At 71.4% G+C, this 55,983-nt stretch carries 53 protein-coding genes and 2 pseudogenes; 30 read left to right on the top strand and 25 right to left on the bottom strand.

From position 1 onward, the window contains the following. Window positions 1-40: 40 nt before the first annotated feature. From ACRYCC_RS19520 to ACRYCC_RS19495, 6 genes are all read left to right on the top strand, one after another. Window positions 41-187, top strand: coding sequence for a hypothetical protein (locus tag ACRYCC_RS19520; RefSeq protein WP_433814027.1), 147 nt, complete (start codon window positions 41-43; stop codon window positions 185-187). A 92-nt stretch (window positions 188-279) separates the two neighbouring features. Further along, window positions 280-498 carry a hypothetical protein gene (locus ACRYCC_RS19515; protein WP_433814025.1) on the top strand — a complete coding sequence of 73 codons (219 nt, stop codon included), beginning with the start codon at window positions 280-282 and terminating at the stop codon, window positions 496-498. A 327-nt stretch (window positions 499-825) separates the two neighbouring features. After that, window positions 826-2,466 carry a nitrite/sulfite reductase gene (locus ACRYCC_RS19510; RefSeq protein WP_433814023.1) on the top strand — a complete coding sequence of 547 codons (1,641 nt, stop codon included), beginning with the start codon at window positions 826-828 and terminating at the stop codon, window positions 2,464-2,466. A gap of 40 nt (window positions 2,467-2,506) precedes the next feature. Further along, complete coding sequence (locus ACRYCC_RS19505) at window positions 2,507-2,665, top strand: Insertion element protein (RefSeq protein ID WP_433814021.1); 159 nt, start codon at window positions 2,507-2,509, stop codon at window positions 2,663-2,665. Beyond that, window positions 2,662-3,384, top strand: a complete 723-nt coding sequence (locus ACRYCC_RS19500; RefSeq protein ID WP_433814019.1) for a phosphoadenylyl-sulfate reductase — start codon at window positions 2,662-2,664, stop codon at window positions 3,382-3,384. The genes ACRYCC_RS19505 and ACRYCC_RS19500 overlap by 4 nt, the downstream gene beginning before the upstream one ends. Before the next feature lie 62 nt (window positions 3,385-3,446). After that, entirely contained in the window at window positions 3,447-4,226 is a 780-nt protein-coding gene (locus ACRYCC_RS19495) for a sirohydrochlorin chelatase (RefSeq protein ID WP_433815011.1), read from the top strand. Window positions 4,227-4,278: 52 nt separating this feature from the next. On the opposite strand, the gene ACRYCC_RS19490 is transcribed toward ACRYCC_RS19495, so the two are convergent. Together ACRYCC_RS19490 and ACRYCC_RS19485 are read right to left on the bottom strand one after the other, a co-directional pair. Then, window positions 4,279-4,890, bottom strand: coding sequence for a hypothetical protein (locus tag ACRYCC_RS19490; protein WP_433814017.1), 612 nt, complete (start codon window positions 4,888-4,890; stop codon window positions 4,279-4,281). A gap of 153 nt (window positions 4,891-5,043) precedes the next feature. Then, on the bottom strand, window positions 5,044-5,649 hold the full coding sequence (locus ACRYCC_RS19485; protein ID WP_433814015.1) for a TetR/AcrR family transcriptional regulator: 606 nt from the start codon (window positions 5,647-5,649) through the stop codon (window positions 5,044-5,046). Between the two features lie 99 nt (window positions 5,650-5,748). Here ACRYCC_RS19485 and ACRYCC_RS19480 point away from each other — a divergent pair, with 99 nt between their 5' ends. Both ACRYCC_RS19480 and ACRYCC_RS19475 read left to right on the top strand, forming a co-directional pair. Further along, window positions 5,749-7,272, top strand: a complete 1,524-nt coding sequence (locus ACRYCC_RS19480; RefSeq protein ID WP_433814013.1) for a flavin-containing monooxygenase — start codon at window positions 5,749-5,751, stop codon at window positions 7,270-7,272. Window positions 7,273-7,341: 69 nt separating this feature from the next. Continuing rightward, complete coding sequence (locus tag ACRYCC_RS19475) at window positions 7,342-7,608, top strand: DoxX-related protein (protein ID WP_433814012.1); 267 nt, start codon at window positions 7,342-7,344, stop codon at window positions 7,606-7,608. A gap of 158 nt (window positions 7,609-7,766) precedes the next feature. Here the strand turns inward: ACRYCC_RS19475 and ACRYCC_RS19470 are convergent, their stop codons facing one another. Further along, window positions 7,767-8,978, bottom strand: a complete 1,212-nt coding sequence (locus ACRYCC_RS19470; RefSeq protein WP_433814010.1) for an MBL fold metallo-hydrolase — start codon at window positions 8,976-8,978, stop codon at window positions 7,767-7,769. 162 nt (window positions 8,979-9,140) lie between these two features. On the opposite strand from ACRYCC_RS19470, the gene ACRYCC_RS19465 reads away from it, so the two are divergent. Beyond that, on the top strand, window positions 9,141-9,740 hold the full coding sequence (locus ACRYCC_RS19465; protein WP_433814008.1) for a TetR/AcrR family transcriptional regulator: 600 nt from the start codon (window positions 9,141-9,143) through the stop codon (window positions 9,738-9,740). Further along, window positions 9,737-11,422, top strand: coding sequence for an acyl-CoA dehydrogenase family protein (locus tag ACRYCC_RS19460; RefSeq protein ID WP_433814006.1), 1,686 nt, complete (start codon window positions 9,737-9,739; stop codon window positions 11,420-11,422). Before ACRYCC_RS19465 ends, ACRYCC_RS19460 begins: the two co-directional genes overlap by 4 nt. A 91-nt stretch (window positions 11,423-11,513) precedes the next feature. Here ACRYCC_RS19460 and ACRYCC_RS19455 read toward each other — a convergent pair whose 3' ends face one another. From ACRYCC_RS19455 to ACRYCC_RS19445, 3 genes are all read right to left on the bottom strand, one after another. After that, a complete protein-coding gene (locus ACRYCC_RS19455) occupies window positions 11,514-12,758 on the bottom strand; it encodes a cytochrome P450 (protein WP_433814004.1) in 1,245 nt (414 codons plus the stop codon). Between the two features lie 33 nt (window positions 12,759-12,791). Further along, entirely contained in the window at window positions 12,792-14,381 is a 1,590-nt protein-coding gene (locus tag ACRYCC_RS19450) for an FAD-dependent oxidoreductase (RefSeq protein ID WP_433814002.1), read from the bottom strand. A gap of 160 nt (window positions 14,382-14,541) precedes the next feature. Further along, window positions 14,542-15,183: a TetR/AcrR family transcriptional regulator gene (locus ACRYCC_RS19445; RefSeq protein ID WP_433814000.1), complete on the bottom strand. Its 642-nt coding sequence runs from the start codon at window positions 15,181-15,183 to the stop codon at window positions 14,542-14,544. Window positions 15,184-15,302: 119 nt separating this feature from the next. On the opposite strand from ACRYCC_RS19445, the gene ACRYCC_RS19440 reads away from it, so the two are divergent. Beyond that, the gene (locus ACRYCC_RS19440) at window positions 15,303-16,259 is read left to right on the top strand and encodes a sensor histidine kinase (RefSeq protein WP_433813998.1); all 957 of its coding nucleotides are present in this window, start codon (window positions 15,303-15,305) and stop codon (window positions 16,257-16,259) included. Between the two features lie 56 nt (window positions 16,260-16,315). Here the strand turns inward: ACRYCC_RS19440 and ACRYCC_RS19435 are convergent, their stop codons facing one another. Beyond that, window positions 16,316-16,966, bottom strand: a complete 651-nt coding sequence (locus tag ACRYCC_RS19435) for a TetR/AcrR family transcriptional regulator (RefSeq protein WP_433813996.1) — start codon at window positions 16,964-16,966, stop codon at window positions 16,316-16,318. Between the two features lie 153 nt (window positions 16,967-17,119). Between ACRYCC_RS19435 and ACRYCC_RS19430 the strand changes: the two genes are divergently transcribed. The 6 genes from ACRYCC_RS19430 (at window position 17,120) to mhpA (ending at window position 25,198) form a co-directional block, all read left to right on the top strand. Continuing rightward, entirely contained in the window at window positions 17,120-18,073 is a 954-nt protein-coding gene (locus ACRYCC_RS19430) for a fumarylacetoacetate hydrolase family protein (RefSeq protein WP_433813994.1), read from the top strand. A gap of 83 nt (window positions 18,074-18,156) precedes the next feature. Next, window positions 18,157-20,079, top strand: a complete 1,923-nt coding sequence (locus ACRYCC_RS19425) for an acyl-CoA synthetase (protein WP_433813992.1) — start codon at window positions 18,157-18,159, stop codon at window positions 20,077-20,079. 64 nt (window positions 20,080-20,143) lie between these two features. Further along, window positions 20,144-20,491, top strand: a complete 348-nt coding sequence (locus tag ACRYCC_RS19420; protein ID WP_433813990.1) for a DoxX family protein — start codon at window positions 20,144-20,146, stop codon at window positions 20,489-20,491. A 101-nt stretch (window positions 20,492-20,592) separates the two neighbouring features. After that, on the top strand, window positions 20,593-22,359 hold the full coding sequence (locus tag ACRYCC_RS19415) for an FAD-dependent monooxygenase (RefSeq protein ID WP_433813989.1): 1,767 nt from the start codon (window positions 20,593-20,595) through the stop codon (window positions 22,357-22,359). A 26-nt stretch (window positions 22,360-22,385) separates the two neighbouring features. Continuing rightward, window positions 22,386-23,531, top strand: coding sequence for a VOC family protein (locus ACRYCC_RS19410; RefSeq protein ID WP_433813987.1), 1,146 nt, complete (start codon window positions 22,386-22,388; stop codon window positions 23,529-23,531). Beyond that, entirely contained in the window at window positions 23,528-25,198 is a 1,671-nt protein-coding gene (mhpA, locus tag ACRYCC_RS19405; RefSeq protein WP_433813985.1) for a bifunctional 3-(3-hydroxy-phenyl)propionate/3-hydroxycinnamic acid hydroxylase MhpA, read from the top strand. The genes ACRYCC_RS19410 and mhpA overlap by 4 nt, the downstream gene beginning before the upstream one ends. Before the next feature lie 35 nt (window positions 25,199-25,233). On the opposite strand, the gene ACRYCC_RS19400 is transcribed toward mhpA, so the two are convergent. The 3 genes from ACRYCC_RS19400 to ACRYCC_RS19390 form a co-directional block, all read right to left on the bottom strand. Next, entirely contained in the window at window positions 25,234-26,169 is a 936-nt protein-coding gene (locus tag ACRYCC_RS19400) for an SDR family oxidoreductase (protein WP_433813984.1), read from the bottom strand. Between the two features lie 3 nt (window positions 26,170-26,172). Beyond that, a complete protein-coding gene (locus ACRYCC_RS19395; protein ID WP_433813982.1) occupies window positions 26,173-26,952 on the bottom strand; it encodes an enoyl-CoA hydratase/isomerase family protein in 780 nt (259 codons plus the stop codon). 97 nt (window positions 26,953-27,049) lie between these two features. Continuing rightward, window positions 27,050-29,203 (bottom strand): acyl-CoA dehydrogenase family protein, encoded by a 2,154-nt coding sequence (locus tag ACRYCC_RS19390; protein ID WP_433813981.1) that lies wholly within the window; start codon window positions 29,201-29,203, stop codon window positions 27,050-27,052. Window positions 29,204-29,437: 234 nt separating this feature from the next. On the opposite strand from ACRYCC_RS19390, the gene pgfA reads away from it, so the two are divergent. From pgfA to ACRYCC_RS19370, 4 genes are all read left to right on the top strand, one after another. Next, window positions 29,438-30,403: a cell envelope lipid trafficking protein PgfA gene (pgfA, locus tag ACRYCC_RS19385; RefSeq protein WP_433813979.1), complete on the top strand. Its 966-nt coding sequence runs from the start codon at window positions 29,438-29,440 to the stop codon at window positions 30,401-30,403. 60 nt (window positions 30,404-30,463) lie between these two features. Continuing rightward, window positions 30,464-30,883, top strand: coding sequence for an acyl-CoA thioesterase (locus ACRYCC_RS19380; RefSeq protein ID WP_433813977.1), 420 nt, complete (start codon window positions 30,464-30,466; stop codon window positions 30,881-30,883). Between the two features lie 101 nt (window positions 30,884-30,984). Then, window positions 30,985-32,274: an MFS transporter gene (locus ACRYCC_RS19375; RefSeq protein WP_433813975.1), complete on the top strand. Its 1,290-nt coding sequence runs from the start codon at window positions 30,985-30,987 to the stop codon at window positions 32,272-32,274. Between the two features lie 172 nt (window positions 32,275-32,446). Next, window positions 32,447-33,721: an MFS transporter gene (locus ACRYCC_RS19370; RefSeq protein ID WP_433813974.1), complete on the top strand. Its 1,275-nt coding sequence runs from the start codon at window positions 32,447-32,449 to the stop codon at window positions 33,719-33,721. A 97-nt stretch (window positions 33,722-33,818) separates the two neighbouring features. Here ACRYCC_RS19370 and ACRYCC_RS19365 read toward each other — a convergent pair whose 3' ends face one another. From ACRYCC_RS19365 to ACRYCC_RS19355, 3 genes are all read right to left on the bottom strand, one after another. Next, the gene (locus ACRYCC_RS19365) at window positions 33,819-34,286 is read right to left on the bottom strand and encodes a YbaK/EbsC family protein (protein WP_433813972.1); all 468 of its coding nucleotides are present in this window, start codon (window positions 34,284-34,286) and stop codon (window positions 33,819-33,821) included. Between the two features lie 9 nt (window positions 34,287-34,295). Then, window positions 34,296-34,682, bottom strand: a complete 387-nt coding sequence (locus tag ACRYCC_RS19360) for an SRPBCC domain-containing protein (RefSeq protein WP_433813970.1) — start codon at window positions 34,680-34,682, stop codon at window positions 34,296-34,298. Window positions 34,683-34,830: 148 nt separating this feature from the next. Further along, window positions 34,831-35,658, bottom strand: coding sequence for an SAM-dependent methyltransferase (locus ACRYCC_RS19355; RefSeq protein WP_433813969.1), 828 nt, complete (start codon window positions 35,656-35,658; stop codon window positions 34,831-34,833). Between the two features lie 533 nt (window positions 35,659-36,191). Here ACRYCC_RS19355 and ACRYCC_RS19350 point away from each other — a divergent pair. Next, entirely contained in the window at window positions 36,192-38,186 is a 1,995-nt protein-coding gene (locus tag ACRYCC_RS19350; RefSeq protein ID WP_433813967.1) for a hypothetical protein, read from the top strand. Window positions 38,187-38,326: 140 nt separating this feature from the next. Here the strand turns inward: ACRYCC_RS19350 and ACRYCC_RS19345 are convergent, their stop codons facing one another. The 5 genes from ACRYCC_RS19345 to ACRYCC_RS19325 all read right to left on the bottom strand — a co-directional run bounded on the left by ACRYCC_RS19345 (window position 38,327) and on the right by ACRYCC_RS19325 (window position 42,396). After that, window positions 38,327-39,241: a TauD/TfdA dioxygenase family protein gene (locus tag ACRYCC_RS19345; RefSeq protein ID WP_433813966.1), complete on the bottom strand. Its 915-nt coding sequence runs from the start codon at window positions 39,239-39,241 to the stop codon at window positions 38,327-38,329. A 167-nt stretch (window positions 39,242-39,408) separates the two neighbouring features. After that, complete coding sequence (locus ACRYCC_RS19340) at window positions 39,409-40,251, bottom strand: ABC transporter permease (protein WP_433813964.1); 843 nt, start codon at window positions 40,249-40,251, stop codon at window positions 39,409-39,411. Continuing rightward, window positions 40,248-41,075 (bottom strand): ABC transporter ATP-binding protein, encoded by an 828-nt coding sequence (locus ACRYCC_RS19335; RefSeq protein WP_433813962.1) that lies wholly within the window; start codon window positions 41,073-41,075, stop codon window positions 40,248-40,250. Before ACRYCC_RS19335 ends, ACRYCC_RS19340 begins: the two co-directional genes overlap by 4 nt. Further along, window positions 41,072-42,121 carry an ABC transporter substrate-binding protein gene (locus ACRYCC_RS19330; protein ID WP_433813960.1) on the bottom strand — a complete coding sequence of 350 codons (1,050 nt, stop codon included), beginning with the start codon at window positions 42,119-42,121 and terminating at the stop codon, window positions 41,072-41,074. Before ACRYCC_RS19330 ends, ACRYCC_RS19335 begins: the two co-directional genes overlap by 4 nt. A 197-nt stretch (window positions 42,122-42,318) precedes the next feature. Continuing rightward, complete coding sequence (locus tag ACRYCC_RS19325; RefSeq protein ID WP_433815009.1) at window positions 42,319-42,396, bottom strand: putative leader peptide; 78 nt, start codon at window positions 42,394-42,396, stop codon at window positions 42,319-42,321. A 107-nt stretch (window positions 42,397-42,503) separates the two neighbouring features. Between ACRYCC_RS19325 and ACRYCC_RS19320 the strand changes: the two genes are divergently transcribed. Both ACRYCC_RS19320 and glgX read left to right on the top strand, forming a co-directional pair. After that, complete coding sequence (locus ACRYCC_RS19320) at window positions 42,504-43,055, top strand: GNAT family N-acetyltransferase (protein ID WP_433813958.1); 552 nt, start codon at window positions 42,504-42,506, stop codon at window positions 43,053-43,055. 149 nt (window positions 43,056-43,204) lie between these two features. Next, window positions 43,205-45,352 (top strand): glycogen debranching protein GlgX, encoded by a 2,148-nt coding sequence (glgX, locus tag ACRYCC_RS19315; RefSeq protein ID WP_433813956.1) that lies wholly within the window; start codon window positions 43,205-43,207, stop codon window positions 45,350-45,352. Between the two features lie 27 nt (window positions 45,353-45,379). Here glgX and ACRYCC_RS19310 read toward each other — a convergent pair whose 3' ends face one another. From ACRYCC_RS19310 to ACRYCC_RS19295, 4 genes are all read right to left on the bottom strand, one after another. Further along, entirely contained in the window at window positions 45,380-45,799 is a 420-nt protein-coding gene (locus tag ACRYCC_RS19310; protein WP_433813954.1) for a hypothetical protein, read from the bottom strand. A 141-nt stretch (window positions 45,800-45,940) separates the two neighbouring features. Further along, window positions 45,941-46,645, bottom strand: a complete 705-nt coding sequence (locus ACRYCC_RS19305) for a hypothetical protein (RefSeq protein WP_433813952.1) — start codon at window positions 46,643-46,645, stop codon at window positions 45,941-45,943. Continuing rightward, window positions 46,642-47,172: a SigE family RNA polymerase sigma factor gene (locus tag ACRYCC_RS19300; protein ID WP_433813951.1), complete on the bottom strand. Its 531-nt coding sequence runs from the start codon at window positions 47,170-47,172 to the stop codon at window positions 46,642-46,644. Before ACRYCC_RS19300 ends, ACRYCC_RS19305 begins: the two co-directional genes overlap by 4 nt. A gap of 118 nt (window positions 47,173-47,290) precedes the next feature. Further along, the gene (locus tag ACRYCC_RS19295; protein ID WP_433813949.1) at window positions 47,291-48,166 is read right to left on the bottom strand and encodes a peptidoglycan-binding domain-containing protein; all 876 of its coding nucleotides are present in this window, start codon (window positions 48,164-48,166) and stop codon (window positions 47,291-47,293) included. 517 nt (window positions 48,167-48,683) lie between these two features. On the opposite strand from ACRYCC_RS19295, the gene ACRYCC_RS19290 reads away from it, so the two are divergent. Beyond that, entirely contained in the window at window positions 48,684-48,968 is a 285-nt protein-coding gene (locus ACRYCC_RS19290; protein WP_433813948.1) for a HesB/IscA family protein, read from the top strand. A gap of 31 nt (window positions 48,969-48,999) precedes the next feature. On the opposite strand, the gene ACRYCC_RS19285 is transcribed toward ACRYCC_RS19290, so the two are convergent. Continuing rightward, the gene (locus tag ACRYCC_RS19285; RefSeq protein ID WP_433813947.1) at window positions 49,000-49,734 is read right to left on the bottom strand and encodes a dihydrofolate reductase family protein; all 735 of its coding nucleotides are present in this window, start codon (window positions 49,732-49,734) and stop codon (window positions 49,000-49,002) included. Between the two features lie 118 nt (window positions 49,735-49,852). On the opposite strand from ACRYCC_RS19285, the gene ACRYCC_RS19280 reads away from it, so the two are divergent. From ACRYCC_RS19280 to ACRYCC_RS19270, 3 genes are all read left to right on the top strand, one after another. Continuing rightward, the gene (locus ACRYCC_RS19280) at window positions 49,853-50,911 is read left to right on the top strand and encodes an ATP-dependent DNA ligase (protein ID WP_433813946.1); all 1,059 of its coding nucleotides are present in this window, start codon (window positions 49,853-49,855) and stop codon (window positions 50,909-50,911) included. Between the two features lie 89 nt (window positions 50,912-51,000). Then, the gene (locus ACRYCC_RS19275; protein ID WP_433813944.1) at window positions 51,001-51,588 is read left to right on the top strand and encodes a hypothetical protein; all 588 of its coding nucleotides are present in this window, start codon (window positions 51,001-51,003) and stop codon (window positions 51,586-51,588) included. Window positions 51,589-51,771: 183 nt separating this feature from the next. Continuing rightward, the gene (locus tag ACRYCC_RS19270) at window positions 51,772-53,223 is read left to right on the top strand and encodes an aldehyde dehydrogenase family protein (RefSeq protein ID WP_433813943.1); all 1,452 of its coding nucleotides are present in this window, start codon (window positions 51,772-51,774) and stop codon (window positions 53,221-53,223) included. Between the two features lie 42 nt (window positions 53,224-53,265). Here the strand turns inward: ACRYCC_RS19270 and ACRYCC_RS19265 are convergent, their stop codons facing one another. Continuing rightward, on the bottom strand, window positions 53,266-53,697 hold the full coding sequence (locus ACRYCC_RS19265) for a tyrosine-type recombinase/integrase (RefSeq protein WP_433813941.1): 432 nt from the start codon (window positions 53,695-53,697) through the stop codon (window positions 53,266-53,268). Between ACRYCC_RS19265 and ACRYCC_RS19260 the strand changes: the two are divergent. Together ACRYCC_RS19260 and ACRYCC_RS19255 are read left to right on the top strand one after the other, a co-directional pair. Further along, window positions 53,642-54,949, top strand: a pseudogene (locus ACRYCC_RS19260) (pentapeptide repeat-containing protein); the annotation flags it as partial. The gene ACRYCC_RS19265 and the pseudogene ACRYCC_RS19260 overlap by 56 nt on opposite strands. Window positions 54,950-54,993: 44 nt before the next feature. Continuing rightward, on the top strand, window positions 54,994-55,473 hold the full coding sequence (locus ACRYCC_RS19255; protein ID WP_433813939.1) for a pentapeptide repeat-containing protein: 480 nt from the start codon (window positions 54,994-54,996) through the stop codon (window positions 55,471-55,473). 77 nt (window positions 55,474-55,550) lie between these two features. Here the strand turns inward: ACRYCC_RS19255 and ACRYCC_RS19250 are convergent. Further along, a pseudogene (locus ACRYCC_RS19250) lies at window positions 55,551-55,983 on the bottom strand (hypothetical protein); the annotation flags it as partial.

The raw sequence follows: 55,983 nt of genomic DNA, 5'->3' as shown, positions 1-55,983 counted from the left end.
TCGTGGCCATGACCCTGAGGTGAGGAACACCATGAAGACCATGAGAAAATCGAAGATCGAGAGTGCCTCGCGGCGGATGAACGCCCACCCCAGGGGCTCCCGGGCCCGAAGGAGCATCATGGCCATCGGCACCGTCGCCGCCATCGCCGCCATGGGCAGGATGCTGCGCCACCGCCGGATGCGCTGAGCGGGCGCCGCCGGCGACGGCCCGGGCGCTCATCGTGGGTGCCGCGGCGGGTGGTGCACAGAGCACTCAGGACCTCGGGTGACACTGAAGGCATGATCTGCACGGCGTGCCGGAACCGCGACCACGGGCAGTGCCGCGGTGGCAGCTGGTGCGACTGCCAGCACCAGCCCGCCTCCGCCCCGGCGGGCGAGACGGTCCCGGCCGGCGAGACGGGCGGCCGGGCCGCCGGCGCCCGTCCCGGATCCTCGTCCGGGAGCGCCGCTCAGGAGGCGCGGACCGAGCCTCCGGTCAACTGGATCCGGCAGGGATGACGTCATGAACACCTTCTCACGTGCCTGTCCATATGCCGGACGCGGCTGGACAATCTTCCACGCCGCGTGTCAGAGTCGGGGTATGAGTGCTGCGGATCCCCTGCTGGTGATGCGCCGCCATGTCGATTTTCTCCGCGTAAGCACCGCAATCTGTCTGTGACGCCCTCCCCCGCCCCATCTGACTAGTGGGCGCGTGGTGTGCCGGCGGTGTCACATCTCCTAGCGACGCAATGTTGCGATCTGGGCCTGCGGCCGTCTACGCCGGTGCCTCACGCGTCCCTCACGAACAAGATCCTGAGGACGCGCGCCGTGCCACCGAAGCAAACCGTGAAGCGAAAGCGTGGCGAGGGCCAGTGGGCCCTCGGATATCACGAGCCGCTGAACAAGAACGAAGAGAACAAGAAGAACGACGACGGGCTCAACGTCCGGCGCCGGGTCATCGACATCTACTCCAAGGCGGGGTTCGACTCGATCGACCCGGCCGACCTGCGCGGCAGGCTCCGCTGGTTCGGGCTGTACACCCAGCGCAGGCCCGGGATCGACGGCGGCAAGACCGCGATCCTGGAGCCCGAGGAGCTCGACGACCGCTACTTCATGCTGCGGGTCCGCATCGACGGCGGCCAGCTCGACCCCGCCCAGCTGCGGGCGATCGCGTCCATCTCCAACAAGTACGGCCGGGGCACCGCGGACGTCACCGACCGGCAGAACATCCAGCTGCACTGGATCGAGATCGAGTCGGTGCCGGCCATCTGGGAGGAGCTGGAAGCGGTCGGGCTGTCCACCATGGAGGCCTGCGGTGACACTCCCCGCGTGATCCTGGGCTGCCCGCTCGCCGGCATCGCCGAGGACGAGGTCATCGACGCCACCCCGCAGATCAAGGACGTGCACGACCGCTACATCGGCTCGCCGGAGTTCTCCAACCTGCCGCGCAAGTTCAAGTCGGCCATATCCGGCTGCACCGCGCACTGCACGGTCCACGAGATCAACGACATCGCCTTCGTCGGCGTGGTCAACGAGGCCGGCGAGGTCGGCTACGACGTCTTCGTCGGCGGCGGCCTGTCCACCAACCCGATGTTCGCCAAGCGGCTGGGCGCCTTCGTGAAGCCCGAGCAGGTGCACGAGGTCTGGAAGGGCATCATCGCCATCTTCCGCGACTACGGGTACCGGCGGCTGCGGCACCGCGCCCGGATCAAGTTCCTGGTCAACGACTGGGGTGCGGAGAAGTTCCGCGAGGTGCTGGAGAAGGAGTACCTCGGCTTCGCGCTGCCGGACGGCCCCGCCCCGGCCGCCCCGCTCCCCCGCCGTGACCACGTCGGCATCCACCCGCAGAAGGACGGCGGCTTCTACGTCGGCTTCGCGCCCAAGGTCGGCCGGCTCAACGGCGACCTGCTGCAGGTCATCGGCGACCTCGCCGAGGAGTACGGCTCGGGCCGGGTCCGCACGACCGTCGAGCAGAAGATGGTCATCCTCGACGTCCCCGGCGACCGGACCGAGGCGCTCGCGGCCGAGCTCGCCGAGCACGACCTGCAGGTCCACCCGTCGACGTTCCGCCGGCAGACCATGGCCTGCACCGGCATCGAGTACTGCAAGCTCGCCATCGTCGAGACCAAGCAGCGCGGCATGGACCTCATCGACGAGCTGGAGCGGCGGCTGCCGGACTTCGACCAGCCGCTGACGATCAACATCAACGGCTGCCCGAACGCCTGCGCCCGCATCCAGGTCGCCGACATCGGGCTCAAGGGTCAGCTGGTGGTGGACGAGAACGGCGACCAGGTGGAGGGCTTCCAGATCCATCTGGGCGGCCAGGTCGGCGCCTCGTTCGGCAAGAAGGTCCGCGGGCTGAAGACCACCTCCGCCGGGCTCACCGACTACGTGGAGCGGGTCGTTCGCCGGTACGACGCGCAGCGTGCCGACGGCGAGACCTTCGCCGAGTGGACGCAGCGCGCCTCCGACGACGACCTGCAGTGACCGTGATCCAGACGACCGACGACAGGGTGGTGGAAGCGGAATGAGCGAACGCGCGGCTCCGTTCTACTGCCCGTACTGCGGCGAAGAGGACCTCGAGCCGTACAACGCCGGCCCCGGCGAGGGGGCCGGCTGGTACTGCCGGGGGTGCGCCCGTGCCTTCAAGCTGAAATTCCTCGGGATTGGAACCGTGCCGAAGTGACCACTCTTGAGACCGTCCGCCCTGCTCTCCGCCCCACACTGGACCTCCAGGACATCGTCGACTCCGCCGCCGACGCTCTCGAGGGCGCGTCCGCCCTCGAGGTCATCCGGTGGGCGTCCGCGACCTTCGGTGACCGCATCTGCCTGACCTCGTCCATGTCCGACGCCGCGCTGATCCACCTGGTGTCCAAGGTGAAGCCCGGCATCGACGTGCTGTTCGTCGACACCGGCTACCACTTCGCCGAGACCATCGGCACCCGCGACGCGGTGGAGGCGGTGTACCCGGTGAACGTCATCAACGTGACGCCCACCCGCACCGTGGCGGAGCAGGAGCGCGACCTCGGCCCCCGGCTGTACGGCCGCAACCCCGACCTGTGCTGCCACCTGCGCAAGGTGGAGCCGCTCGGCCGGGCCCTGGAGGGCTACATGGCCTGGTTCAGCGGCATCCGCCGCGACGAGACCGCCAGCCGTAAGGACCGCCGGGTGGTCGAGTGGGACCGCAAGCGCGGCATGGTCAAGGTCAACCCGATCCTCGACTGGAGCGAGGCGGACATGGACAACTACATGGCCGACAACGGGGTGCTGGTGAACCCGCTGCACTACGACGACTACCCGTCGATCGGCTGCGAGCCTTGCACCAGCCGGGTGGCCCCGGGCGAGGACCCCCGCAGCGGCCGCTGGGCCGGTTCCGGCAAGACCGAGTGCGGCATCCACCTATGAGCTCCCACCCGCTGAGTTACCACCTGCGCGGTCCCCGTCCCCGCCTCACCCCCGCCGTGATCATGCAATCGGTCGACGAACGATTGCATGATCACGACGGGAGGGTGCCGTTGGTGGCGGTGGCGCACGGGTCTCGCGATCCGCGCGCGGCGGCCGCCGTGGAGGAGCTGCTGTCCCTGGTACGGGGCCGTACCTCGGCCCGGGTGCTCACCTCGTACCTCGACCATGCGCCGCCGACGCCGGCGAACGTTCTCGGCGGCCTGGCCCTGAGCGGGACGGGCGCCGCCGTGGTGCTGCCCCTGCTGCTCACCGCGGCGTACCACAGCAAGATCGACATCCCCGGCGTGCTGTCCGAGGTCGCCGCCCTGCATCCGCGCCTGCGGATGCGCACGACCGGCACGCTCGGCCCGCATCCGCTGCTGCTGAGCGCCCTGGAACGACGGCTGGCCGAGACGGGCGTCGAGATCGGCGACCCGTCCACGGCGGTCGTGCTGGTCTCGGCGGGCTCCAGCGACCCCGCCGCCAACGCCGTGATCGAGTCGATGGCGCGGACCTGGTCGGCGCGGGGCTGGTGGGCCGTCCGCCCCGCCTACGCCTCCGCCGCCCGCCCGGCCCCCGCCCAGGCCGTCCGGTCCCTGTACGCCGCGGGCGCGCCCCGCGTGGTGGTCGCCTCGTACTTCCTGGCCCCCGGCCACTTCGCCGACAAGGTACGCGCCGAGTCCCTGGCCGCCGGTGCCACCGCCGTCTCCCCCGTCCTGGGAGCGGCTCCCGAACTGGCCGAGATCGTCCTCCAGCGGTACGCCGCGGCCCTCGACCACACCAGGACGGCCGCGGCGGTCTGAGAGCCCGTCAGTACCCCTTCTCCGGCAGTGATCCCCCGTCGTGGGAGAGCACTCACCAGGTGAGGAACTTCGGGAACTCGGCGGCCTCGGGGAACGGCGCGTCCTCGGCGAGGGCACCGATGTAGACGAGGGACTCCTCGAACTGGGAGTAGGAGAAGGGATCGAGGTCCTGGCCGACCACCAGGAGGTTCCCGCCGCGGCGCCAGGCGGCGTACCGCCACGAGTAGCGGCCCGTGGAGACGGTGCGGCCCTCCTTCCTGACGTCATGGTGCGGCGGGCCGAGGTGCTCGGCGAACCGGTCGACGGCGGCGGTGAGGTGCGCGTCGAACTCCTCGGTACCGGCGTCCCGCCGGCTGGACCAGCCGGGCAGCGAACCCCAGAAGTCCTCTTCCATCAGCTCCCCGCCGACCGTGTAGGAGTAGGAGAACGGCATGGCGAAGCAGAAGTCGCCGTAGACGAGGTGCCCCCGGTCCGTGACGAAACGCACCTCGTCGAGGACCGTCTCAGGATCGTTGTCCCAGCCGAGGCGGCGCATGGCCTGGCCGGTGACCTCATGGTCGTCCCACGGCAGTTCCGCCAGACCGGCGATCTGCTCGGCCAGTCGTGGAGTGACGGGGCACGCGGCGACGTAGGAGCGGATGTCGTCGTCCTCGCTGTCGGGCACGGGGATTCCCTTTCGGGTGTTGCGGGCAACCGGGTGTTCAAGCCTATCGACCGATGATCATGGTCTCGCCGAGACGGAGCGCACAACCGCCCCCCGAAGCCACGGCCACAGGCCGCCTGCCCCAGGACGAGCCCCGGGCACGTGAGCCCGGCGTCAGCCCGGGGGTGCCGGGTAGTCGAGCAGGATCCGCACCAGGTCGGGCAGCGGGCGTGGGGACAGCGCGGGGTCGAGCGCGCGGCGCACGCCGAGGCCGATGCCCAGGCTGAGCAGCGTCTCGGCCAGCTCTGCCACCGGCATGGGCAGGTCGCGGGGGCGCTGCCGGAGCTCCTCCTCGATGAGCAGCCGGAGCGCGTCACCGGCGACTCGCCCGCCCGCTGCGACCTGGGCACGCAGCCGGGGCTCACGGCGTGCGGCGTGGATGGCGAACTCGGCCTCCAGCAGGGTCCAGCCGGGGTCGCCCAGCATGCGCTCTGCCCACGTCTCGAACACCGCGAGACGATCCTCGGGAGATCCCTCGGCGGTGAAGGCCGCCAGGATGGCGTGCATCTGCTCGCCGCGTACGGCATCGATGACGGTCTGGCAGAGCTCGTCCTTGGTACCGAAGTTGGAGTAGACCGCCCCCTTGGAGAACCCCGCCACATCCGCGACCTTCTCCAGCGACGTGGCGTGGTAGCCGTCGCGGAGGAACAGCTCGCGGGCCGTCGCGAGCAGCAGCTCCCGGGTCCGGGCCTGGCTCTCCGCCCTGCTCAGTCTCGCCATGGGACCCCATCATGCCAGATACCGATGGTATCCAGATACTCATTGACACACCAACGGCATCCAAATACCTTCGGTATGCGAAACCCGGAGGGAGTCCACGTGAGCATCGAGCCCGATCACGAGGTGGTCATCGTCGGCGCCGGCTTCTCGGGCCTGGGGGTCGGCATCAAGCTGCGGAAGGCGGGCATCGACGACTTCGTCATCCTGGACGCGGCGGAGAGCGTCGGCGGGGTCTGGCGGCACAACACCTATCCGGGGGTGGCCGTCGACATCCCCTCGGCCACCTACAGCTACTCCTTCGAGCAGAACCCGTCCTGGACCCGGTCGTTCGCCCCGGGCTCCGAGCTGCGGGCCTACGCCGAGCACTGCGCGGACAAGTACGACCTGCGCCGGCACCTGCGGCTGAGCACGCACGTGGACCGGACGGTCTTCGACGAGGCGGCGGACCTCTGGCGGGTCCACACCGATCGCGGGGTCGTCACCGCCCGATTCCTGGTCGCCGCGGTCGGGCCGCTCGACCAGCTCAAGCGGCCCGACATCGAGGGGCTCGGCGACTTCACCGGCAAGGTGATCCACACCGCCCGCTGGGACCACTCGTACGGCCTCGAGGGCAGGCGCGTCGCGGTCATCGGCACCGGGGCCTCGGGGCTCCAGGTCATCCCGGAGATCGCCCCGCTGGCCGAACGGCTCGACGTCTACCAGCGCACCCCGATCTGGGTCTTCCCCAAGATGGACGTTCCCATCGTCGCCCCGATCAGGTGGCTGTTCCGCTGGGTGCCGCCGGTCCAGTGGGCGGTCCGGGCCGGCACCACCGCCGCCACCGAGCTGATCATGGTGCTGGGCGTGGTGCACCACACCCGGCTGCCGTTCCTCGTCCGGGGCGTCGAGGGCATCTGCCGGGCCCACCTGCGGCTCCAGGTCAGGAGCGAGAAGACGCGACGCGAGCTGACCCCGCGCTACAGCTTCGGCTGCAAGCGGCCCTCGTTCTCCAACCGCTACCTCCGCGCCTTCAACCGGCGCAACGTCGAGTTGGTCACCGAGCCGATCGCGCGCATCACCGCGACCGGCGTCGTCACCGCGGACGGCCGCACCAGGGAGATCGACACCCTGATACTGGCCACCGGGTTCAAGATCCTCGAGCTGGGGGCCATGCCCGCGTTCCCGGTCGTCGGGCTGGGCGGGGTCGAGCTGGGCGAGTACTGGGACCGGAACCGCTACCAGAACTACCAGGGGATCTCGGTGCCGCAGGCGCCCAACTTCTGGCTGATGAACGGGCCGTACTCGGTCACCGGTGCCTCGTGGTTCACCATCATCGAGGCGAACGTCCGGCACATCGTGCGCTGCGTCACCGAGGCCCGCAGGCGCGGGGCGACCCGGATGGTGGTGCAGCGGCGCCCACACGACGCGTACACCGCCGAGATGCGCAGGCGGATGCAGCACACGATCTTCACTCAGCCCGGCTGCGCCGGGTCCAACAGCTACTACTTCGACCGGCACGGCGACTCGCCCTTCGTCCGGCCCGAGTCGGGCCTACGGCTCTGGTGGGCCAGCCGCCACTTCGACCTCGACCACTACACCTTCTCCCCGGCCGCCGCGGAGGCCGACCCCGCCATCGCGAGCTGAGTGATCCAGTGTCATGGTTGTGCGAGCAACCTTCACCGAGCAGCACCCACCCAGGGAAGGACACCCCCCATGTCGCTGTTCTCCGTCCGTAGCGCGGGCATCGCGCTGGCCGGCACCGGTGCCCTGCACTTCGCCGCCCCCGGTCTGTTCGAGGGGGTCTCGAAGCTCGCCTTCCCCGAGGACACCCGCCAGTGGGTGTATCGCAACGGTGCCATCGAGCTGGCCCTCGGACTGGCCCTCAGCAGCTCCCGGACCCGCAGGCTCGGCGCCCTCGGCACCGCCGGCTACGTCGCCTGGCTCGGCGCCAGGGCACACACCACCGCCGCCAGCACCTGACGGACGACGGGTGATGCCTGACGCCTGACGGGTGCACGCCACCTCCCTCTCCGTGATCACGCAATCGTTCGACGATTGATTGCATGATCACGGAATGGGTGCGGGCATCGTCCGGCCGGCGCGCCCGCATGAGCACCGCCGGGCGGGCGAGGCGGGCGTCAGTCGGCGGCGGCCTCGTCGGCCAGCGGGTCCACCAGGTCGCGGCGCTCGCGGGCCGGTGAGGCCGCCAGATCGATCACGTTGCCGAGGTCGCGCCGCGGGGGCGGAGTGCCCGCGATCTCGCGCCACCAGTGGTCGACCGCCGCGGGGGCGTCGACGTCGATCCGCTCCCCCGGGCGCGGAACGGCCACGCGCACGCCGCGGGAGGCGGCGTCGGCGCACAGCCGCTCGACCGGCTCGGACCAGTCGTGCATGGCCAGCACGAAGGTCGCCCAGTGCACCGGCACCAGCAGTCCGCCCCGCACGTCGAGGTGGGTGCTGATGCCCTCCTCGGGGGTCATGTGGATGTCCGCCCAGTGCGGGCTGTACGCGCCGATCTGGATCAGCGTGAGGTCGAACGGCCCGTACTCCGCGCCGATGGTGGCGTAACCGGGGAAGTAGCCGGAGTCCCCGCTGTAGAACACCCGCCGGTGCTCCCCCGCGACGACCCAGGAACTCCACAGGGTGCGGTCGCGGGCCAGGCCCCGGCCGGAGAAGTGGTGGGCCGAGGTCGCCACGAGCTCCAGCCCGGCGACCGGCGCGCTCTCGCCCCAGTCGAGCTCGATGATGCGCGACGGCTCGATCCCCCAGCGCTCCAGGTGCGCGCCCACCCCGAGCGGCACGACGAACGGCGCGGTCTGCGTCCGTGCCAGCGCCTTGATGCTCCGCAGGTCGAGATGGTCGTAGTGGTCGTGTGAGATCAGGACCGCGTCGAGCTGGGGCAGCGTCTCCAGCGGCACGGGCGGCGGATGCATCCGGCTCGGCCCGACCGACTGGGACGGCGAGCAGCGCTTGCTCCACACGGGGTCCAGCAGCACCCGGCGGCCTTCGATCTCCACCAGCGCGCTCGCGTGCCCGTACCAGGTCACCGCCAGCCCCTCGGCCGCCGGCTGGGCGGGAGGCGCCGCCACCACCGGGATCGGGAGGGCCGGATGGCGGCGCTGGCCGCCGAAGAGCATCTCCCGCACGATCGACCCCGCGGGCGCCGGCACCACTCCCCGGTCCACCCCCGGCGGATTGCGGAAGACTCCGTCGCGGAACTGCGGCGACCGCCGGATCCGTTCGCCCTCCGGGGTCCCGCCCAGCGCCGCCGGTATCTCCCGGGCGGCCCAGGCCACCGCCGCAACGGCGCCCAGACCGGCCGCGGCCGCCACTCCACGCACAAATCGCATCCTTGATCCCCTCTCCCGCCGACCGGGACAACGGTACGGGGAGGCAGAAGGTTCCTGGGGGTTCCCGGCGCGGGCCGAGGCCGCGGGCACGACCCCGGCACCACCGGGAATCCCCGCGGAAAAGCCCTTGCCCAAAGAAATGAACTAAGATTCAATCTTTGTATGGCGTACCGGAGAACCGAACGGGTCACGGCCCGGCTGAACGCCTCCCGTGCGCGGATCCTGTCCGCCGCACTGGAGATCGTCGCCGAGCACGGCTACGCGGGCTGTTCGGTCGCCGCCGTCGCGGACCGCGCGGGCGTCGCCACCGGCAGCGTGTACCGGCATTTTCCCGGAAAAGCCGATCTGGTCGCCGAGGTGTTCCGTACGGCGTCGCAGCGCGAGGTGGACGCCGTCGTCCGGGCCGGTCTGCTGGAGGGCACGGCCGGGGAGCGGATCGCCTCCGCCATCGAGACCTTCGCCGGCCGCGCGCTGCGCTCCCCCCGGATGGCGTACGCGCTGCTCGCCGAGCCGGTGGACCTGGCCGTGGACGCCGAGCGGCTGGTCTTCCGGCGGGAGTACGCCCGGGTCTTCGCCACCTTCGTCCGATCCGGAGTCGAGTCCGGCGAGCTGCCCGAGCAGGACCCCGAGCTGAGCGCCACCGCGCTGGTGGGGGCGATCGGCGAGGCGCTGGTCGGCCCACTGTCCGCCGGTGCCGCCACCCCGCAGACGATTCCCGATCTGATCCTCTTCGCCCAGCGCGCCCTTGGAGCCACCCCATGACCAGCCACCCCGTGACCGACCAGCCCGCGAACGGCCCGGCGACGACCACGCACGACGTCTTCAACCAGGTCCCGCCGCTGGTGGACTACGACGCCGCGGACGACCCCGCACTGCTGGACGGGCTGGTCCGGGAGGGGGCCGGCTGGGCGGCCGCCGAGGTGCACGAGCTCGGCCGGCTGTCGGGCACCGAGCAGGCCCAGGAGTGGGGACGGCTGGCCAACGAGCACCCGCCGGTGCTGCGCACCCATGACCGGTACGGCAACCGGGTCGACGAGGTGGAGTTCCATCCGGCCTGGCACGAGCTGATGCGCGTCGCGGTCGGGCACGGCCTGCACGGCGCCCCCTGGGCCGACGACCGGGAGGGCGCCCACGTGGCCAGGGCCGCCAAGTTCTACGCCTGGCGGGTCGACGCCGGCCATGGCTGCCCGATCTCCATGACGTACGCCGCCATACCCGCGCTGCGGCGCAGTCCCGAGCTGGCGGCGGTCTACGAGCCGTTGCTGACCACCGCGTCGTACGACTTCGGGCTGCGCGCGCCGCTCACCAAGACCGGCCTGCTGGCGGGCATGTCGATGACGGAGAAGCAGGGCGGCTCGGACGTCCGCGCCAACACCACGACGGCCACCGCGCAGCCGGACGGGCAGTACCGGCTCGTCGGGCACAAGTGGTTCACCTCCGCGCCGATGTGCGACGTCTTCCTCACCCTGGCGCGGACCCCCGAGGGGCTGACCTGCTTCCTGGTGCCGCGGGTGCTGCCGGACGGCTCGCTGAACTCGATGCGGCTGATGCGGCTGAAGGACAAGCTCGGCAACAGGTCCAACGCCTCCGCCGAGGTCGAGTACGAGAACGCGGTGGCCTGGCGGGTCGGCGAGGAGGGCCTCGGCGTCCGCACGATCATCGAGATGGTCAACATGACCCGGCTGGACTGCGTGATCGGCGCGGCCGCCGGGATGCGCCAGGGCCTCACCGTGGCCGCGCATCACGCCGGGCACCGGCAGGCGTTCGGGAAGTACCTGCTGGACCAGCCGCTGATGCGCAACGTGCTCGCCGACCTGGCGATCGAGTCGGAGGCGGCGACCACGCTGATGATGCGGCTGGCGGGCGCCACCGACCGGTCGGTGCGCGGCGGCGCCGGTGACCGCGAGCACGAGACGGCCTTCAAGCGGCTGGCCCTCGCGGTCGGCAAGTACTGGACGTGCAAGCGGTGGCCGGCGCACTCCGCCGAGGCGCTCGAGTGCCTGGGCGGCAACGGGTACGTGGAGGAGTCGGGCATGCCCCGGCTGTTCCGCGAGTCCCCGCTCAACTCGATCTGGGAGGGCTCCGGCAACGTCGCCGCGCTGGACGTGCTGCGCGCCATGGCCAAGGAGCCGCAGGCCGTCGAGGCGTTCTTCACCGAGCTGGACGCCGCCCAGGGCGCCGACCACCGGCTGGACGAGGCCGTACAGGCGCTGCGCGCGGAGCTGGGCGACGTGGCGGGCATCGAGCTCCGGGCCCGCCGGATCGTCGAGCGGATGGCCCTCACGCTGCAGGGCTCGCTGCTCGTACGGCACGGCCATCCGGCGGTCGCCGACGCCTTCTGCGCGTCGCGGCTCGGCGGGGACTGGGGCACGGCCTTCGGCACCCTGCCGGCCGGCATGGACTTCTCCGCGATCATCGAACGGGCCACTCCGAAGGTCGCCTGAGCTGTCGGCGTACCCGCATCGCCACGGGGATGACGGTGCCGCATGATCGGCCATGGCGAGTCCGTGACGTGGTCTACAGGCTCACCCGGATCTACAGGCTCACCCGGACGCCGGGAACACCGCGTTCCTCGGCGGGACGGACGCGGTCGAAGGCGATGGGAAGGTGCCGTGGGCCACGGAGGACGGGGTTGGGCCGGTACGGCGGCGGGTCGGCGAGCAGGCGGGGGTTCTCCAGCCGCCGGGCCAGTTCGGTGAGCGCGATCTGCGTCTCCAGCCGGGCGAGTGGCGCGCCGAAGCAGTAATGGACGCCGCCGCCGAAGCCCAGGTGCTCGCTCTGCCCCCGGCTGATGTCGACGCGCTCGAGGTCGTGCCGGTCGGGGTCGAATCGGTCCGGATCGGGCACGTGGTCGGGATCCCGGCTGCCGGAGGCGAGGACCAGGTGGATCGTGGCGCCGGCCGGGATGGTGGTGTCGGCGATGTCGATGTCGTCCAGTGCCGTGCGGATCAGGAAGTGGACCGGCGGTTCGTAGCGGAGCAGCTCCTCGACCGCGCGGATGACGAAGTCGGGTTCGTGGCGGACCCTGCCGAGCATGTCCGGTTGCCGGAGCAGGGTGAGCATGCCGTTGGCGATGAGGTTGACGGTGGTCTCGTGTCCGGCGATCAGTAGCAGGGACGCATTGGACACCAGCTCGGCACGCGAGATCCCCTGCCAGGTGGTCTCATCGGTGACCACCGCGGAGAGCAGGTCCTCGCCGGCGACCGCGCGGGGGGCGTCGATCAGTGCGGCGAAGTACTCGCCCATCTCGGCGAGGGCGTCATCGGCCTTGCGGCGCGCCTCCTCCACCCTGCGGGCCTGCGGACCGAGGCCCTCGACCACGGCGTCGGCCCAGACGTGGAACCGGGGTTCGTCCTCCAGCGGCACGCCGAGCAGCCGGCAGATCGCCGTCACCGGCAGTGGATAGGCGAAGTCGTCGACGAGATCGAGCTCGGTCTGGCCGGTGACGTGATCGATCAGTCCGGTGACGATGTCCAGGAGGTCGGGCCCCATACGATCGATTCGGTCGGGTGTTGCCGGCGGTCCGTAGTGCCGGCACAGGATCCGGCGGATGTGGTCGTGTCGCGGCGGGTCCTGGGAGATGAAGCCTCCGAGACCCACCTCCCGGGAGCTGGTCCGCGGGTCGTGCAGCAGGGCGATGATGTCGCGGTACCTGCTGACGACGTAGCCGCCATCGGCCTCCCGCCACACGGGTTCGGTGCGCAACTCCCGATACAGCGGGTAGGGGTCGGCCCGGTGGGCGTAGTCCAGGATCTGCTCGAAGACACTCGCACCTGCCATGACGGCTCCCTTCCAGGTTGATCGGGGCGGCGCTCAGGCGCGGTCCACCAGCACGGCATGGCGCTCGCTGGGCTGGTGGCCGGTGAGGGTCACCGTGGCATGGACGGGCGGCGCCTCGCGGATCTCGGCGGGCACGGGCCGCCGGGTCGACGGCGGGTCGACGGTGCGCAACCGCGGCGGGAACGGCGCGGCCTGTTCGATGAGCCGGCCGTAGAACTCCAGCCACATCCCTTGGTCGAAGGTGACCGCGGCGGTGATTCGGCCCTGGCGGCCGTACGCGGCGACGAACCGGCGGTCTGCCGTCGATCCCTGCGTCAGCACGACCTCGTCGGCGAACGTCGGCACACCGATCGACTTGATCTCGGTGCCGAACTGGGTGGACCAGAACACCGGAAGGACTATGTGCGCCCAGCGATCCGGCCCCGCGCTGATCATGTTGTGAGCCGCCACCTCGGCCTGGTCGAACGCGTTGCCCCAGTGCTCCAGGGCCATCAACTGGTAGTCGTAGACCGGGTGCGGGAAGCGAGCCACGTCCCCCGCCACGAAGATGTCGTCGGTGACCACGCCGTTGACGTCGAACGCGCGGCAGCCCGCGTCGCAGGTCACACCCCAGCGGCCGGCCGCCAACCCGGACCCGTCGAGCCATTCGACGTTGCGCTTCGCGCCGAGAGCCGCGACGGCCACGTCGACGTCCAGCATGCTGCCGTCCGACAGCCGCGCCCGGCGAACGCGGCCGTCCGCGTCGCCTTCCAGTGCGGCCACCGACATCCCGCAGCGGAGATCGACGCCGGCCTCGCGCTGCATCTGGGCGGCGATCCGGCCGACGGCCGCGCCCAGCGCGCCGGCCAGGGGCACCGGTCCGCGGTCCACGACCGTGACGGGTAGTCCCAGCTCACAGCACTCGGAGGCGACCTCGGAGCCGATGAAACCGGCCCCGATCACCAGCACGTGCCCGGGGTGGGCGGCCAACCGTTGCTGCAGCGCGGTGGCGTCGTCGCGGCTGCGCACGGTGCAGAGACCGTCCAGAGCCGCCTCGTCGGCCTTCGGCCACGGCCGGGCCCGCACGCCGGTAGCGATCATCAGCCGGTCGAAGGCCACCTGCTCGCCGTCGGCGAGCACCACCCGCTTGTGCCGGCGGTCCAGCCCGATGGCCGGCTGCCCCAGCCGCCAGTCCGCATCCAGCCCGCCACTGCGCGGCAGCGCCGTCCGCTGCGCCGACGTCCATCCCGTCAGCGCCTGCTTGGACAGCGGTATCCGATCGTAGGGCTCATGCGGCTCGTCCCCGATCACCGTCAGCGACCCGGCGAAACCCTCGCGGCGCAGGGCATGTGCGGCGCGCAGCCCGGCCAGCGACGCGCCCACGATGACGATCCGCTCGACCCCGGCGGAGGCGTGGGGCGCCCGCGTCGTCCCGGCCGCGGTGGCCTCACCCGCCCGGTGATCCAGCACGATGGCCCGGACCGGACAGGCCGCCGCCGCCCGGAGAACCTTCTCCCGCTGACCGTCGCCGGGGTTCGGCTCGTACAGCAGGCCCTCGTCGCCGCGCATCCGGAACACCTCCGGCGCGGCAAAAGCGCACTGGCCGTACCCCTGGCACCGAGGCAGGTCGACCACCAACCTCATGGAACAAGTCTATTTCGCCTGGTCGGCGTGGACCGCGCAGCCCCGGGGCAGGGGCCCGACGAGGCCGTGCCGCGCTCTCGGCACGTACATCACCGGTCGTCATGGCAGGCCGGGGAGGAGGTGGCCGCGTTCACGCTGCATTCGCCTCCGCCCTTCGCCGTCAGAGTTCCGGCAGATCGGGCAGTGGTCGCCGGCAGATCTCGTGTGCTTCGTCGGGTGGGAGGCCGAGCATGCGCAGCAGGTCCTCGGTGACCTGGTCGGTGGCTTCGGCGTCGTCGCGTTCAGGGTGGTCGTGCAGCAGTTGGCCGAGGCACAGCACGGCGCCGTTCACGATGACCATGGCCAGTTCGGGGTCGCGCACGCTGAACCGGCCGACGCGGACCGCTTCGGCGATGTCGCGGCGGGCCCGCGGTGCCAGGTCCTCTGCCGAACCGACCGTGGCCAGGCCGTTGTTGAGCAGGATCTTGCTGAACTCGGGGTTGCGGCGGTGGAGACGCCCGGCCAGGCGGACGCTCTGCGCGAAGGCGTGGACCGGGTCGTCCAGGCCGACCGTCAGCTCGTCGAAAAGGGCGCCGTAGCGCTCGAGGGCGTCCTCCATGGCGGCCTGGAAGAGTTGCTCTCTGCTGTCGAAGTGGTTGTAGAACGACCCCATGCCCACGTCCGCGGCCTGGGTGAGCTCGAGGATCGGGACGTTCGGCTTCCCCGCCGCGATGAAGGACTGGGCCGCGCGAACGAGCGCCGCGCGGGTGCGCGTTCTGCGCCGGACCAGGCGGTTGGGGATCTCCCTGGTCTGCTCGGCCATGGCTGCTCACCTCTCCGAGATCGGCCTGTGTCCATTCTAACCGGATTGCATCAGAATTGACGGAATCGTCAGCGGTCCTTGACCGGCCCTATACGTAGGTGACGATACGTTCGAAAGTGATGATTCTATCAGAACTGAGCTCTCGGGGACCGGTCGGAGCGTACTGGGCCATCCCGGCCGTCCTGCTGATCGCCGTCGCAGCCAGCCGGAAGATCATCGATCACGCTTTGCGCCCGGTGGGCCTCATCCGCGCCGAACTGGCCGCCATCAACGCCACCGACCTGAGTACCCGGCTGCCCCAGCCGCCCGGCAACGACGAGATCGCATTGCTCATCCGCACCGTGAACACCACGCTGGAACGGCTGGATACGGCCCAGGCCCGAATGAAGGCGGCCCTGGAACGGCAGCGGCAATTCGCCGCCGACGCCTCGCACGAGCTGCGCTCTCCCCTCGCCGGGCTGCGCCTGGAGTTGGAAGAGGCGCAGCTGCACCCCGGCGACGTCGACCTGCCCGCCCTGCTGGACCACGCGCTCGGCGACCTGGACCGCGTGCAGGAGATCGTCACCGACCTGCTGCTGCTGACCCGGCTCGGGTCCAGCACCGAGGACGCGACGGCGCAGGTGAACCTCACCGAACTGGTCCAGGCGCAGGTCGCCCGCCGCGCGGACCGGCATGCGGTGCGACTGCGGCTGGAGCCCGAGGTGACCGTCACCGCCGTACCGGGCCAGATGGCGCGCGTGCTGACCAACCTGCTCGACAACGCCCAGCACCACGCCACCCGCCACGTGCAGATCGACCTGCGGCGCAGCAACGGCCATGCCGAGCTGGTCGTGAGCGACGACGGAGATGGAGTCGCGCCCGCCGACCGCGAGCGCATCTTCCAGCGCTTCGTCCGCCTGGACGCCGCCCGCAGCCGCGACCGCGGCGGCAGCGGGCTCGGCCTGGCGATCGCCCGTGACATCGCCTCCGCCCACCAGGGAGGTCTCCACGTCGAGGACGGCCCCGGCGGCGGCGCACGGTTCGTGCTGCATGTCCCGCTGCCGTCCTCATCGCCGAGGCGCCGCGCCGATGCCTGAGGGAACTCGTCGTGCGCCCTGCCCCGGGACGGGCCGAAGAGGTTGCGCCGGTCAGGTCAGGTCGGGGGCAGGGGCCGGGTGGCGATCTCCTGTGCTTCCGAGCGGGGAAGGCCGAACATGCGCAGCAGGCGGGCGGCCAGCTGATCGGTGACGTGCTCGGCATCCAGGTCGGGGCGGGTCTCCAGGAGGTGCAGCACTCCGAGCAGGGCGCCACCGGCCATGGCCACGGCAGTGCGCGGATCGTCGATGTCCAGCCGTCCGCTGTCGGTGGCGGCCTGCAGGTCACGCATCGCCTGCGGGGCCAGGCCGCCCTCGGAGGTCAGGTAGGACATGCCGTTGCGCACGATGATCCTGGCCATCTGCGGATGGGTCCGCTGCAGTCGGCCGGTCAGGCGGACGCTGGCGGCGAAGATCTCTGCTGGGTCCTTCAGGTCTCCCACCACGGAGTCCAGGAGCGCGCCGTGTTCCTCCAGGGTGAGCGCGACGGCGGCGTCGAACAGCTCGTCCTTGCTGGTGAAGTGGTTGTAGAAGGAGCCGAAGCCGACGTCCGCCGCCTCGGTGATCTCCTGAATGCTCACGTCGGCCCGCCCCTGCTCGGCGAGAAACCCCTGCGCGGCGGCGACCAGCGCGGCCCGGGTGCGTGCCTTGCGCCTGTCCAGGCGGTTGGTCGTGTGGCCGCCGGCCCTGCCCTGCCCCTCGGTAGTCATCCCTCCACCTTACTCAATAGATCAATACTGATTGTTACATCAGTATTGATGGCAGTTGTCGATTGTGTAATCATATTTGATGACTTCATCAGATGACCGGAAGGCGCTCGCGGGAGCGGCTCGGTCGACGCCGTCCAGAACTCGGGAGAGCCGATGAGTATCCAGGTCGTCCGTACCGCAGACGGCTGGTGGGTGGAGAGCAGCACCGCACGGCTGCACCCCGTCGCCACCGAAGCGGGCACCACAGCCGGCCTGCTCGCCGACCGCTCCGCCGTGCAGGAGGCCGCCGCGCGGGCCGCGGCCGACCCCGACGCCGGGCCACCCGCCCGCGAAGGGGAGCTGCTCTCGCCTGTCACCGCCCCCTGCCGGGTGGTGGCGCAGATGGTCAACTACCGCTCCCACGCGGTGGACTCGGGGTTCGACCCGGACACCGTCCCGCCCGCGTTCTTCCGCAAGGCCTCGGGGTCCGTCAGCGGCCCCTACCAGGACATCGTGCGTCCGCCGCATGTGCGGTTCCTGGACTACGAGGTCGAGCTCGGGCTGGTGATGGGGGCGGACCTGCCGGTCGGCACCGAGGTCACCGACGCCACCCTGCCGAAGTATGTCGCCGCCCTGGTCGTCGCCGACGACGTCAGCGCCCGCGACCTTCAGCTGCCCAAGACCCAGTTCTACGAGTCCAAGTCCTATCCCACCTTCACCCCGCTCGGCCCCCGGCTGCTCCTGGTCGACGGCGACGACCTGGCCCGCCTGGCCGATCTGCGGCTCACCCTGAAGGTCAACGGGGCCACCCGGCAGGACCGCACCGCCGGCGACATGATCGTCCGGCCCGCGCATGCCCTCGGCCTGCTGGCCCGCTTCCAGACCCTGCAGCCCGGTGACGTCCTGCTCACCGGCACACCCGGTGGTACGGCCCTCAGATCCCCGGGCAGGCTGCCGGCCACGCTCGGCGCCCTGCTGCCCCCGCACAAGCGCTGGCAGATGTTCTTCGCCCGCCAGGCGAAGAACCCCGACTACCTGAAGGACGGCGACGTCGTCACCGCCCGCATCGCGACCGACGACGGCGTACTCGACCTCGGCGAGCAGCGCACAGTGGTGCGCGCTCGCTGACGGCTCCCGGGCCCCGAGACCGCCGCCGCGGCTGCCCCGTACCGGGCCCCTCCCCTCATCCCTCACCTTCCAAAGGCGCACCAGTGACACCCACACCCACCGGCCTGCTGTGGCCCGCCTACGACGGCCCCGCGGACCTGCCCGCCATCGAGGCCGTCCCGCTGCACGAGCGCGGCCTGCCCGCCACCACCTACGACACCCTGCAGCGCGCCGCCCGCTTGTGGCCCGGCCGCCCGGCCCTGACGGTGCTGCCCGATGCCGAGCGCTTCCTGCGCCCCGCCACCACGACCTTCGCGCAGCTGCGCGACCAGGTGCACCGCACCGCCAATCTCCTGCGCGCCCTCGGCGTCACCCGCCGCGGCGCCGTGGGCCTGCTCTCGCCCAACACCGCGGAGCTGCCCGCCGCCCTGCTGGCCGCACAGGCCGCCGGCATCGCCGCCCCGGTCAACCCGGGCCTGGCGCACGAGCACGTCGAGCGGTTGCTGCGGCGCGGCGGGGCGAAGGTGCTCATCGCCGCGGGCCCGCAGTTGGACCCGCGGGTGTGGGCCACCGCCAGGCAGGTCGCCTCTTCGCTGCGCCTGGACGCGCTGCTGGCCCTGGCCCCCACCGCGGACGACGGCCCCGCCCCCGCCCTGGAACCGGTCGAGGGGGTGCGCGTGGGCCACCTCGCGGAGCTGGCCGCGGCGCACTCCGCCGACCGGCTGGTGGACATCGAGCCGCCCGCCGCCGAAGACCTGGCGGCCTACTTCCACACCGGAGGCACCACCGGCACCCCCAAGCTCGCCGCGCACACGCATGCCAACGAGGTCGTCGACGCCTGGATGCTGGCCGCCAGCACCGTTCTCGACGAGAACTCGGTGATGTTCGCGGCGCTGCCGCTGTTCCACGTCAACGCCCTGATCGTCACCCTGCTCGGCCCACTGCTGCGCGGCCAGCAGGTGGTGTGGGCCGGACCGCTGGGCTACCGCGATCCCGAGCTGTACGGACTGTTCTGGCGGCTGGTGGAGCGCTACCGCATCGCCGGCATGTCCGGAGTGCCGACCGTGTACTCCGTGCTCGCCCGCATCCCCGTGGACGCGGACATCTCCAGCCTGCGGTTCGCCGCCGTCGGCGCCTCCCCGCTGCCGCCCGCCGTGCGGGACTCCTTCCAGGAGCACACCGGTGTCCCGCTGTACGAGGGATACGGCCTGACCGAGGCCACCTGCGCCTCCGCCCGCAGCTTCCCCGGCGACCCCCGGCCCGGCACGGTGGGCCAGCGCCTGCCCTACCAGCGGGTCAAGACCGTGCAGATCGACCCGGACACCGGCGAGTGGCACGATGTGCCGCCCGGAGCGACGGGGGTGCTGGCCGTCAGCGGTCCCACGGTCTTCGCCGGCTACGTCGCCGGGCACACGCCCCACGGGCCGCGCCTGGAGGCCGCGGGGAAGATCCGCGACGGCTGGCTGGAGACCGGTGACCTGGCCCGCGTCGACGCCGACGGCTTCATCTCCCTCGCCGGCCGCGCCAAGGACCTCATCATCCGCGGGGGCCACAACATCGACCCCGCCGGGATCGAGGACGCCCTCCTCGCCCACCCCGAGGTCACCGCCGCCGCGGCGGTCGGCCGCCCCGACCCGCACGCCGGCGAGGTGCCCGTCGCCTACGTCGTCCTCACTCCAGGCGCCCGCGTGGACCCCACCGGCCTGCTCACCTGGGCCGCGGAGCGGGTCCCCGAGCGTGCCGCCGCCCCGCAGGAGGTGATCGTGATCGACGCCGTCCCGCTCACCGCCGTCGGCAAGCCCTACAAGCTCGGCCTGCGCCTGGATGCCACCCGCCGCGCGATCCACGCCGAACTGGCCGCCCAGGGCGCCGGCTGTGCCCTGGAGCGCATCGACTGCCGGCCCGACGACGGAGGTGTCCGCGTCGAGGTGCCCGCCCCTTCCGACGAGGCGGTGCGCCGTAGGGTCACCGCGGCCCTCGACCGGTACGTCCTGAACTGGCAGTACGCCCCCCGGCCCGCCACCTGACCCCGGCCGTGCCCCGCTTCCGGCGGCAGCGAGCCGGGCCCTCCGCACAGAAAGAGCGACCTCCATGAGTGCCACCTCCGTCCTGGCCGTCGTCCTCGCCGGGATCTTCCTCCTGTTCGGCGCGGCCAAGCTCGCGGCGGTCCCCGCGATGCGCCAGGCCGCGGCCCACGTCGGCATGACCACCGCCCACTACCGCCTGCTGGGCGCGCTGGAGGTGGCGGCGGCGGCCGGGCTGCTGGCCGGGCTGCGCGTCCCCTCTCTCGCCGCCGCCGCCTCAGCCGGCCTGATCCTGCTCATGGCCGGAGCCGTCGTCGTGCACCTGCGCAGCGGCGATCCAGCCGCCCGCTGCCTGCCGGCCGCCGTCATGGGCACCCTGGCCGCAGCCCATCTCGCCCTTTTGACCGCCGGCTAGCCGGCCTGTGGCCGGCGCCGTCACCGCGCGAGGCCGTGACCGCCCGGCCGCCGCCCCGGCACCGGAGCAACACCATGAGCCGCGACACCCACGGAGTATCCATGTACGACCTCGAAGTCCCCGTCCTCATCGTCGGCGGCGGCGGCGCGGGACTGACCGCCTCGATGCTGCTCAGCCGCATCGGCATCGAATCCCTGCTGGTCACCGCCTGGCCGAAGACCTCGATCCTGCCCAAGGCCCACGTCCTCAACCAGCGGACCATGGAGGTCATGCGCGACGTCGACGTGGCCGACACCATCTACGCCGCCTCCACCCCGGCCGAGCAGATGTCCCACACCGCCTGGTACGTCGGCCTGGCCGGCGACGGCGATGACCGGGGCCGCCGGGTCGCCAGGATGGAGGCCTGGGGGGCCGGCGGCCACTCCCCCGAGTGGCTGGCGGCCAGCCCCGAGCGGCAGGCCAACCTGCCCCAGATCCGCCTGGAGCCGGTCCTGCGCGCCCGCGCAGAGGAACTCGCCCCCGGCCGGGTCCGCTTCCACCACGAGGTGACCGGGCTCGCCCAGGACGACGAGGGCGTCACCGCCACCGTTACCGACCGCGACACCGGCGAGACCTACCGGGTGCGGGCGCGTTACCTGCTGGGCTGCGACGGCGGCCGCACCGTCGGCCCCGCCGTGGGCATCGTCCAGGAAGGCGTGCGGGACCTCGGCCGGGTGGTCTCCTTCCACCTGTCCGCCGACCTGTCCCGGTGGGCGCGCGACCCCGAGGTGCTGATCCGCTGGCTGTGGCTGCCGAGCCTCGGCATCCCCGGCGTTCTGGTGCCCATGGGCCCCGACCACTGGGGCCCCGAGTCCGAGGAGTGGGTCTTCCACCTCAACTACGGGCCCGAGGACCACCACGCGCTGGACGACGACGCCGTGCTGGCCGACATGCGGACGGCGCTGGGCATGACCGGGGAGCAGCCGACGGTGCACATGATCTCCCGCTGGTCCCTGGAGGGACTGGTCGCCGACCGCTACCGCGTCGGCCGCGTCCTGATCGCCGGAGACGCCGCGCACCGCCACCCGCCCACCGGCGGCCTCGGCCTGACCTCGGCCATGCACGACGTCCAGAACCTCACCTGGAAGGTCGCCGCAGTACTGGGCGGCCATGCCGGCGACGCCCTGCTGGACACCTACGAGGCCGAGCGGCGCCCGGTGGACGCCACCAACGTCCAGCGCTCGCTGGAGAACGCCGTGAACCACATCGCGATCAGCGCCCTCTTCGGCGGCGGGCCGGAGGCCGGCGAGGAGGAGAACCGGCGGCAGGCCCGCCGGCTGTGGAGCGAGGATCCCGCCGACGCCGGCTTCCGCCGCACCTTCCTGGCCACCGTGGCGGCCCAGTCCATGGAGTTCGACGAACTGGGCGTCGAGTTCGGCTACACCTACGAGTCCGCGGCGATCGTCCCCGACGGCACACCGGCACCCGAGAACCCCGACCCCGTCCGCATCTACCGGCCCGCCGCCCGCCCCGGCCACCCCCTGCCGCACGCCTGGCTCGAGGACGTCGACGGCAACCGTGTGGCCCTGGCCCGGCTGGTCCGCCCCGGCCGCTTCCTGCTCATCGCCGGCGAGGAGGGCCTGGCCTGGTGCGAGGCCGCCGAGAAGGTCGCCGCCCAGAGCGGCCTGCCGCTGGAGGCGATCCGTGTCGGCCACCTCGACGGCGACTACCGCGACCTGCGCTCCACCTGGACCGCCGCCCGCGGGCACACCCCGCAGGGCGCCGTCCTGGTGCGCCCCGACCGATTCATCGGCTGGCGAGCCCGAGGTCCGGCCACCGACCCGGTCGCCGAGCTCACCACCGCACTGGACACCCTGCTCGCACGGTAGGACGCAGCACCGGAAGGGAATCCGCCATGAACGACCCCACACCCACCCCCGTCCCCACGGCCGACGCCCATCAGGGCATGCACAGCGAGCAGGGCGCCCTGCGCGGAGATCACCCCGGCCGCGCGGCCCGGCCCGTCATCAAGGTGGTCGACCTGGCCTGGCTGGAGTTCACCCGGCCCGACCTGGACCGCACCGAGACCTTCGCCCACGACTTCGGCTTCACCACCGCCGCCCGCACCGATGACAGCCTTCACCTGCGCGGCGCCCGGGCGGGCACCCACTGCCTGGTGATCCGCCGCGGCCCCGCCCCCCGGTTCGTCGGCCCCGCCTTCCAGGCCGCCGACGCCGCCGACCTCGACCGCCTGGCCCGCGCGACCGGCCACCGGGTCAGGCCCCTGACCGAGTACGGCGACGGGCTGGCGGTGGACCTGCTCGACCCCTCCGGCCTGCCGGTCCGCGTCGTGCACGGCGTCACCGAGCACCCGGCGCTGCCGCCGCGGCGGCCCCTGCCGATGAACGTCGGCACCACCGCTCCCCGGGTCAACGCCACCCAGCGCCCGCTCCGCAGGCCCGCCCAGGTGGAGCGCCTGGGCCACGTGGTCCTCTCCACCCGCGTCTTCCGCCGGGCCCTGGACTGGTACCTCGAGAACCTGGGCCTGATCGTCAGCGACTTCCTCTACCTGGACGGGCAGCGGGACCGCGGCCCCACCATGGCCTTCATCCGCTGCGATCGCGGCGGCGAACCGGCCGACCACCACACCCTGGCCATGCACCTGGGCCCCGGCACCGGCTACGTCCACTCCGCCTACCAGGTCGCCGACCTCGACACGCTGGCCGCAGGCGGGGAGTACCTGCGCGAGCGCGGCTACCGCCGCTCCTGGGGCATCGGCCGGCACATCCAGGGCAGCCAGATCTTCGACTACTGGCGCGATCACGACCACTTCATGCTGGAGCACTTCACCGACGGCGACCTCTTCGACAACACCCTGGAACCCGGCTGGGCCGCCATGTCCGCCTCCGGCCTGGCCCAGTGGGGCCCGCCGGCCACCCGGGACTTCCTCGGCACCCGCCCCTCGCCCGGCCTGCTGGCCCAGGCGATCGGCGCCCTGCGCGAGGACAACGAGATCGACCGCGCACGTCTGCTGGGCCTGATGAAGGCCATGAGCTCGTGACCACCACCGCTCCCGAGCACGTGCCCGTCGTGGTGATCGGTGCCGGGCCCACCGGGCTGACCGCCGCCACCCTCCTCGCCCGTCACGGCGTGCCCGTCCTGGTCCTGGAGCGCCACCGCGCCCCGTACCCGCTGCCGCGCGCCGTGCACCTGGACGACGAGGTGCACCGCATCCTGCAGGCCCTGGGCGTCCACGAGGAGTTCGGCGCGATCAGCCGTCCCGCCCGCGGTATGCGACTGCTGGACGGCTCGCACCGGGTGCTGGGGGAGTTCCTGCGCGACGACCTGTGCGGTCGGCACGGCTTTCCCCAGGCCAACATGTTCGACCAGCCCGAACTCGAGCAGCTGCTCCGGGACAACCTCGAGAACCATCCCCTGGTGACGCTGCGCGGAGGTATCGAGGTCACCGCCGTCTCTCCGCCCCCGCACAGCGGCGCTCCGGTGGAGGTGTCCCTCCGCGACGAGGACAGCGGTGTCTCCCGGACGCTCCTGGCCGACGCGGTCCTGGGATGCGACGGCGCCAACAGCCTGGTCCGCGCCTCCATCGGCTCCCGGATGCAGGACCTCGCCACCGCCCAGCAGTGGCTGGTCGTCGACATCCGCTGCCGCCTGCCGCCGCCCGCCTGGGACGGCGTCCACCAGGTCTGCGACCCGCGGCGGCCGGCCACCTACATGCGCGTCGGCGAGGACCGCTACCGCTGGGAGTTCCGCCTGCGGTCCGCCGAGCCGCCGGAGGAACTCACCGACCGCGGGCGGCTGCTCGAACTGATCGCCCCCTGGACGACAGGCATCCCCGAGGACGAACTGCAGGTCGTGCGCACCGCCACGTACACCTTCTGCGCACAGGTCGCGGACCGCTGGCGGCATGGCCGCATCTTCCTGCTCGGCGACGCCGCCCACCTCACGCCGCCGTTCATCGGCCAGGGCATGGGCTCGGGTCTGCGTGACGCCTACAACCTCGCCTGGAAACTCGCCCGTGTCCTCACCGGCCGCGCCCCCGAAGCCCTGCTGGACAGCTATCAGGCCGAACGCCGCCCCCACGCGCGGCAGCTGGTCCGCACCGCCGTGGTCATCGGCGCCCTGATGACCGGCGGTGGACCGGGCGCCGCGCTGGCCCGCAGGGCCGCCCTGCCCGCCGTCTCCCGCCTGCCGGGCGCCTCCGGGCTCGTCCTGTCCGCCGTCGGCCCGGCACTGCGGCCGGGGCCCCTGGTCCGCTCCCGTCCCCGCCGCCGCCCCGGCCACCCGCGTCCCGGGACCCTGTGCCCTCAGCACCCGGTCTCCGACCCCGGCTCCCGCCCGCGCCCGCTGGACGACCTGCTCGGCGAACGCTTCGCCCTCCTGGCCGCCGCGCCGCTCAGCCCCGCCCTGCATCGGCTCGTCCGAGCGCTGGACGCCCGTGTCATCCACCTGCGGGACCCCCGGTGCCCGCGGCTCGGCACGGGCCGCGGCGACCTCCGAGCCGATCCCGGCGAGACCGCCCTGGTCCGCTGGATGGGCACCGCAGGCGCCGTCCTGCTGCGTCCCGACCGGGTCGTCCTCGCCACCGCGGCCCGGCCCCGGCCCGGCCGGGCGTGCGGAGACGACCTGGCGGCCGCCGCCGCGGCCTGGGCGCCACTGCTGGGCCTCCACGGCCATGTCGCGGTGGCGGCGGCCCCGGAAGGCCGGTGACGGCGGCCGAGCCTCCGCGGAGGTGCTCGGCCGGGTCAGCCGGCGAAGGGTCCCCTCCCCATCTGCTCGCGTACGGTCACCACCGGGGGGTTGGTGAGCGTACGGCGCTGCCAGTTCGCTCCGTCGACGACCAGCGTGTGGCCGGAGACGAACCGGGCGTAGGGCGAGGCGAGGAAGGTCGCCGCCCAGCCGAGCTCGCGCAGCCGCCCGACCCGCATCGCGGGCTGGCAGAGGTCCTTCTCGCTGGAGCGGCCGAGGTTCTCCTGGATGTCGGCGGTCATGTCCTCGTGCGGGAACATCCCCGGTACGAGCCCGTTGACCTGGATGCCGTACGGCCCCCATTCGACGGCGAGGGTCTCGACCATGTTCTTCACCCCGGCCTTGGCGGCGGCGCTGTGCGCGAAACCGGGGCCGCCGGTCCAGGCGTACGACGCGCCGACGTTCACGACCGACCCCGGAGTCCCCGCGGCCAGGTGCCGCCGGGCGAACTCCCGGGTGACGAAGTACGTCCCGTTGAGGGTGATGTCCACGACGGTGCGCCACGCGTTGGGCGACATGTCCTCGGCCGGGACGGGGAAGTTCGCGGCCGCGTTGTTCACCAGCACGCCGGGCAGGCCGAGCCGCTCCTCGGCGGCGTCGAACGCCGCGGCGATCTGTGCCGGATCCCGGATGTCGCACCGCACCGTGACCACCCGGGCGCCGAGGGCGGACATGGCCGCCTCGGCGGCCTCGAGATGGTCGTCCTTGCGGCTGGCGACCACGAGGGCGGCGCCCAGCCGGGCGAACTCCGTCCCGATGGCCTTGCCCAGCCCGGTGCCCCCGCCGGTGACCAGGACGACGGTGCCGTCGAAGGTGCCGGACGGCAGTGCGGACGCCCCGGCGGGCGGTGGCTCGGGCAGACCCCGCGGTGGCCGCTCCTGCGGTGGCCGGTCCTGCGGTGGCCGGTCCTGCGGTGGCTGGTCCTGGGGCATCGGTCAGCTCCCGGTGTAGTGCGGCGGACGGGACTCGGCACGGGCGGCGCGGAACTCGGCGTAGTCGTCGGACTTGTTGACGAAGGTCTGGGCGATGAGCTCCTCGGCCATCGAGGCGCGCACCTGCGGCTCCGCGAGGTGCGCGATCACCCGCCGCGCCATCTTGATCGTGACGGCGGGCGCCGCGGCGATCTTCTCGGCCATCTCCCGGACGACCTCGTCGAGCCGGTCGGCGGGCACGACGCGGGAGACGACGCCATGGGCGTAGGCCTCGTCGGCGCCCATCGGGCGGCCCGTGAGCACCAGGTCGGAGGCGACGCCGTGGCCGCAGATCTGGAACAGCCGGGCCACGCCACCTGTGTCGGGGATCACTCCGTGCCCCGTCTCGGGCAGCATGAAGCGGGCGCCCTCGGCGGCCACCCGGATGTCGCACAGCAACGCGCGCTGGAACGCCGCGCCGATGGACCAGCCCTGGCAGGAGACCAGGACGGGGGCGTCGAGGTCGAAGAGCTGCCGCACGCCCTGGTGCCCGCGCGACATCAGCTCATGGTGGGTCCGCTCGGCTCCGGAGCGGCCGATCGAGGACACGTCCCGGCCGGAGGAGAACGACCTGCCCTCCGCCCGCCAGATCACCGCCCGCAGGTCCCGCCGACCGCGCAGCTCTCCGAGCATCTGCCAGAGCAGCTCGTCCATCTCGTCATCGAAGGCGTTGTGCTTGTCCGGGTTGTTGTTGGTGATCGTCGCTATCGAGCCCGCGTAGTCCAGCAGCAGCTTGTCGGCCATGGCACCTTCCGTCGTCGATCCGTCCGGTCGTCGATCCGTCGTTCCGTACAGGGCTCGTGCGGGCTCGCGGCGGCGGTCCCCGCCGCCGGGCCCCGCGTCATTCGCGCGGCAGGCGCAGCACGCGGTGACCGACGATGTCCCGCTGGATCTGCTCCGTGCCTCCGTAGATCCCGGCGGCCCGGGACCACAGGTAGTCGGTGAGCACCGGGCCCCCGGCCCGCTCGGCGCCGAGCAGCGCGTCCGCGCCCGCCAGGTCGAGGCGCAGCCTCCGTACGCGCTGGTCGACGCGGGTGAGCAGGAGCTTGTCGATCGAGCCCTCGGGGCCGGGCGAGGTCCCGGCCACGCGGCCGATGAGCCGCCCGCGCACGTGCAGCTGGAGCGCGCACAGCCAGGCCTCGGCACGTCCCACCTCGGCCGCCGCACCGGGCCGGGCGGAGCCGGTGCCGCGCAGGGCGGCGACGGAGCGGCCGAGCCGTGAGATCCAGCCGATGTCGGCGGGGCCGCGCTCGTAGCCGAGCATCGTCATCGCGATGCGCCAGCCGTCGCCCGGCTCGCCCAGCAGATCCGCCCGCGGCACCGGTACGTCGTCGAAGTACACCTGCGCGAACTCCTCTGTGCCGAACGCGGTCCTGATCGGCCTGGCCTCGACGCCCGGTGCGCTCATGTCCACCAGCAGCACCGACAGGCCGTCACGGCCGCCTTCCGGCCCGGTGCGGCACAGCAGGAGACAGCGGTCGGCGTCGAGGGCGTCGCTCGTCCAGATCTTGGTGCCCGTGACGAGGTACCCGCCGCCGGGGCCGGGTCCGGCCCGGGTCGTGACCGCGGCCAGGTCCGAGCCGGCGCCGGGCTCGCTGAAGCCCTGGCACCAGCGCACCTCGCCCGACAGCAGCCGCGTCAGGTGGCGGTCCCGCTGCCCGGCATCGCCGAACAAACGCAGCGCGTTGGCGATGTGGCCGATCGGCGGTGCCGGCGGAGCCTGGGCCGCGCCCAGCTCCTCGTTGACGATCGCCTCGTAGACCGCCGGGCGGCCGTGCCCGCCGTCGCCCGAGGGGAAGGAGACCCCGACGTATCCGGCCGCGTACAGCGTCCGATGCCACGCCGCCGCCCCGCCGGCACCGGCCGCCGGATGCGCCGTCAGCCAGCCCCGCAACCGGTCCCGGAACACGGTCTCGTCCGGGGAGTCGAGCAGGTCGAGTCGCGCGTCGAGAGCGTCCGGCGCGCTGAAGCAGCTCTCCGGGCCACCGAACAGCCGCCGGCCGAGCAGTGCCCGCCGCAGCCGGGCGTGGGCGAGATGTTCCCAGGTCAGGCCGGTACCGCCGAGCAGCTGGATCGAGGTCTCGCACACGTCGACGGCGATGTCCGCGCACAGCGCCTTGGCCACCCGGGCCATCCGCCGCGCGCCGGCCGGGTCGACCTCGTCGACGCAGCGGGCGGCGTGCCGCCAGATCGCCTCCGCTGCGGCGAGCGCGACCTCGGCGTCCGGGGCCAGATGGCGTACGGCCTGGAAGGCGCCGACGGGGCGGCCGAACTGCTCGCGGGTACGCACATGGGCCAGCGCCTCGTCGAGCGCGCCCCGCGCGGTGCCGGCCAGATCCGCCGCGAGCAACGCGCACGCGAACGCCTCGGCCGCCGCGGCCCCGTCCTCCGCCAGCTCGCCCAGCACCGTTCCGGCGTCGGCCTCGGCGCCGACGCCGCCCGTGAACGCCAGGAACCGGGTGAGGTCGGCTCCCGGCACCGGCGCACCCGTCGGCACCGACAGCAGGCATCCGTCCTGGACCGTCAGCCCGTGCCGTGCTCCCGCGGCGTCCACGACCAGCCCCGTGCCGGGCCTCCCCCAGCCATCCAGCTCACGGTTCAGCACGTACGCCGCGCGCTCGCCCGCGGCCGGGACGCCCGCGATCCTGCGTAGTTCGGCGGCTATCTGGCGCGCCGTGAACGGGACCGCGACGAGCCCCTGGGCCAGCCCGTACGCGACCAGCGCCACCTGAACGGCCGTGGCCTCCGCGCCGCCGTGCTCCGCGGGCAGCCGCATCGTCAGCAGCCCGGCCCGATCGAGCGTCTTCTCGGCATGTGACGGCTCGGCATGTGACGGCTCCGCATGTGACGGCTCGGCATGTGACGGCTCCGCGCCCCGCGGCCCGGGCCGCGGAAGGTCGCCGACGGAGTCCGGGCGCAGGTCCCGGACGAGCTCGCCGACCGTGGCGGCGAGCAGTGCCTCCTCGGCCGTACCGCCGGGCGGTCGAACGGACATGGCTACTCCTGAGCGAACCCGATGACACTCGGCCAGTGCCTGGCGGCTGCCCGGAACTCGGCATAATGTGTTCCACGTCACTTTTGATTCGAATAGAATCATATATCAAATAGTTAATTCCCTGTCGCCTTCGGAAGGCCCCCCGGCCTGCCCCGGGCATCGCCACTCACTGATCCGGGCCGCGCACCCACCCCCGTGCGCGCCCGTCACACGCCCGACATCGAGGAGGCGGCAGTGCGGCACTTTGTGGGCTTGGTTCTTACCGGATTGGGTGTCTTCCTACTGGTCAGCGGGGTTCTGATCCGCTTTTACGCCGCGCCGCGGCTGGTCATGGCGCCGACGGACATCTACCAGATCACCACGCTGCGAGCCGAGAACGCGACCTACTTCGACGCCGCCTCGCTGAAGGTGCGCACCGGGGTGACGATCACCGCGACCAGCACCGTCCGCGGCGACGTCAAGGCAGGTCACGGCGACATCGCGGTGTGGGACTCCCTCACGATGGTGCAGGATCTGGACAACGGCAGGACGGTCGACATCCGGCCCCAGCGAGTCGCCTTCGACCGGCGAACGGCCGAGCTCACCGCGTGCTGCGGCGCCTCCGCACCGGCCGGCGGCGACGTACGGCAGCCGGGGATCGGCCTGTTCTGGCCGGTCGACGTGGCCAGGAGGAGCTACCAGCTGTTCGACGCCCAGACCGGGCGGACGTGGCCGATCCGCTACGACGGCGAGGAGTCCGTGCGCGGCGTGCGGACCTACCGCTTCGTCCAGCACATCCCCGCCACCCGGGTGACCGGCAAGGCGCTCAGCGTGCCCGGGGACCTGCTCGGACGCAGGGCGAAGAGCGGATCCGTGGCCGTCGACCGTTACTACCAGGCGGACGTCACGTACTGGATCGATCCGCGCACCGGGGCCCCGCTGAACTCCCGGCAGAAGGTGCTCTCGACGCTGCAGGCCCAGAAGGGCCCGGGCCGGCTGGTCGTGGCCGACATGGACCTGCAGATGACCGACGCGTCGCAGCGCGGCCTGCTGGCCAAGTCCGAGGAGGGCGCCGACGGCATCCGCGCGGTGCGGACCCTGGGCCCGCTCGCCTGCCTGGTGACCGGGCTCGTGTCGGCGGCCGCCGGACTCGGGTTCGCCCGCCGGAGAAGGCGCGCGCCTCGGCACACGGCCGAACTCGTTACCGGGATCCGCTCCTAGGTACGCTGCCGTCCCAAGGCGACTCCGGCGCCTCCTCGAGCGCGCCGCCCAGAAGATCGGATGAGCGTGTTCAGCACCCCCGTCGTGGTCCGTGGCTACGAGCTGGACGTCCAGGGCCATCTCAACAACGCGGTGTACCACCAGTACGCCGAGCACGCCCGCTGGGAGTGCCTGCACGCCGCCGGGGCAGGGCACGACGAGCTGCTCGCCGCCGGCATCGGGCCGGTCCAGCTCGAGGCCACCATCAAGTTCTTCCGTGAGCTGCGCGCCGGTGACGAGGTCGAGGTGACCTGCGAGTTCACCTGGGGCGAGGGCAAGATCTTCCACCTGGGCCAGGACTTCCGCCGGGCCGACGGCACCCTCGCCGCCTCCCTCACCAGCGTGTTCGGGATGCTCGACCGGACCGAGCGGCGGCTCGTCGCCGATCCGGCGGGACGTCTCCGCGCGCTCGCCACCGATCCCGCGGTGCTGGGCCTGTAGGCCCCGGCCGGCCCTGCCCGTGGGCAGGAGAGTGCAAAACGCTCCCATGCCGCCGGGGTTCGCGGGTAGAGCAGAGGCAGCCTCGCGGAAGGAGCCCCGACATGGCCGTCCCGCTCTTAGCCGACCTTCGCGACCAGGCCCGCGGTCTCGACCGCGACCAGCGCAACGCGTTCCTGGCCGCCCTGCTCGGCTGGACCATGGACGCGTTCGACTACTTCCTGCTGGTCTTCGTCATCACCGAGATCGCCGAGGACTTCGGCACCTCGGTCGAGAAGGTCACCGTGGCCACGCTGCTCACGCTGGCCGCCAGGCCCCTGGGGGCCCTGCTGTTCGGGCTGTGGGCGGACAAGGCCGGGCGGCGCGTACCCCTCATGGCCGACGTGCTGTTCTACTCGGCCGTCGAGGTGGCGTCGGGATTCGCCACCTCGCTCACCATGCTGCTGGTCCTGCGGTTCCTGTACGGGATCGGGATGGGCGGCGAGTGGGGCCTGGGCGCGTCCCTGGCCATGGAGAAGATCCCAGCCGCCAAGCGCGGGCTCTACTCCGGCCTGCTCCAGCAGGGGTACGCGCTGGGGTACCTGCTGGCCGCGGTCGCCTACTTCGCGATCACCCCGTTCTTCGGCTGGCGGGGGCTGTTCGTCTTCGGTGCCCTCCCCGCGCTGCTCTCGCTGTACGTGCGCTACCAGGTGGCCGAGTCGGAGGTGTGGGAACGCACGAACGCACGGCTGAAGGCGACCCGCACGTCGCTGCGCTCGGTGTTCCTGGAGCGGACGGTGCTGCGCCGCTTCTGCTATCTGGTGCTGCTGATGACGGCGTTCAACTTCATGAGCCACTCCACCCAGGACCTCTACCCGACGTTCCTCAAGAAGGGCCTGGGCCACACCCCGGAGTACGCCGTCGCCATCGCGATCATCTACAACGTCGGCGCCATCATCGGGGGGATCCTGATCGCAGCCCTCTCGGAGCGGTACGGGCGGCGGCGGGCCATCGTCACCTCGGCGCTGCTGGCGCTGCTGATCGTGCCGCTGTACGCCTACTCCCGGACGACCGCGATGCTGGCACTGGGCGCCTTCCTCATGCAGTTCTTCGTCCAGGGGGCGTGGGGCGTCATCCCCGCGCACCTCACCGAGATGTCACCGGACGCGATCCGCGGCTTCTATCCCGGCGTGACCTACCAGCTCGGCAACCTTCTTGCGGCGGTCAACCTGCCGCTGCAGGAGCACCTCGCCGGCGCGCACGGGTATCCGTACGCCTTCGCCGTGGTGATCGTGCCGGTGCTGCTGGCGGTGGCGGCCCTGACCGGCTTCGGCCGGGAGGCGCGCGGCGTCGAGTTCGGCCGGCGACCGGCCGAGGCCGCGCGGAGCGGCCCGGTCGAGCAGAACTCGGCGTGACCGCAGCCCTGATCGGCGCGGGGCCGATCGGCGCGCGTGCGCAGCACACCGCACTCTGGACGGGTATCCGCAGTTCACGGCCTCGGGGTAGTCTGCCTCGGCCGAGTACGTGCGCACGGCCCATGGCCCGCGCGCACGGCGTCCACCCCTCGGCACGAGAGGTAGCCGTCGTATGGACGCCGAGGTCGCCGCCGAGAAGGGCCCGCAGGCGAAGCACGCGCCGGGGCCAGGCGACGAGCCGGTGCCGGCGAGCTGGATCGTCAGCCTCTCACTGGCCATGCTCGGTCTCTGGCTGGCCGCGCTGAGCCCCTTCCAGGCACTGCTCCCCCGCCAGATCGAGGCGATCGCCCGCGCGTCCGGGCATCCGGGCGACAAGAACTCGCTGCTGGCCTGGGCCACGGGTCTCGCCTCCGTCGCGGCGATCCTGGCCTGCCCGATCGCCGGGGCGCTGTCGGACCGCACGATCTCCCGGCTGGGCCGGCGCCGGCCGTGGGCGCTGGGCGGCGCCGTGGTCTGCGCCGCCGCGCTGGTCGCCCAGTCGCTCCAGACCGGCTTCGCCGGGTTGGTGCTGTGCTGGTGCCTGGTGCAGGCGGCCATCAACGCGATGTACGCCGCGCTGAGCGCCACCGTGGCCGACCAGGTGCCGGTCCGGCAGCGGGGCCTGGTCTCGGCCCTGGTCGGGCTTCCGGTCCCCGTCGGCCTGATCCTGGGGACCCTGCTGACCACCACCGTGGTCCGCGGGACGGTGTCGGGCTATCTGCTGCTGGCCGTGCTCGTCGTCGTGCTCCAGCTGCCCTTCCTGATCTGGGGCCGGGACCCGGTCCTGGCGGCGCGGGAGCCGTTCGTGCTGCGCCGTTTCCTGGCCGACTTCAGGTTCAGCCCGCGCGCTCATCCCGACTTCGCCTGGGTCGGGGCGGGCCGCTTCGCGATCCAGCTCGGCAACGCCGTCGGCCTGCTCTATCTGTACTACTACCTCCAGGACGTGCTGCACCGGCCCGATCCGGCGCAGAGCGTGCTCACCCTCGTCATCATCTACACCCTGTCCGCCATGGTGATCAGCGTCGTGGTCGGCCGCTGGTCGGACCGGACCGGACGGCGCAAGCCCTTCGTCATCGGCTCGTCGGTCATGATGGCCGGCGCGGTGCTGGTCTTCGCCCTGGGCGAGGACTGGACGGCCGCGATGCTAGCCGGCGCCGTCCTCGGGCTCGGGTACGGGTCGTACCTCGCGATCGACAACGCGCTGATCACCGAGGTGCTGCCGGACGAGCTCAGCCGCGGCAGGGACCTGGGCCTGATCAGTGTGGCCAACACCGGGTCCCAGGCGCTGGCGCCGGCCCTCGCCGGGCCGGTCGTCGCGCTGTTCGGCTACAGCGGGCTGTACGTGACCACAGGGGTCATCATCCTGCTCGGCGCCGCGCTCATCCAGCCGGTCCGCTCGGTCAGGTAGTCCGCCGGGCGCCCACGCGGCCGGGCGGGCGTGAAGTCGGGCGGGCGTTCAGTCGGCGGGGAAAGCGAGCCGGGCGTTCGGGCGGGTCGTGGCGGGATCAGTCGCCGACCTCGGCGACGAGCCCGTCGGTGATCCGGACGAGTTCGTCCAGCGAGGTGGGGAACATCGTGTGCTCGTCGCCGCCGCCGGCCCACACCACCTCGTGCTTGCCCAGCCAGGCGTCCACGACGGTGCGGAGCACGGTCGGATGGCCCACCGGCGCGACCCCGCCCACCTGCTGACCGGTCGCCATGGCGACGAACTCCGGGTCCGCGCGCTTCAGCTTGCCGGTGCCCAGCAGCCCCTGCACCCGTTTGGTGTCCACCCGGTGCGCCCCGCTGGTCAGGACCAGCAGGGGTTCGCCGTCGACGGCGAAGATCAGGCTGTTGGCGATCGCGCCGACCTCGCAGCCGAGCTGGGCCGCGGCGGCCGCCGCCGTCGGCGCGGGCTCCGGCAGCTCCCTCACCTGCCCGCGCACTCCGAGAACGCGGAGAACCTCGGCGACGTGGCTGGCGGTGGCATCCATACACACACGCTAACCAAGATCATGACTCACGGCATCCGATTTCCCCGGCGACTTACGGCCGGTAACGCCCCTTCCATGCTGTTCGTCCCCGATGACTTCCCTGTGCCCCAGGGGCTCGCCTCCGGGCCGTTCCGGCCGGAGCCCGGAGGTCTGCACGATCCGGCCGGGCGCCTGAACGTCGTGGAAGACGCCCTTGAACCCGTACTCGGCGCCGTGATCGACGTACCGCCGGCGTCCACCCGGCTGGAGGTCCCAGCGGTCGATGACCAGGGAGGTCGCTCCGCCAATTCGGCGACGCCGCCGGGCGAACGGAATATGCCACCTGACAATGGCCGGTCGAACATCGGTCAATACCGTTCGAACCCATCCGCGGGCAATGGCCGCGGACCCGGTCACCACCGCCGGTCGGCGGGGCACCGGTGACCGGGCACACCCGGGGGAAGGCCGCCGAGGTCAGGCCGCCGGCGATCGGCACGGGCCGATGCGCGCGACGATCGGAATTCGCTCCACGGAGAGCGCAACGGCCGATTTCCGGAGGCGCGATTCAGGCTTTGAAGGCGACGCCGCCGTACATGTGGACGTGCCGGTCCTCGGCCTTCGCCGCCAGGTCATCGGGATGCCAGTGATTGACGAGCACCACGCCGGGGTCGATCAGGTTGAGGCCCGCGAAGAAGCATTCCACTTCCGCCCTGCTGCGCGCCTTCGTGGGAATGCCGCGGGCGTTGTAAGCGGCCACGCCCCCGTTGACCTCCTCGGGAGCGCTGTCGGCCGTCACCGTGGAGAGCGCCAGGAAACTGCCCGGCGGCAACGGCCGCACGAGCCGGTCCACCACGGCGTGCGCCTCGTCCTCGTCGGGGATGAACTGCAGGATCGCGATCAGGCTCAGCGCGATCGGCCTGGTCAGGTCCAGGGTCTCGCGCAGTTGCGGAGTGCCGAGGATGGTGCAGGGATCGCGCAGATCGGCGTCGATGTAGGTGGTCCTGCCCTCCGGCGTGCTGGTCAGCAGCGCGCGGGCGTGCACCAGCACGATGGGGTCGTTGTCGACGTAGACGACCCTCGACTCGGGGGCGGCCTCCTGGACGACCTCGTGCAGGTTGGGCGAGGTGGGCAGGCCGGTGCCGATGTCCAGGAACTGGCGGATGCCCCGCTCGGCGGCGAGATGGCGGGCCACCCGGCGCATGAAGTTCCGATTGGCCCGCATGGACCTGGGCAGATTGCGCCAGTCCTCGGTGATCGCCGCGGCGGCGGCACGGTCGGCCGCGAAGTTGTCCTTTCCACCCAGCAGAAAGTCATAGATCCGCGCCGAGTGGGGCACGTCGGTCTTCAGGTCAGGATAATTCTCCTCGGCGAGGTACGTACGATCGTGTTTCATCCATTCCGAGCCGCCCGGCACATCCATCCCTCTCGGCCGCGGGAGGTGATTGACCGTATGCTAACGCAAACCTGATTTAAATCCTCCTTAAGCCGCGTGCGACTACGAACCCGGCCGCACGGGACGATGAAGGGTCTTGACCGCCTCACCGCATGACGGGTAAAGGGCATCGCCGAACCCCGGGAGCGGTGGAGTCACCGGCCATTACCGGTCCGTACCACCCCCCTTTCGCACCCAGGGCGTGCGCCCGCCGGGCGGCCACGGCGCGCAGGCCCGGCCGGGCCGGCCGGCAACCGCCCGGCGGGCGCCGCGACACCGGAACGCCACGGCCGGTTGCGGCCAGTGGCGGGCCGCACCGGCACCGCTCGCCCACCCGTGTCACCGGCCACTCACCGGCCGCGGCGCCGGGGCGGTGGGGCACCGGCGGCGTGCCGCGAGACGGGCATTGACCTCGGCCGGTGATCCGTAGATCCTGGGTCGGATTCATGAGGAGCCTTCACGTCTACCTCCGCCCACCCCCCAGGAGGCAACGGGTGCGTGCCCGAGCCCTGGCCGCCTTGGCCGTCGTGGTGTCGAGCGTGTTCGTCGCGCTGCCGGCCACGGCGGACGCGGCCCCCGCGAAGACGGATCACGCGTGCGATCCGATCGACCCCACCGCGTGTCTGCTGCCGTTCCCCAACGACTGGTTCACCGTCGCCGACTCCTCCACCGCGACGGGTCGGCGGGTCGATCTGGCGGCGTCGGCGACACCGCGCAACGTCCTCGGCAAGGGCATCGATCCCGCCCAGTGGAACCGCAACGACGGCTTCTCCCCCGGCTCGATGCTGCTCGCGCACGTACCCGGCGTCGATCTCGGCAAGACCGGGGCGGCCCCGGTCACCGACGTCGGCGCCTCTCTGCGCCCCGACGCGCCGATCGTCATCGTCGACACCGCGACCGGCGAGCGCTGGCCGTACTGGGCCGAGCTGGACGCGAACGCCACCGCACCGGAGCGGCAGGCCCTCATCGTGCGGCCGGCCCGCAACTTCCTCGAAGGCCACCACTACGCGGTGGCGCTGCGCGGGCTCAAGGACCACGACGGGCAGGTGATCCCCGCCACCGGCGCGTTCAGCCGGCTGCTCGGGCCCCCGCTGGGCGAGAGCGATCCGCTGTACGCGCGGCAGGCCGCCGAACGGCCGGTGCTCGCGGACCTCGCCGCGCGCGGGATCGGCACCAAGGACCTCTACCTCGCCTGGGACTTCACCGTCGCGAGCCGGCGAAACCTGTCCGAGCGGATGCTGCACATCCGTGACGACGCCTTCGCGAAGCTGGGCGGCAAGGCACCGGACTTCGTCATCACCAAGGTCACCGACAACCCGGCCGACGACAAGATCGCCCGGGAGGTGCGGGGTGTCGTCTTCGTGCCGAGCTATCTGGACCTCTACGGCGGGCCGCCCGGCGCGAGCTTCCACTACGGCGCCGGCGGCCTGCCGGCACGGCTGCCGGGCAACGTCCAGGGCGCCGCCTTCCAGTGCGAGATCCCACGGGCCGCGTTCGGCGCACCCGCGCAGGCCTCCCTGTACGGCCACGGCCTGCTCGGCTCCGAGACCGAGGTCGCGGCGGGCAACGTCAAGGCCATGGCGGCCGAGCACGACGTCCTCTTCTGCGCCACCAAGTGGGCCGGGCTGTCCAGTGACGATCTGGCCCTCGCGGTGGCATCCCTGAGCGATCTGAGCAACTTCCCGCGCCTGGCCGACCGCCAGCAGCAGGGGATGCTCAACGCGCTCTGGCTGGGCCGCGCCATGATCCACGCCAAGGGCCTGTCCGCCAGCAAGGCGTTCCAGACCCCGGCCGGCACGCCGCTCATCGACACCGGGAAGGGCCTGGTCTACGACGGCAACAGCCAGGGCGGCATCATGGGCGGCGCCCTCGTCGCGGTGTCGACCGACCTCAGGCGCGGCACGCTCGGCGTGCCGGCGATGAACTACAGCACCCTGCTCAACCGGAGCGTCGACTTCAGCGAGTACGCGGTGGTCATGAACGCGGCCTACCCCGACAAGCTCGACCAGCAGCTCGGCCTCGCACTGATCCAGATGCTGTGGGACCGCGGCGAGGCCGATGGCTACGCCGAGCACATGACGGATCATCCGCTGCCGGGCACACCGAGCCACCGGGTGCTCATGCACGTCGCGTTCGGCGACCACCAGGTCTCGCCGGTCGCCGCGGAGGTCGAGGCCCGGACCATCGGCGCCCGGATCCACGCTCCCGCCGTCGCGGCGGGACGCAATCCGGACGTCGTGCCGTACTGGGGCATCCCGGCCATCCCGTCGTACCCGTACCAGGGCTCGGCGATCGTGATCTGGGACAGCGGCACTCCGTACCCGCCACTGACCAACACTCCCCCGTCCGGGGCGGCCTACGGACGGGACCCGCACTCCGACCCCCGGAACTCGGCCGCGGCCCGGCGGCAGAAGGCCGTCTTCCTGTCCACCGGCACGGTGATCGACGTCTGCGCCGGCGCCCCGTGCACCGCCCAGCCCGGCGGCTGACCGGCCGGCCCGGGCACGGCCGGTGACGCGCCGCCGGGCCCCGGGGCGGCGGAGCGCGTGTTCCGGGCCCGCGCCGCCCCTGCGCCGGGGCCGGAACGACCTCTCGGAAGGCGGGACCGCACGGCTGGGCGGCCCTGGTCTCAGGCGGCCGGAACCACCGGGGTGTAGTGCGACGCCTCGTCGCCCTCGATGAGGTAGCTCTCCCTGCCGTCGACGCCGACCGGGGCGTCACCCGCGACGGTGACCCGGTGCAGCAGGCGGGGCAGGTCCCCGTAGTCGTCCGGGGCGTAGTGCTGGGTGATCCGGTTGTCGAAGAGCACCAGGTCGCCCGGGGCCCACTGCCAGCGGAAGATGTTCTCCGGCCGGGTCACGTACGACTGGAAGATGTCGAGGATCGCCCGGCCCTCGCGGGGACGCAGGCCGACGATGTTCTGCGCGAAGCCCCCGATGTACAGGTTGCGCTCCCCCGACTCGGGGTGGACGCGGACCACCGGATGCGCGGTCTTCCATTTCGTCGAGACGAAGATCCTGCGGTGCTCGGCCTCCTTCTCGGGGTCGACCCCCGACTGCGGCGGCCGTACGTAGTCGTAGTCGTTGGTGTGCACCGCCCAGAGCCGGTCGGCGAACTCCCGCAGCTCGGCGGGCAGGTCCCGGTAGGCGGTGGCGGCGTTGGCGATGAGCGTGTTGCCGCCGTAGGGCGGGACCACCAGCGAGCGCAGCGTGCTGGCCTTCGGCGGGGTCCGGACGAACGTCACGTCGGTGTGCCACTGGTTGGCGCGGTCCTGCTCGCTGTCGACCGGGAGGATCTGCGGCTGGCCCTGCACGGACGGCACGGTCGGGTGCGCGCCGGTGAGCGGCCCGAACCGGGACGCGAACGCGAGCTGGTCGGCGTCCGTGAGGTCCTGGCCGCGGAAGGCCAGCGCCTTGTGCTCCAGCAGCGCGGCGTGGATCTCACCGAAGACGGTCTCGGAGAGGTCGCGCAGGTCGACGCCGACGACCTCGGCGCCGATCCGCCCGCCTACCTTGCGGATGTCGAAACCGGTTGAGCCGGACATGGAATCCCTGCCTTTCGAAGATGATCGGGACGGACTGACGAACGGACCAGACGCCCCCACCAGCCGTGATCATGCAATCCATCGTCGATCGATTGCATGATCACGGCGGGGCGGGGGTCTTGATGAGGACGGGCGCCCGGTTCGTGAGCTAGGTGACGTTGCGGGAGCTAGGTGACGTTGCGGGAGGCCGGGTCGACGGCGCGCAGCAGCAGGCGCAGCAGCGTGTCGAGGACGAAGCCGAGCACCGCGATGAAGGCGATCCCGCTGAAGATCAGCGAGGTCTGCAGGTAGTTGCCGGCCTGCAGGATGAGGAAGCCCACCCCGCCGGTGGCGGCGATCATCTCCGCGGCGATGATGCTGGTCCACGCGCCGCCCATGGCCAGCCGCAGACCGGTGATGACGCCGGGCACCGCGCTGCGGAACCGCACATGGAGCAGGGTGTGCAGGGGCGACGCGCCCAGCGAGCGGCTGGCCTGCAGCAGCTCGGCGGGCACCGCGTCGATGGCGCTCAGCGTGGCGATGGTGACGATCGGCAGCACGCCGGAGAAGATCAGCGCGATCTTCGAGGCCTCGCCGATGCCGAACCAGACGACCAGCAGCGGGATGAACGCGATCGGCGGCAGCGGTCTGGTGACCTGCAGGATGGGGTCGACGAGATGGCGGACGGCGCGGACGCTCGCCATCGCCCCGCCCAGCACCAGCCCGGCCAGCGTGCCGAGCAGGAAACCCGCCAGGATGCGGCCGGTGCTGATCGCCGCGTTGGCGATCAGGGTGTGCCCCTGCGCCGGGTACGGCACCGTCAGCTTGTCCACCGTCTCCCGGACCGTCTCCTGCACGGTCGGCAGCGTGACCGGATCGCTGATCCACAGGGCCGCCAGCTCCCAGACTGCGAGGACGGTCACCAGCCCGGTGAGCCCGAGCAGCACCCGGCGCCGGGAGCCGCGGCCACCGCCCGGCGGCCGCACGGTGACCTCGCCGTGTTCGCGCGGGGCGACCAGCACCTCACTCATGCGCCACCCCCCGGCCCGGTCCCGGCTTCGAGGACTTCCCGGATACGGCGCTTGGCGGTGACGAACTCGAGGGTCTCGGTGTCGTCGTACGAACGCGGCCGGGCCAGGTCGACGTCGAGGATCGCCTTGGTACGGCCCGGCGCGCCGGACAGCACGGCCACCCGGTCGCCCAGCAGGGTGGCCTCCTCCACGTCGTGGGTGACGAACACGATCGTCGTCGGGCGGCTCTGCCACAGCTCCAGCAGGAACCGCTGCAGGTTGGCCCGGGTGATGGCGTCCAGCGCCCCGAAGGGCTCGTCCATGAGCAGCACTCCCGGCCGGTTGACCAGCACCCGGGCGAACGCCGCCCGGTGCCGCATGCCGCCCGACAGCTCGTGCGGATAGGCGTCCCTGGCGTCCGACAGGCCGACGGTCTCCAGCAGGGCGGCGGCCTCCTCCCGCACGGAGGGGGTGAGGGCGCCCCGGGCGCGCGGCCCGTACAGCACGTTCTGCCAGGTGGTCAGCCAGGGGAACAGCCGCGGGGTCTGGAACAGCACCCCCCGGTCGGGGCCCGGGCCGGTGACCGGGCGGCCGCCGACCGAGACCTGACCGGAATCGGGGAACTCGAACCCGGCGAGCAGGTTGAGCAGCGTCGACTTGCCGCAGCCGGAGGGGCCGAGCAGGCAGAGGAACTCACCCGGCGCGAGGTCGAGGTGCACGCCCTCCAGCGCGGCCCGGCGGGCCTTCCGGCGGCCGGTGAAGGTCTTGGACACGTTCTCGATCCGGACGGCCGCCGCCTCCCCGGCCTGCTCCGCGGCCGTCCCGGTCAGTGCCTGGGCGGTCATGCGCACCCCCCGGCCCGGGCCTTCTCCCAGAAGGCCGGATCGATGTGGGCGGCGATGACGTCCTCGGCGGGCGGCGCCTTGGCCCGGCCCTGGGCGACCAGGAACTCCCCGGTGAGCTTGAAGTTCTGCGCGAGCTTGCCGGATTTGGACGTGCCGTCGGGGCCCTTGAGCCAGGCGAGCTCATCGGCGGCGGCGACGTACGGGTAGCCCTTCGTGCCCGCGATGGCGTCCGCCGCGGCCACGCCGAGGAACTTGGCCGCGGGTGTGATGTACGTGGCGGCGTCCGGTCCGGTGACGAGTTCCTGCGCCTTGGAGATCTGGCAGACCAGCCGCTGGATCACGTCGGGATGCTGCTTGAGATAGGGCGTGGAGACGGCGAGCAGGTTGGTCGCCGCGTAGCCGAGCCCGGCGATCTGCGCCGCGTCCACCACGACGCGGCCGCCGTGCTTCTTGAGCTCCAGCAGGAAGGCCTGGCTGATGTAGACGGCGTCGATCCTGCCCGCCTTCCAGGCGGCGGCCTCGGCGGCCTCGCTGGCGAAGCTCGCCGCCTCCACCTTGCCCTCCAGCCCCTGCGACTTCAGCCAGCCCTTGAACTCGAAGTCGAGCGTCGAGCCGACCAGCACGCCGACCTTCTTGCCGACCAGGTCCGCATTGGACTTGATCTTGTCGCTGACCACCAGCCCGGCCTGGTCGAGGCTCTCGACGAACACCGCGGTCACGTCGATGCCGTTGGCGATGGCCCCGACGAACGGCGGGTTGCCGACCCCGGAGATGACCGGGAAGGCACCGGCCTTGAGCTGGGAGATCCCGGCGACGCCGCTGTCGATGGGATGCAGCTCGATCTTCGTGCCGACGGCGTCGGCGAGCCGCGGGTTGGCCGCCACGACGACGTCCGGGCCGGCCAGCGCGCCCTGGAAGTAGGCGATCTTCAAGGGCGGTCTCCCGGCGCTCTTCGCGCCGGAGGCCGAGCCGCCGCAACCGGTGACGGCCAGGCAGCCGGTGGCGACGAGCGCGGTGAGCAGGGTGGTGACACGTTTCTTGCGCATGGATCCTCGATCTGAGGTGGTGGGGAGGTCGCGGCACGCGTGCCGGACACGCGACGAGGGAGTACGAGCCGGGACCGCCGGGCGCGGGCCGCCGCGGCGCGGCCCCGCGCGGGTACGGGAACGCCGGGCAGGTACGGCGAGCGGGTGGGAGGTGCGGGGGCGTCAGTGCCGGCCGTCAGAACGGGCCGGCCGATCCGTCAGAACCGACAGTTGGCTCCGGCGACACGGACCAGGTCCACGTGCCGCCGGCGGGTGAGGATGAGCCGAACGCGCATGACTCAAGACAAGCAGGCCGGAGAAGGTAAGTCAACTATTCCTACTGATTTAGTGCGGAAGGTCCGATTCCGGCCGCCGCCGCTCCCGGAGACGTACGCTGGATGATGTGTTCGGGCCGGTCGCGGAGTCCATCGAGACCGAACGGCTGCTACTGGAGCCGCTCACGGTCGCGCACGCCGAAGAGATGGTGCATGTGCTCGACGACTGGGGACTGCACACCTTCACCGGCGGTGAGCCCGCCACGCTCGCCGAGTTGCGGTCGCGCTACAACCGGCTGGTCAGCGGTCCGGCGCCGTACCACCAGGAGGGCTGGCTCAACTGGATCGTCCACCTGCGGCCACCTCCCCCCGCCGGGCCCCCGCGGGCCGGCCCCGACGACGAGGAGAGGGCGGTGGGACCGGCCGTCGGCACGGTGGAGGCGACCGTGCACCCGGGGCCGTGGGCCGCGCTCGCCTGGGTCATCGGCACGGAATGGCAGGGACGGGGCATCGCCACCGAGGCGGCCCGGGGGCTGATCGGCTGGCTGACCGCGCACTCGGTGACCGACCTGCGCGCCAACATCCACCCCGGCAACCAGGCCTCCGCCGCCGTCGCGCGGAAGCTCGGCCTGTCCCCCACCGGCCGGTGCATCGGCGGTGAGATCGTCTGGCGGAGCTGACGTGCGCCGGGGCGGTTCCGAGTTGCCATCCGCGGCCCGATTGGCCAGAGTGACGTGTCCGCGGCGGGTCCGGCGTGCCGGCTCCGTATCGTGGCCGGGTACGAAAAAGTCGAACAGGTGTGGACCGTTGGATGACCGAGGGGTGGCGCATGCGTGAGGTCTGGCCGGGCGAGCCATACCCGCTGGGCGCCACCTGGGACGGCAGCGGCACCAACTTCGCGCTCTTCTCCGAGGTGGCGCGGCGGGTGGAGCTCTGCCTGTTCGACGACCAGGGCACCGAGACCCGTGTCGACCTGCCGGAGACCGACGGGTTCGTCTGGCACGGCTTCCTGCCGGGCGTCGGCCCCGGGCAGCGGTACGGCTACCGGGTGCACGGGCCGTACGACCCGCGCGAGGGGCACCGGTGCAATCCGGCCAAGCTGCTGCTGGACCCGTACGGCAAGGCCGTCGACGGCGAGGTCCGGTGGAACCAGGCGCTGTTCTCCTACCACCTCACCGACCCGGACCCGCTCGACGAGAGCCGGCTGAACACCGAGGACAGCGCTCCGTACCAGCCGAAGAACGTGGTGATCAATCCGTACTTCGACTGGGGCGACGACCGGCCGCCGCGCACCCCGTACGCCGAGACGGTCATCTACGAGGCCCACGTCAAGGGACTGACCAAGCTGCACCCGCAGATCCCCGAGGAGCAGCGCGGGACGTACGCGGGGCTGGCGCATCCGGCGATGATCGGCCATCTGAAGGACCTCGGGGTCACCGCGGTCGAACTGATGCCGGTCCATCAGTACGTGCCCGAGCACGCGATGGTCGCCCGCGGCCTGACCAACTACTGGGGCTACAACACGATCGGCTTCCTCGCCCCGCACAACGCCTACGGCTCGGCCGGCCGGGAGGGCGGGCCACCGCCGGGCGGGCGGTGGGAGCACGTGCTGGAGTTCAAGGCGATGGTGCGGGCGCTGCACCAGGCGGGCATCGAGGTCATCCTCGACGTCGTCTACAACCACACCGCCGAGGGCGACCATCTGGGCCCCACCCTGTCGTTCCGCGGCATCGACAGCGCCTCGTACTACCGGCTGCGCGACGGCGACAAGCGTTACCTGCTCGACTACACCGGCTGTGGCAACTCGCTGAACGTCCGGCATCCGCACGCCCTGCAGCTGATCATGGATTCGCTGCGGTACTGGGTACTGGAGATGCACGTCGACGGGTTCCGCTTCGACCTGGCCTCGGCGCTGGCGCGCGAGTTGCACGACGTGGACCGGCTGGCCGCCTTCTTCGACCTGGTCCAGCAGGATCCGGTGGTCTCCCAGGTGAAGCTGATCGCCGAGCCGTGGGACGTGGGCGAGGGCGGCTACCAGGTGGGCAACTTCCCGCCGCTGTGGACCGAGTGGAACGGCAAGTACCGCGACACGGTCCGCGACTTCTGGCGGGGCGCGTACGCCACCCTGCCCGAATTCGCGTTCCGGCTGACCGGCTCCTCCGACCTGTACGAGCACAACAACCGGCGGCCGGTGGCCTCGATCAACTTCGTGACCTGCCACGACGGGTTCCCGCTGCAGGACCTCGTCTCCTACGACCACAAGCACAACGAGGCCAACGGCGAGGGCAACCGGGACGGCACCGACGACAACCGGTCCTGGAACCACGGGACCGAGGGCCCCACGTCCGATCCCGGGATCACCGCACTGCGCGACCGGCAGAAGCGCAACTTCCTGGCCACGCTGTTCCTGTCGCAGGGCGTCCCGATGCTGTCGGCCGGCGACGAGTCCGGCCGCACGCAGCTCGGCAACAACAACGCCTACTGCCAGGACAACGAGATCTCCTGGGTGTCCTGGGCGGACCCGGACGAGGAGCTGCTGGAGTTCGTCCGGGCCCTGTCGGCCCTCCGCCGTGACCATCCGGTGTTCCGCCGGCGCCGGTTCTTCCAGGGCGGGCCGTTCGGGGCCGACGGGCTGCATGACATCTCCTGGCTGACCCCCGCCGGAGAGGACATGACCGACGACGACTGGCACGCCGGGTACGCCAAGTCGCTGATGGTCTTCCTCAACGGCGAGGCGATCACCGAACCGGACCCGCGCGGCCGGTCGGTCCGCGACGACTCGTTCCTGATCCTCGTCAACGCGCACTTCGAGCCCATGGCCTTCACCCTGCCCGGCCCGGAGTTCGGTGACCGCTGGGAGTTCACCCTCGACACGACGCGGCAGCCGGCGGAGTGGGCGAAGGCCGGCACGGTCAAGGCCGGTGACCAGATCGAGGTCGCCGACCGCTCCCTCGCCGTCCTGCGCCGCCTGCGCTGATCGGGCGGAGCACCCGGCACGCGGCCGTCACGTCTTGCTGATGGCCAGCGCGGTCAGCAGCACCAGGATGAACGTGGCGACGGCGACCACCCCGTGCACCATCACCGCGACGGCCGGGAACGCCTGCTCCGCCCCCCGCGCGTGCCTGCCGCCCCTGCCCACCAGCCAGCGGGTCAGCAGCACGAACCCGAGCAGGGCCACCGCGACGAGCGTGCCGAACGCGCTCCACGCGTAGACCACCCGCGTCGTCGCCAGATACATGATCCAGGTGGCCAGGCCGGCCAGCGCGAGCAGCGGATGACCCACCACGACGACGACCGGAAACCTGGTGACCTTGGTCGCCTGCTGTCTCAATCCCCCATTGGCCAGCCATATCAGCAGCAGGTAGAACCCCGCGATGCCGGCCAGCACCCATGCGACGAGCGCCGCGAAACGCAACGCTCTCACCCCCTGTTCAGTTACCTCGGCGAATCCCCGTCCCCTCCCGGCTCCAGTCTCTCTCTGACCGGTCCGCGACACAGCCATTCGTACGAATTGCGATACCACCCGTCTTGTCATGACAAGCCATCCCTGTCATGACAAGACGGCTCAGGGACTCGCCATCCTGATACCGCGGACGACCGCGAACAATTGATCTTTAGGAAGCGCATTGGACTGAACGACGATCACCATTCCGGCGCGCGGCTGCCAGATCACCCGCACTCCGCCTCCGTCGCCGGCGCGCGCGTCGTATTCCGCGGTGCCGACCGGCACCGGCAGCACCGTCATCTTCTCCGGGCCGTTCACCGTCACCGCGGCGCGGGCGGAGGCGATGGTCACCCGCCCGGTCGCCACCTCGATCCGCAGGAAGTCACGGCCGCCCTTGCGCCGGCCGGGCCCCGGGGGAACGTAGGTCAGCAGCCACCGCCGGACCTGGGCCGCCCGGTCGGCCTTGTCGGTCACCTCGCGGAGCCCGCCGGGGTTCTGGGGGGTGTCGAGCTTCTCCCACCCGTCGGGCGGGGTCCCGAACGTCAGCAGCGCGGTCGGGTCGAAGGGAGCCGGCGAGGGCGTCCCGACCGCCACCGGCTGCCGGGGACGGTCCGCCTGCTCGGGCAGCACGGCGGCGGTCAGCGCGACCGCCCCTCCGACGGCGGCGGCCACGCCCACGACCGCGAGCTGCAGCCGCCACCGGAGCCGGCGCCGCGGTGGCCGCGCCACCACCCTCTGCACCAGATCGGCCGGCAGGGCCAGGCCGCGCAGGTCCTCCTCGATGCCGGCGCGGATGAGCGTCACCAGCCGGTCCTCGGTGCTCATCGTCCCACCACTCCCTGTGACGAGCCGGCGTGCGGCTCCTCGCTGAGCGCCAGCTGTTCGCGCAGCGTCTTCATGGCACGATGTGCCTGGCTCTTGACCGTGCCGACCGAGATGCCCATGAGGTCGGCGGTCTCGGCCTCGGTCATGCCCTCCCAGTAGCGCAGCACGACCACCAGGCGCTGGCGCGGTGGAAGGCTCGCGAGGGCACCGCGGACCACGTCACGGGTGATGACCTCGTCGAACGGGAGGTAGGTGCCGGACCCCTCGCCCAGCCCGTAGACCTCCGGATGGCGCTTCTGTTTCCGCCAGCCGTCGCGTGCGGCATTGACGATGCTCTGCTTGACGTACCGCTCGGGGTCCCCCCGGCCGGCGACCCGGCTCCACTTGCCGTACGCCCGCTCGAGCGCCCCCTGCAGGAGGTCCTCCGCCTGGTGGCGGTCACCGGTCACCGCCGTGGCGAACCGGAGCAGGCCGAGGCCGCGCGCCTCCACGAACGCCGTGAAGCCGACCTCGTCGTCCCGAACCACATGGGCCTCCCTCTGCACAGTTCCACTACACACGTCGGCGGCCTTCCGATGGTTGCCGCCGCCGGACAGGCAACCGCCCCCGGGAACCGGCCGTTCCCGGGGGCGTGCGCACACCCGGTCAGCAGGGCGAGATCGCGCCCGCCGCGAAGCCGTAGCTCAGCCGCGTCCCGCCGTAGTAGTAGTAATAACTGGAGGTGCTGCGGGTGAAGGCGACGGCGTCGTAAATCCCCCAATACGTGACGGAGGAGTTTCCGCTCAGGTAATTGTCGGCCCGGCCTCTGGTGTTGGCCCCCACGACTCCGTCACTGGCCAGTCCCTCCGAGCTCTGCCAGGAACGGGTGGCCGACGCGGTGCCGCTGCCGAAAGCGCAGTCGATACCGGACCAGGCCAGCTTATTGTCGGCGTAGAGCACGAGCTGCCACATGCCCGCGTAATTGCCGGAGGAATAGGCGCATCCCGCGCACAGATTGGCCTCGTTGGCCCAGTCGTCGGTGACGGTTCCCGATCCGTCCACGTTGAAGTTCGTGGTGGAGCGCTGCGCCGCCCCGGGAGCCGGGGACCCCTTGACGACGCCGTCCACGTCGGCGGTGGCCGCGGGCTTGGCCTCGGCGATGCGTGACGCGGTCGTCGCGCTGACCGTCGAGGAGTCCCGCGGCAGCGTCTGGGCGATCTTCAACAGGTCGGCGGCTCCCACGGCGTCACGGGAGACCAGCTGGTAGTTGACCCCGCTCCGCTCCGTCCACGAGGCGACGGTCAGCCCCGGCCCCCACTCGTCCGCGGTGGAGGTGACGATGACCGTCCGGGTCCCCGCCCCCGCACGGCCCACCGAGGCGCGGGACAGCACCCGCGCGTTGCCCGGGACGGTGGCGGACGCAACCGGGCGGGAGGCTCCCACCACCCGCTGAACGCCGAGGATCTTGTCCCCGGCGGCGAAGACGGCGGTGTCCACCGTGGACGTCTGCGCCGGGTCGAGTTCCGAAACAGGGGTCTCCACCCGGCTCGACTTGTACGTATAGGAAGTGGCTACCGAAACGACCGCCTTCTTTACCGACTCCGCAAAGGTGGTGCCGGCGGCCGCCTGGGCCGGGCTCCCGAACGAGAAGACGAGGGACAGGGGGATGAGCAGGCCAAGGACTAGACCGAAAGCTGAACGTCGACGTGGCGTGACCACGATGCTCCCCTCGAGCGAATGATGATGGATCGAGTTTGAAGATCCTCGTCTAGGTTGTCATGATCAAGAGGTCCCACTGGCCTCAGGCGGCCACTTGCGCCTCTTGCCGAACACCTCTCGCCGGCGCCCGCACCGGTCGCCCCAGACCTCCCGGGGCCGCCGCCCGCACCCCGATCGCGACCCGGCCTCGCCGGCGTGACGGCCCCCTTCCGCCGCCCGCACCGCCCCTGAGCTGCGGTTCTCCGCGGACCGGGACCTCCGGAGTCGGCGCCGGGCCGTTTAGCCCCGTACATCGCGGGGGAGGGGCAGGGTTCGAGCACCTCGAGTGAGGGAGTTGAACATGCTCACACTGACCGACAGTGCAGTTCAGGTGATCCGTTCCGTGACCGAGCAGCCGCAACTGCCGCCGGACACCGGCATCCGGATCGCCGCGCAGGACGACGGGAGCTCCCTGGGCCTGTCCGTGACGCCGGGCCCGGAAGAGGGGGACGAGACGGTGGAGGCCGAGGGCGCGAAGGTCTACCTCGAGCCCACGGCCGCGACGGTCCTGGAGAACTCCACCCTTGACGCCACCTTCGACGAACAGGGCGATGTGACCTTCGTCCTGGCCGAACCGGAGGTCTGACAGCAGGCCGGGGCGGCGGTCCCTTCCCGCGCTACGGGCGGTGCGGCAGCGCGTAGCGTAGGAAGAGGACGCCCTCGTCCACATAGACCGAGGTGGGCTCCAGCTCGGCCCGGGTGGGCAGGTCGCCCAGCAGGCGGGTGTGATGGGCTCCGCCGATCAAGGTCGGAGCGAGGTTCAGGCAGAGCTCGTCGGCCAGGCCCGCGGCGATGACCGAGGTCGTGAGCACGGGGCCGCCCTCGCACAGAAGGTGCGCCAGGCCGAAGTCCTTGCGGAGCACGCCGACGGCCGCCGCCAGGTCCACGGTGTCCTGGCCCGCCGCCAGCACCTGGACGTGGGGCGGCACGGTGGTGGCCCGCAGCGCCGCCGCCGACGTCACCACGATCGACTCGCCCGCGGTGAACAGCGGCAGCGTCCAGTCCAGCTCCAGCGACCGGCTGACCACGATCATCGGGGCCGGGGCCGGTTTGCCGATCGCCTCCCGCCGCGCCCGCAGGTCCGGCCGGAGCCGGTGCGGTCCGATCCGGCCGGTACGGACCGTGGCGGCGCCGACCATGATCCCGTCGGCCAGGGCGCGCAGGATCCGGAACACCCGGAAGTCGGCCTGCCCGCCCAGCCCGTCTGTCCAGGCGTGCTCGTCGGTGACCGATCCGTCGGCGCTCATCACCATGCCGATGCGGAGCCACGGGCCGCCGGGGGCCGCGGGGACGTCCCGGTACGCCTCGAACGGGTCGATGTCGGCGGCGGGTTCGGGCAGCAGTCGGCGCATGATCACAGGTTATCGGCGCGGCCACCGCGCGCCGGGTGACCCGGCGCAGGTCACTCCCGCGCCACATTCGTCCGGACGGACGGTGAGGTCACGCTGCCCGGAGGGGCAGAATGAGCCCATGGAGCTGCCGATCAGTCCGCCGCTGGCGCCGATGCTGGCCAAGGCGGTCAAGACCATGCCCCAGGGCGACGTGCTGTACGAGCCCAAGTGGGATGGCTTCCGCTGCATCATCTTCCGGGACGGCGACGAGGTGGAGCTGTCCAGCCGCGGCGAACGGCCGCTGACCCGCTACTTCCCCGAGCTCGTGGCCGCCGCACGCCGGGAGCTGCCCGAGCGCTGCGTCGTCGACGGCGAGATCGTCCTGCGCACCGGGTCCGTGCTCGACTTCGAGGCCCTGCAGCAGCGCATCCATCCGGCCGCCTCGCGGATCACGCTGCTGGCCGAGCGGACCCCGGCGTCGTTCGTGGCGTTCGACCTGCTCGCCCTGGGCGACGAGTCGCTGATGGAGCTGCCGTTCGGCGAACGCCGGGACCGGCTCAGCTCGGCGCTGGAGAAGTCGGCGGCCCCCGTCCACCTCACGCCCGTGACGGACTCCTACGAGCTGGCGCAGCAGTGGTTCCAGGAGTTCGAGGGCGCCGGGCTGGACGGAGTGATCGTCAAGCCCCGGGGGGTCACCTACCAGCCCGACAAGCGCGTCATGTTCAAGGTCAAGCACGAGCGCACCGCGGACTGCGTGGTCGCCGGTTTCCGCTGGCACAAGAGCGGCCCCATCGTGGGGTCCCTGCTGCTCGGGCTGTACGGCCAGGGCGGCCTGCAGCACGTCGGGGTCGCGGCCTCGTTCCCGATGGCGCGCAGGGCGGAGCTGGTCGCGGAGCTGGAGCCCTACCGGACCGATGACCTCAGCGACCACCCCTGGGGGGCGTGGGCCGCGCAGTCGGGTGCCACCACCGACCGGATGCCCGGCGCGGTCTCCCGCTGGACGGGGAAGAAGGACCTGTCCTGGGTGGCGCTGCGGCCGGAGCTCGTGTGCGAGGTCGCCTACGAGAGCATGGAGGGCAACCGCTTCCGGCACACCGCCCGTTTCCGCCGCTGGCGTACGGATCGCACGCCCGAATCGTGCGGCTACGAGCAGCTCGAGGTGCCGGTGGCCTACGACCTCGACGAGATTCTGGGCTGATATTCCCGAACCGGCCCGGGGCCCGCGGCATCTCACCTAGCGACCCTCCCAGAAGGGGCGGGACCGTGAGTGAAAGGCCGAAACCCCCCATGAAGCGTTCGCGTACGCTGCCGCTGGCCACCGTCGCCGCCGCCGCAGGCCTCATGCTGCTGACCGGCTGCCAGGACGGCCCCAAGGCGGGCGCGGCCGGCAGCACCTCGGCGACGACCGCCTCCCCCGGCACCGACGGCCCGACCCCGACGGTCTCCGCCGGCCCGGCCACCGGCCCCGCGAAGACCGCCTATCCGCCCGTGCAGACCCCGGCCCCCGGCGTTCCCGGCACTCCCGTTCCCGGCGCTCCGGGTGGCGTCGGCGTGACACCCGGCACCCTCCCGGGCGGCCTGCCCGCCAAGGTGTTCGCCACCCCCAACGAGGCCGCGGCCTACCTCGTCGACGCCTGGCGGCGCGGCGACCGGCGGGCGGCACTGCTCGCGGCCGGACCCAACACCGTCAGCAAGGTGTTCGCGGTGCGCTACGTGGACACGCCGATCGACGAGTGCGGCCCCGGCGCCCAGTCCGGATCCGCGCACGCCTACTACTGCTACCACCGGTACGAGGGCGGCTCCACCGGCTTCGACGTGGACCCCTACCCGGTCACCGGCTACCGCGTCGTCAACTTCACCCGAATCGCCGACTGACCTCCCCCGACCCGCCGCCCCACCCCGCTCCCCCTCCGTGATCGTGCAGTCAATCGTCCAACGATTGCATGATCATGGAATTGAGATGGGGTGGGTTCCGTTCCTGGGTTGAGCAAGCGTACGCTTGGGCGTCGTACGGCGTGACCGTACGGGGCGACCGGGCAGTACCGCGAAGGGACGGCGATGGCAGAGGTTCGGGAGTTCTCCAATCTGATCGGTGGCGAACTGCGGCCCGCCTCGGGCGGCGGCACGCTCGACTCGGTGAATCCGGCGACCGGCGAGGTGTGGGCGAAGATCCCGCGCAGTACCGCCGAGGACGCCGAGGACGCCGTGCGGGCGGCCCGCAAGGCCTTCCCGAAGTGGTCGGCGATGCCCGCCGCGGGCCGCGCGCACTTCCTGCGCAAGGTCGCGGACGTCTTCGCGCAGAACGCCAGGGAACTGGCCGAGATCGAGACCCGCGACAACGGCCGGATCCTGAGCGAGACCGCCAAACGCGACGTTCCGGGGATGACCTATCTCTGGCACATGGCCGCCGCCGAATGCGGGGCGGCCGTCGTCGGCAAGAGCGTGATCGTCGGGCCGAACTCGATGGGCTACACCCGGCGCGAGCCGTACGGCGTGGTGCTGGGCATCATCCCGTGGAACTCGCCGATCTCGACGTTCTCCGCCAAGGCGGCGTTCGCTTTGGCGGCCGGCAACACGGTCATCATGAAGCCCGCCGAGCAGGCGACCGTCTCCACGCTCCGCCTCGGTGAGCTGCTCAAGGACGTGCTCCCCGCCGGCACCCTCAACATCGTGTCCGGCCTCGGGGAAGAGGCCGGAGACGCCCTGGTGCGCAACCGGGGCGTCAACAAGATCACCATGACCGGCTCCACCGAGACCGCCAAGATCATCACCCGGGCCAGCACGGACGCGCTGAAGCCGATGGGCTTCGAGCTGGGCGGCAAGTCACCCAACATCGTCTTCGCGGACGCCGACCTCGACGCCGCGGCCACGGGCGTCTCGACGATGAGCATCTTCACCGCCAACGCCGGTCAGGTCTGCGTCGCCGGCTCGCGGATCCTCATCCAGCGGCCGGTGTTCGACGAGATGATCGAGCGGATCACCACCATCGCCAAGGGCATCAAGCTCGGTGAGCCGCTGTCCATGGAGACCACGATGGGCCCGATCGTCTCCCAGGAGCAGTACGAGCGGGTCACGTCGTATCTGGAGATCGCCGCCAAGGAGGGCGCCGAGCTGGTGTTCGGCGGCCGCTTCGGCGCCGAGCTCGTCGACGACGCCTACGCGGGCGGCTACTGGGTGGAGCCGACGCTCTTCACCACCGGCGACAACTCGCTGCGGGTCTGCCAGGAGGAGATCTTCGGGCCCGTCGCGGTGGCCATCCCCTTCGACACCGAGGAGGAGGCCGTGGCGCTCGCCAACGACTCGACGTACGGGCTGGCCGCCGGCGTGTGGACCTCCGACCTCGGCCGGGGGCAGCGGATGTTCCGGGACCTGGAGGCCGGCACCATCTGGATCAACACCTACCGGAAGATGCCTCCCGGCCTGCCGTTCGAGGGCATGAAGGACAGCGGCTACGGCCACGACTCCGTCCTGGCCAACACCCGGGAGAAGTCCTGCCTGATCGAGACCTGAGCCCCTGCAGGGCGCTGACCTGCTGACGTGACATTACTGCGATCATCGCCGGGCGGCCTGTTCCGGCTGTGTTCCGTCCGAGTGTTGATCTTGGACGACGCGTAGCCGGAACAAGCTGCGGTCGATCGCGGTGCGCGCCGACCCGTAGGTCTCGTCGGTGACGTGTGCGTAGACCCCCAGTGTCACCGGAGCGCCTTTCTTGCTGTGTCCCATGAACTCCATGACGCCGGCCAAGGACACACCCGCGTCGAGCAGTGTGGTCGAGAAGTGGTGCCGAAGGGTATGGGTGCCGTTCTCGCGAGCCGAGGTGTAGCCGGAGCGAGGGACACCGCCGCGCGGGCCTGGCTCGGGCGCCGGTATGACATTGGCCTTCGCGAGTGCCGGCTTCCAGACCACGTCGTTGTAGGAAGACGTCTGCATGCACTTGCCGTGCGTTCGCGGGTGGTCGCCGTGCCACAGGAACAGAAGCTTCAACGCTCGGAGTGGTTGCCGCCAGAGAGGGCGACCTGGAGAGCGCTCTGACCTACGGCGAACGAGCATTGTCGGGAGATCGCCGATCTCTTCCCAGCCTGCTCATGGTGTCCCGCGAGCTCGGAACCATCGTCCAGGCCCGCTACAGCTCAGACCCCGAAGCCTCCGAGTACCTCGATCATCTTCGGCAGCTTCGCGAATCCGCCGCCTAGGCCCTGACCGTTTTGCTGATGTTCTGCGCCCTGGCGTGCCCTCGGGGTGGAATGTCGCTATGGACCACTCTCCCGCTCGTACCGGCAACTCCGAGGCCTCAGAGCCCATCCCCCTTCCCGAACCGCCACGGCGCGAATTTGCTTGGGGCTGGATCTGGCTCACTCTCGTCCTTGCGCTGGTCGTCGGAGTCACCGTCGCTGGCCTGCTGTGGGGCAAGACCACCACCACACACCGAGACGCGTTCGACACCGGCTGGAAGAGCGCTGCCGCGATTCTGGCTATCCTTGCCGCGTTCGTCAGCGTCCATCGATTTAGGCTGAGCCAGCGAGAGCATGCTCGACTACTCGCAGTCGACAAGATCAACCAGCAACATGCCAACGCTCTGCTCCAACGCCAGCTCAACGCTGACCAAGTAGCCCGAGATGACGCGATCGCCCGACAGATTACCGACCTTTCTGCCAAGGCTAGCGAGCAACTCGGCAGCGATAAGGCTGCTGTCCGAATCGGCGGCCTCACCGATCTAGAGCGACTCGCGCAGGCATACCCGGACCTCCGGCAGACAATCGTAGACCGCATCTGCGCCTATCTACGTGGCCCCTATGAACCTCCGCCGGGACGCTACCAACACAGACCGCCAAACAGCTTCGAGGGGGACGACCGAATCACCGACGAGCAAATCGCAACACGTCGACTTGAGCTCGATGTCCGGCGGACCGCACAGCAGATCCTAAAACGTCACCTAACCTGCTCTCCTGACCAACAACAGTCGACCCCAAAGTTTTGGGAGGAAATCAGCCTGGATCTGAGAGACGCCGTCCTCATAGAAATGGATCTGTCTGAATGCCGGGCAGCGAAAGTGGATTTCCGCAACGCGGACTTCCGGGGAGCCGCTTGGTTCCGGAAGACCACTTTTGGCGAGACCACCGTATTTGGCGGGGCGACTTTCAACGACGGCGCATCGTTCAGCGAGGCAACCTTCAACGGAGTCACCGGGTTCAACGAAACAACATTCGGCGGGCACGCCGATCTCAGCAATGCGACCTTTGATGGGCCCACCTTTTCTACAATGCGACGTTTAGCAAGGCTATGTTTAGCCAGACGACATTTGGTGGGTATACCTGGTTCGGTGAGACGGAATTCGCAGGAGACGTCGCATTCAAAGAGACAACGTTTCAAGATGTCGGGTTTGGCAGCGCACTATTCAAGGAGGATGCTTCATTTAGCGACACAACGTTCGGTGGAGGCGCCTCCTTCACTGGAGCAACATTCAACAAAAACGTCAAGTTCGACAGAGCGAAATTTACCGGGGACGCCGAATTCGTTCAGGCGACGTTCAGCAACAACGCCTCGTTTAGGGAGACAGCGTTTGAAGCTCCCCCCAATCTTCGTGATGGTTGCGTTCTACAGATAGACGCCACTCATATATGGCCAGATGGATGGCAGGTTGAGCGAGATTGGGATATCCCTACCGATGCCCCTGGCAAGCTCGTCCAGAGTCCTCAGCCTGCACGCACAGAAGGCCAGCGCAACCCAGACACGCAGGACGGCGCGTCCGAGAGTGCATGACCACTCCAAGCCCAGCGAAATGTCTAGTCCCAGGAGATGCTTGACACCTCTGTCCCAGGACATCCTTGACAGGTGGTCTAGGAATCATGGGCGGCCTTGCGGGGCCGGTGGGCTTTGATGCTGCGGACGGGCTGGTCGGTGGTGCGGCGGAAGGTACGCCGGTCGTCGCCGAGCTCGACGGTGATGCTCGTGTCGCTGACGTGGGCGGTGACGACGCTTCTGGCGTGCAGTCTGCCCAGGGACAGGTTCTGACCGGCGATCATGATCACGCCGGTGTCGCTGACCCGCCGCTGCACGGTGACCGGCCCGGTGGCAGGGTGCGGGGGCGGTCCGGCCGGGCGTGCCCCACGCAGCTTGAGGGCCTGCTGGGCGGTGAGGGGGTTCGGGCGGGAGCGCAGCAGCTCACGTGTGTGCAGGTCGAAGAACGCCAGGGTCTTGCCCTCGATCCGGATCCCGACCCTGCGGCCGCCCAGGATCTCGGCGGCCAGCACCGACCTGCCGGCCAGGCCG

The sequence above is a fragment of the Actinomadura scrupuli genome (genome assembly GCF_050971785.1).
Taxonomy (GTDB): Bacteria; Actinomycetota; Actinomycetes; order Streptosporangiales; family Streptosporangiaceae; genus Actinomadura_E; species Actinomadura_E scrupuli.
The sequence above is the reverse complement of the archived record's forward strand: the minus strand, read 5'-3'. Positions and strand labels throughout refer to the sequence as shown.

Coding starts and splice junctions, on each gene's coding strand:
- ACRYCC_RS19520 (WP_433814027.1), top strand. CDS start 41: ATGAGAAAATCGAAGATCGAGAGTGCCTCGCGGCGGATGAACGCCCAC.
- ACRYCC_RS19515 (WP_433814025.1), top strand. CDS start 280: ATGATCTGCACGGCGTGCCGGAACCGCGACCACGGGCAGTGCCGCGGT.
- ACRYCC_RS19505 (WP_433814021.1), top strand. CDS start 2,507: ATGAGCGAACGCGCGGCTCCGTTCTACTGCCCGTACTGCGGCGAAGAG.
- ACRYCC_RS19495 (WP_433815011.1), top strand. CDS start 3,447: ATGCAATCGGTCGACGAACGATTGCATGATCACGACGGGAGGGTGCCG.
- ACRYCC_RS19485 (WP_433814015.1), bottom strand. CDS start 5,649: ATGGCGAGACTGAGCAGGGCGGAGAGCCAGGCCCGGACCCGGGAGCTG.
- ACRYCC_RS19475 (WP_433814012.1), top strand. CDS start 7,342: ATGTCGCTGTTCTCCGTCCGTAGCGCGGGCATCGCGCTGGCCGGCACC.
- ACRYCC_RS19470 (WP_433814010.1), bottom strand. CDS start 8,978: ATGCGATTTGTGCGTGGAGTGGCGGCCGCGGCCGGTCTGGGCGCCGTT.
- ACRYCC_RS19465 (WP_433814008.1), top strand. CDS start 9,141: ATGGCGTACCGGAGAACCGAACGGGTCACGGCCCGGCTGAACGCCTCC.
- ACRYCC_RS19460 (WP_433814006.1), top strand. CDS start 9,737: ATGACCAGCCACCCCGTGACCGACCAGCCCGCGAACGGCCCGGCGACG.
- ACRYCC_RS19455 (WP_433814004.1), bottom strand. CDS start 12,758: ATGGCAGGTGCGAGTGTCTTCGAGCAGATCCTGGACTACGCCCACCGG.
- ACRYCC_RS19450 (WP_433814002.1), bottom strand. CDS start 14,381: ATGAGGTTGGTGGTCGACCTGCCTCGGTGCCAGGGGTACGGCCAGTGC.
- ACRYCC_RS19445 (WP_433814000.1), bottom strand. CDS start 15,183: ATGGCCGAGCAGACCAGGGAGATCCCCAACCGCCTGGTCCGGCGCAGA.
- ACRYCC_RS19440 (WP_433813998.1), top strand. CDS start 15,303: ATGATTCTATCAGAACTGAGCTCTCGGGGACCGGTCGGAGCGTACTGG.
- ACRYCC_RS19435 (WP_433813996.1), bottom strand. CDS start 16,966: ATGACTACCGAGGGGCAGGGCAGGGCCGGCGGCCACACGACCAACCGC.
- ACRYCC_RS19430 (WP_433813994.1), top strand. CDS start 17,120: ATGAGTATCCAGGTCGTCCGTACCGCAGACGGCTGGTGGGTGGAGAGC.
- ACRYCC_RS19420 (WP_433813990.1), top strand. CDS start 20,144: ATGAGTGCCACCTCCGTCCTGGCCGTCGTCCTCGCCGGGATCTTCCTC.
- ACRYCC_RS19415 (WP_433813989.1), top strand. CDS start 20,593: ATGTACGACCTCGAAGTCCCCGTCCTCATCGTCGGCGGCGGCGGCGCG.
- ACRYCC_RS19410 (WP_433813987.1), top strand. CDS start 22,386: ATGAACGACCCCACACCCACCCCCGTCCCCACGGCCGACGCCCATCAG.
- ACRYCC_RS19400 (WP_433813984.1), bottom strand. CDS start 26,169: ATGCCCCAGGACCAGCCACCGCAGGACCGGCCACCGCAGGACCGGCCA.
- ACRYCC_RS19395 (WP_433813982.1), bottom strand. CDS start 26,952: ATGGCCGACAAGCTGCTGCTGGACTACGCGGGCTCGATAGCGACGATC.
- ACRYCC_RS19390 (WP_433813981.1), bottom strand. CDS start 29,203: ATGTCCGTTCGACCGCCCGGCGGTACGGCCGAGGAGGCACTGCTCGCC.
- ACRYCC_RS19380 (WP_433813977.1), top strand. CDS start 30,464: ATGAGCGTGTTCAGCACCCCCGTCGTGGTCCGTGGCTACGAGCTGGAC.
- ACRYCC_RS19375 (WP_433813975.1), top strand. CDS start 30,985: ATGGCCGTCCCGCTCTTAGCCGACCTTCGCGACCAGGCCCGCGGTCTC.
- ACRYCC_RS19370 (WP_433813974.1), top strand. CDS start 32,447: ATGGACGCCGAGGTCGCCGCCGAGAAGGGCCCGCAGGCGAAGCACGCG.
- ACRYCC_RS19365 (WP_433813972.1), bottom strand. CDS start 34,286: ATGGATGCCACCGCCAGCCACGTCGCCGAGGTTCTCCGCGTTCTCGGA.
- ACRYCC_RS19355 (WP_433813969.1), bottom strand. CDS start 35,658: ATGAAACACGATCGTACGTACCTCGCCGAGGAGAATTATCCTGACCTG.
- ACRYCC_RS19345 (WP_433813966.1), bottom strand. CDS start 39,241: ATGTCCGGCTCAACCGGTTTCGACATCCGCAAGGTAGGCGGGCGGATC.
- ACRYCC_RS19340 (WP_433813964.1), bottom strand. CDS start 40,251: ATGAGTGAGGTGCTGGTCGCCCCGCGCGAACACGGCGAGGTCACCGTG.
- ACRYCC_RS19335 (WP_433813962.1), bottom strand. CDS start 41,075: ATGACCGCCCAGGCACTGACCGGGACGGCCGCGGAGCAGGCCGGGGAG.
- ACRYCC_RS19330 (WP_433813960.1), bottom strand. CDS start 42,121: ATGCGCAAGAAACGTGTCACCACCCTGCTCACCGCGCTCGTCGCCACC.
- ACRYCC_RS19325 (WP_433815009.1), bottom strand. CDS start 42,396: ATGCGCGTTCGGCTCATCCTCACCCGCCGGCGGCACGTGGACCTGGTC.
- glgX (WP_433813956.1), top strand. CDS start 43,205: ATGCGTGAGGTCTGGCCGGGCGAGCCATACCCGCTGGGCGCCACCTGG.
- ACRYCC_RS19305 (WP_433813952.1), bottom strand. CDS start 46,645: ATGAGCACCGAGGACCGGCTGGTGACGCTCATCCGCGCCGGCATCGAG.
- ACRYCC_RS19290 (WP_433813948.1), top strand. CDS start 48,684: ATGCTCACACTGACCGACAGTGCAGTTCAGGTGATCCGTTCCGTGACC.
- ACRYCC_RS19285 (WP_433813947.1), bottom strand. CDS start 49,734: ATGCGCCGACTGCTGCCCGAACCCGCCGCCGACATCGACCCGTTCGAG.
- ACRYCC_RS19280 (WP_433813946.1), top strand. CDS start 49,853: ATGGAGCTGCCGATCAGTCCGCCGCTGGCGCCGATGCTGGCCAAGGCG.
- ACRYCC_RS19275 (WP_433813944.1), top strand. CDS start 51,001: ATGAAGCGTTCGCGTACGCTGCCGCTGGCCACCGTCGCCGCCGCCGCA.
- ACRYCC_RS19270 (WP_433813943.1), top strand. CDS start 51,772: ATGGCAGAGGTTCGGGAGTTCTCCAATCTGATCGGTGGCGAACTGCGG.
- ACRYCC_RS19255 (WP_433813939.1), top strand. CDS start 54,994: ATGTTTAGCCAGACGACATTTGGTGGGTATACCTGGTTCGGTGAGACG.